Source organism: Actinomycetota bacterium (genome assembly GCA_019347675.1).
Taxonomy (GTDB): Bacteria; Actinomycetota; Nitriliruptoria; order Nitriliruptorales; family JAHWKO01; genus JAHWKW01.
Window position 1 is genome coordinate 1 of the sequence record JAHWKW010000004.1, and the last position, 57,671, is coordinate 57,671.

The 57,671-nt window shown below is 70.8% G+C and carries 55 protein-coding genes and 3 tRNA genes (1 of these 58 running past the window's edge); 6 read left to right on the plus strand and 52 right to left on the minus strand.

The window, feature by feature from the left end:
* From KY462_03320 to KY462_03335, 4 genes are all read right to left on the minus strand, one after another.
* On the minus strand, positions 1-520 hold a 520-nt coding region (locus tag KY462_03320), incomplete at its 3' end, for a GTP-binding protein (GenBank protein ID MBW3576769.1).
* 130 nt (positions 521-650) lie between these two features.
* Positions 651-725, minus strand: a tRNA-Met gene (locus KY462_03325).
* A 33-nt stretch (positions 726-758) separates the two neighbouring features.
* Positions 759-831: transfer RNA gene (locus tag KY462_03330), tRNA-Thr, on the minus strand.
* 70 nt (positions 832-901) lie between these two features.
* Positions 902-983, minus strand: a tRNA-Tyr gene (locus KY462_03335).
* Positions 984-1,210: 227 nt separating this feature from the next.
* Between KY462_03335 and KY462_03340 the strand changes: the two genes are divergently transcribed.
* Complete coding sequence (locus KY462_03340) at positions 1,211-1,702, plus strand: YajQ family cyclic di-GMP-binding protein (protein MBW3576770.1); 492 nt, start codon at positions 1,211-1,213, stop codon at positions 1,700-1,702.
* Between the two features lie 41 nt (positions 1,703-1,743).
* Here KY462_03340 and KY462_03345 read toward each other — a convergent pair whose 3' ends face one another.
* The 31 genes from KY462_03345 to KY462_03495 all read right to left on the minus strand — a co-directional run bounded on the left by KY462_03345 (position 1,744) and on the right by KY462_03495 (position 37,066).
* Complete coding sequence (locus KY462_03345) at positions 1,744-2,814, minus strand: potassium channel family protein (GenBank protein ID MBW3576771.1); 1,071 nt, start codon at positions 2,812-2,814, stop codon at positions 1,744-1,746.
* An 84-nt stretch (positions 2,815-2,898) separates the two neighbouring features.
* Complete coding sequence (locus KY462_03350) at positions 2,899-3,795, minus strand: M48 family metalloprotease (protein MBW3576772.1); 897 nt, start codon at positions 3,793-3,795, stop codon at positions 2,899-2,901.
* A 115-nt stretch (positions 3,796-3,910) separates the two neighbouring features.
* A complete protein-coding gene (locus KY462_03355; protein MBW3576773.1) occupies positions 3,911-5,389 on the minus strand; it encodes an NADH-quinone oxidoreductase subunit N in 1,479 nt (492 codons plus the stop codon).
* A 3-nt stretch (positions 5,390-5,392) separates the two neighbouring features.
* Positions 5,393-6,931: an NADH-quinone oxidoreductase subunit M gene (locus tag KY462_03360; protein ID MBW3576774.1), complete on the minus strand. Its 1,539-nt coding sequence runs from the start codon at positions 6,929-6,931 to the stop codon at positions 5,393-5,395.
* 58 nt (positions 6,932-6,989) lie between these two features.
* The gene (gene nuoL, locus KY462_03365; GenBank protein ID MBW3576775.1) at positions 6,990-9,113 is read right to left on the minus strand and encodes an NADH-quinone oxidoreductase subunit L; all 2,124 of its coding nucleotides are present in this window, start codon (positions 9,111-9,113) and stop codon (positions 6,990-6,992) included.
* A gap of 7 nt (positions 9,114-9,120) precedes the next feature.
* Positions 9,121-9,429 (minus strand): NADH-quinone oxidoreductase subunit NuoK, encoded by a 309-nt coding sequence (gene nuoK, locus KY462_03370; GenBank protein MBW3576776.1) that lies wholly within the window; start codon positions 9,427-9,429, stop codon positions 9,121-9,123.
* A complete protein-coding gene (locus KY462_03375; protein MBW3576777.1) occupies positions 9,426-10,058 on the minus strand; it encodes an NADH-quinone oxidoreductase subunit J in 633 nt (210 codons plus the stop codon). The genes nuoK (KY462_03370) and KY462_03375 overlap by 4 nt, the downstream gene beginning before the upstream one ends.
* 31 nt (positions 10,059-10,089) lie before the next feature.
* Positions 10,090-10,872 carry an NADH-quinone oxidoreductase subunit I gene (locus KY462_03380; GenBank protein MBW3576778.1) on the minus strand — a complete coding sequence of 261 codons (783 nt, stop codon included), beginning with the start codon at positions 10,870-10,872 and terminating at the stop codon, positions 10,090-10,092.
* A gap of 29 nt (positions 10,873-10,901) precedes the next feature.
* Complete coding sequence (nuoH, locus tag KY462_03385; GenBank protein MBW3576779.1) at positions 10,902-12,002, minus strand: NADH-quinone oxidoreductase subunit NuoH; 1,101 nt, start codon at positions 12,000-12,002, stop codon at positions 10,902-10,904.
* Between the two features lie 227 nt (positions 12,003-12,229).
* Positions 12,230-13,354: an NADH-quinone oxidoreductase subunit D gene (locus tag KY462_03390; protein ID MBW3576780.1), complete on the minus strand. Its 1,125-nt coding sequence runs from the start codon at positions 13,352-13,354 to the stop codon at positions 12,230-12,232.
* Positions 13,355-13,487: 133 nt separating this feature from the next.
* Entirely contained in the window at positions 13,488-15,182 is a 1,695-nt protein-coding gene (locus tag KY462_03395; protein ID MBW3576781.1) for an NADH-quinone oxidoreductase subunit C, read from the minus strand.
* 40 nt (positions 15,183-15,222) lie between these two features.
* Positions 15,223-15,789 carry an NADH-quinone oxidoreductase subunit B gene (locus KY462_03400; protein MBW3576782.1) on the minus strand — a complete coding sequence of 189 codons (567 nt, stop codon included), beginning with the start codon at positions 15,787-15,789 and terminating at the stop codon, positions 15,223-15,225.
* The gene (locus KY462_03405; protein ID MBW3576783.1) at positions 15,759-16,154 is read right to left on the minus strand and encodes an NADH-quinone oxidoreductase subunit A; all 396 of its coding nucleotides are present in this window, start codon (positions 16,152-16,154) and stop codon (positions 15,759-15,761) included. Before KY462_03405 ends, KY462_03400 begins: the two co-directional genes overlap by 31 nt.
* A gap of 128 nt (positions 16,155-16,282) precedes the next feature.
* Positions 16,283-17,329 (minus strand): polyprenyl synthetase family protein, encoded by a 1,047-nt coding sequence (locus KY462_03410; protein MBW3576784.1) that lies wholly within the window; start codon positions 17,327-17,329, stop codon positions 16,283-16,285.
* 4 nt (positions 17,330-17,333) lie between these two features.
* The gene (locus KY462_03415) at positions 17,334-18,974 is read right to left on the minus strand and encodes an NADH-quinone oxidoreductase subunit N (protein ID MBW3576785.1); all 1,641 of its coding nucleotides are present in this window, start codon (positions 18,972-18,974) and stop codon (positions 17,334-17,336) included.
* A 3-nt stretch (positions 18,975-18,977) separates the two neighbouring features.
* Entirely contained in the window at positions 18,978-20,501 is a 1,524-nt protein-coding gene (locus tag KY462_03420) for an NADH-quinone oxidoreductase subunit M (protein ID MBW3576786.1), read from the minus strand.
* 1 nt (position 20,502) lies between these two features.
* Positions 20,503-22,548: an NADH-quinone oxidoreductase subunit L gene (gene nuoL / locus KY462_03425; GenBank protein MBW3576787.1), complete on the minus strand. Its 2,046-nt coding sequence runs from the start codon at positions 22,546-22,548 to the stop codon at positions 20,503-20,505.
* A gap of 29 nt (positions 22,549-22,577) precedes the next feature.
* On the minus strand, positions 22,578-22,877 hold the full coding sequence (gene nuoK, locus KY462_03430) for an NADH-quinone oxidoreductase subunit NuoK (protein ID MBW3576788.1): 300 nt from the start codon (positions 22,875-22,877) through the stop codon (positions 22,578-22,580).
* Positions 22,877-23,626 carry an NADH-quinone oxidoreductase subunit J gene (locus KY462_03435; protein ID MBW3576789.1) on the minus strand — a complete coding sequence of 250 codons (750 nt, stop codon included), beginning with the start codon at positions 23,624-23,626 and terminating at the stop codon, positions 22,877-22,879. Before KY462_03435 ends, nuoK (KY462_03430) begins: the two co-directional genes overlap by 1 nt.
* Positions 23,623-24,528, minus strand: coding sequence for an NADH-quinone oxidoreductase subunit NuoI (nuoI, locus tag KY462_03440; GenBank protein ID MBW3576790.1), 906 nt, complete (start codon positions 24,526-24,528; stop codon positions 23,623-23,625). Before nuoI ends, KY462_03435 begins: the two co-directional genes overlap by 4 nt.
* Positions 24,528-25,778, minus strand: coding sequence for an NADH-quinone oxidoreductase subunit NuoH (nuoH, locus tag KY462_03445; GenBank protein ID MBW3576791.1), 1,251 nt, complete (start codon positions 25,776-25,778; stop codon positions 24,528-24,530). The genes nuoI and nuoH (KY462_03445) overlap by 1 nt, the downstream gene beginning before the upstream one ends.
* Entirely contained in the window at positions 25,775-28,216 is a 2,442-nt protein-coding gene (locus tag KY462_03450; protein MBW3576792.1) for an NADH-quinone oxidoreductase subunit G, read from the minus strand. The genes nuoH (KY462_03445) and KY462_03450 overlap by 4 nt, the downstream gene beginning before the upstream one ends.
* Positions 28,213-29,613: an NADH-quinone oxidoreductase subunit NuoF gene (gene nuoF / locus KY462_03455; GenBank protein ID MBW3576793.1), complete on the minus strand. Its 1,401-nt coding sequence runs from the start codon at positions 29,611-29,613 to the stop codon at positions 28,213-28,215. The genes KY462_03450 and nuoF overlap by 4 nt, the downstream gene beginning before the upstream one ends.
* Positions 29,613-30,764 (minus strand): NAD(P)H-dependent oxidoreductase subunit E, encoded by a 1,152-nt coding sequence (locus KY462_03460; GenBank protein MBW3576794.1) that lies wholly within the window; start codon positions 30,762-30,764, stop codon positions 29,613-29,615. Before KY462_03460 ends, nuoF begins: the two co-directional genes overlap by 1 nt.
* Positions 30,765-30,804: 40 nt before the next feature.
* Positions 30,805-32,118, minus strand: a complete 1,314-nt coding sequence (locus KY462_03465; GenBank protein MBW3576795.1) for an NADH-quinone oxidoreductase subunit D — start codon at positions 32,116-32,118, stop codon at positions 30,805-30,807.
* A gap of 19 nt (positions 32,119-32,137) precedes the next feature.
* A complete protein-coding gene (locus KY462_03470) occupies positions 32,138-32,872 on the minus strand; it encodes an NADH-quinone oxidoreductase subunit C (GenBank protein ID MBW3576796.1) in 735 nt (244 codons plus the stop codon).
* Positions 32,779-33,264, minus strand: coding sequence for an NADH-quinone oxidoreductase subunit B (locus KY462_03475; protein MBW3576797.1), 486 nt, complete (start codon positions 33,262-33,264; stop codon positions 32,779-32,781). The genes KY462_03470 and KY462_03475 overlap by 94 nt, the downstream gene beginning before the upstream one ends.
* Positions 33,255-33,614 carry an NADH-quinone oxidoreductase subunit A gene (ndhC, locus tag KY462_03480; protein MBW3576798.1) on the minus strand — a complete coding sequence of 120 codons (360 nt, stop codon included), beginning with the start codon at positions 33,612-33,614 and terminating at the stop codon, positions 33,255-33,257. The genes KY462_03475 and ndhC overlap by 10 nt, the downstream gene beginning before the upstream one ends.
* A gap of 138 nt (positions 33,615-33,752) precedes the next feature.
* Positions 33,753-35,033: a geranylgeranyl reductase family protein gene (locus KY462_03485; GenBank protein ID MBW3576799.1), complete on the minus strand. Its 1,281-nt coding sequence runs from the start codon at positions 35,031-35,033 to the stop codon at positions 33,753-33,755.
* A 162-nt stretch (positions 35,034-35,195) separates the two neighbouring features.
* A complete protein-coding gene (locus tag KY462_03490; GenBank protein MBW3576800.1) occupies positions 35,196-36,281 on the minus strand; it encodes a hypothetical protein in 1,086 nt (361 codons plus the stop codon).
* A gap of 32 nt (positions 36,282-36,313) precedes the next feature.
* On the minus strand, positions 36,314-37,066 hold the full coding sequence (locus KY462_03495) for a class I SAM-dependent methyltransferase (GenBank protein MBW3576801.1): 753 nt from the start codon (positions 37,064-37,066) through the stop codon (positions 36,314-36,316).
* A gap of 217 nt (positions 37,067-37,283) precedes the next feature.
* Between KY462_03495 and KY462_03500 the strand changes: the two genes are divergently transcribed.
* Genes KY462_03500 through KY462_03510 form a run of 3 tightly spaced genes read left to right on the plus strand, consistent with a single transcriptional unit; the run spans position 37,284 to position 39,808 of the window.
* A complete protein-coding gene (locus KY462_03500) occupies positions 37,284-38,057 on the plus strand; it encodes a hypothetical protein (protein ID MBW3576802.1) in 774 nt (257 codons plus the stop codon).
* Between the two features lie 30 nt (positions 38,058-38,087).
* A complete protein-coding gene (locus KY462_03505; protein MBW3576803.1) occupies positions 38,088-38,594 on the plus strand; it encodes a hypothetical protein in 507 nt (168 codons plus the stop codon).
* Positions 38,591-39,808 (plus strand): isochorismate synthase, encoded by a 1,218-nt coding sequence (locus KY462_03510; protein ID MBW3576804.1) that lies wholly within the window; start codon positions 38,591-38,593, stop codon positions 39,806-39,808. Before KY462_03505 ends, KY462_03510 begins: the two co-directional genes overlap by 4 nt.
* Before the next feature lie 47 nt (positions 39,809-39,855).
* Here the strand turns inward: KY462_03510 and menD are convergent, their stop codons facing one another.
* Genes menD through KY462_03525 form a run of 3 tightly spaced genes read right to left on the minus strand, consistent with a single transcriptional unit; the run spans position 39,856 to position 43,486 of the window.
* Positions 39,856-41,610 carry a 2-succinyl-5-enolpyruvyl-6-hydroxy-3-cyclohexene-1-carboxylic-acid synthase gene (gene menD, locus KY462_03515; protein ID MBW3576805.1) on the minus strand — a complete coding sequence of 585 codons (1,755 nt, stop codon included), beginning with the start codon at positions 41,608-41,610 and terminating at the stop codon, positions 39,856-39,858.
* The gene (locus KY462_03520) at positions 41,607-42,575 is read right to left on the minus strand and encodes an o-succinylbenzoate synthase (protein MBW3576806.1); all 969 of its coding nucleotides are present in this window, start codon (positions 42,573-42,575) and stop codon (positions 41,607-41,609) included. Before KY462_03520 ends, menD begins: the two co-directional genes overlap by 4 nt.
* Before the next feature lie 44 nt (positions 42,576-42,619).
* On the minus strand, positions 42,620-43,486 hold the full coding sequence (locus KY462_03525) for a 1,4-dihydroxy-2-naphthoate polyprenyltransferase (GenBank protein MBW3576807.1): 867 nt from the start codon (positions 43,484-43,486) through the stop codon (positions 42,620-42,622).
* Between the two features lie 167 nt (positions 43,487-43,653).
* On the opposite strand from KY462_03525, the gene KY462_03530 reads away from it, so the two are divergent.
* A complete protein-coding gene (locus KY462_03530; protein ID MBW3576808.1) occupies positions 43,654-44,712 on the plus strand; it encodes an AMP-binding protein in 1,059 nt (352 codons plus the stop codon).
* 7 nt (positions 44,713-44,719) lie between these two features.
* On the opposite strand, the gene KY462_03535 is transcribed toward KY462_03530, so the two are convergent.
* The 14 genes from KY462_03535 to hemL all read right to left on the minus strand — a co-directional run bounded on the left by KY462_03535 (position 44,720) and on the right by hemL (position 56,910).
* Positions 44,720-45,214 (minus strand): hypothetical protein, encoded by a 495-nt coding sequence (locus KY462_03535; protein ID MBW3576809.1) that lies wholly within the window; start codon positions 45,212-45,214, stop codon positions 44,720-44,722.
* A 1-nt stretch (position 45,215) separates the two neighbouring features.
* Complete coding sequence (gene ccsB, locus KY462_03540) at positions 45,216-46,493, minus strand: c-type cytochrome biogenesis protein CcsB (GenBank protein ID MBW3576810.1); 1,278 nt, start codon at positions 46,491-46,493, stop codon at positions 45,216-45,218.
* The gene (locus KY462_03545; protein ID MBW3576811.1) at positions 46,490-48,229 is read right to left on the minus strand and encodes a cytochrome c biogenesis protein ResB; all 1,740 of its coding nucleotides are present in this window, start codon (positions 48,227-48,229) and stop codon (positions 46,490-46,492) included. Before KY462_03545 ends, ccsB begins: the two co-directional genes overlap by 4 nt.
* Positions 48,229-48,972, minus strand: coding sequence for a cytochrome c biogenesis CcdA family protein (locus tag KY462_03550; protein MBW3576812.1), 744 nt, complete (start codon positions 48,970-48,972; stop codon positions 48,229-48,231). The genes KY462_03545 and KY462_03550 overlap by 1 nt, the downstream gene beginning before the upstream one ends.
* A gap of 14 nt (positions 48,973-48,986) precedes the next feature.
* A complete protein-coding gene (locus KY462_03555) occupies positions 48,987-49,556 on the minus strand; it encodes a TlpA family protein disulfide reductase (GenBank protein MBW3576813.1) in 570 nt (189 codons plus the stop codon).
* Positions 49,557-49,683: 127 nt separating this feature from the next.
* Complete coding sequence (locus tag KY462_03560) at positions 49,684-50,619, minus strand: hypothetical protein (protein MBW3576814.1); 936 nt, start codon at positions 50,617-50,619, stop codon at positions 49,684-49,686.
* A gap of 15 nt (positions 50,620-50,634) precedes the next feature.
* Entirely contained in the window at positions 50,635-51,570 is a 936-nt protein-coding gene (locus KY462_03565) for a c-type cytochrome (protein MBW3576815.1), read from the minus strand.
* Between the two features lie 31 nt (positions 51,571-51,601).
* Positions 51,602-52,198 carry a Rieske 2Fe-2S domain-containing protein gene (locus tag KY462_03570; GenBank protein MBW3576816.1) on the minus strand — a complete coding sequence of 199 codons (597 nt, stop codon included), beginning with the start codon at positions 52,196-52,198 and terminating at the stop codon, positions 51,602-51,604.
* 27 nt (positions 52,199-52,225) lie between these two features.
* A complete protein-coding gene (locus KY462_03575; protein MBW3576817.1) occupies positions 52,226-53,056 on the minus strand; it encodes a menaquinol-cytochrome c reductase cytochrome b subunit in 831 nt (276 codons plus the stop codon).
* A 37-nt stretch (positions 53,057-53,093) separates the two neighbouring features.
* Complete coding sequence (locus tag KY462_03580; protein MBW3576818.1) at positions 53,094-53,795, minus strand: cytochrome b N-terminal domain-containing protein; 702 nt, start codon at positions 53,793-53,795, stop codon at positions 53,094-53,096.
* A gap of 200 nt (positions 53,796-53,995) precedes the next feature.
* On the minus strand, positions 53,996-54,343 hold the full coding sequence (locus KY462_03585; GenBank protein MBW3576819.1) for a 4Fe-4S binding protein: 348 nt from the start codon (positions 54,341-54,343) through the stop codon (positions 53,996-53,998).
* An 84-nt stretch (positions 54,344-54,427) separates the two neighbouring features.
* Positions 54,428-54,946 (minus strand): hypothetical protein, encoded by a 519-nt coding sequence (locus KY462_03590; GenBank protein ID MBW3576820.1) that lies wholly within the window; start codon positions 54,944-54,946, stop codon positions 54,428-54,430.
* Between the two features lie 99 nt (positions 54,947-55,045).
* Positions 55,046-55,579, minus strand: a complete 534-nt coding sequence (locus KY462_03595) for a TlpA family protein disulfide reductase (protein MBW3576821.1) — start codon at positions 55,577-55,579, stop codon at positions 55,046-55,048.
* Positions 55,580-55,626: 47 nt separating this feature from the next.
* Complete coding sequence (gene hemL / locus KY462_03600) at positions 55,627-56,910, minus strand: glutamate-1-semialdehyde 2,1-aminomutase (GenBank protein ID MBW3576822.1); 1,284 nt, start codon at positions 56,908-56,910, stop codon at positions 55,627-55,629.
* Positions 56,911-57,019: 109 nt separating this feature from the next.
* On the opposite strand from hemL, the gene KY462_03605 reads away from it, so the two are divergent.
* On the plus strand, positions 57,020-57,671 hold the 5' portion of the coding sequence (locus tag KY462_03605; protein ID MBW3576823.1) for a lysophospholipase. It continues 536 nt past the right edge of the window; the window shows 652 of its 1,188 coding nt (coding positions 1-652); its start codon is at positions 57,020-57,022; its stop codon lies off the right edge, out of view.

A 57,671-nucleotide genomic window follows, 5' to 3' on the forward strand; every position in this document is an offset into this window, starting at 1 on the left:
TCCGCACCACCGGCACCCCATCACCATCGAACTCATAGGAGGAGAGCAGCTCACGCACCTCCAACTCCACCAACTCCAACAACTCCTCGTCATCGACCATGTCCGCCTTGTTCAACGCCACGATCAACCGCGGCACCCCCACCTGACGAGCCAACAACACATGCTCACGCGTCTGCGGCATCGGCCCATCCGCCGCGCTCACCACCAAAATCGCCCCATCCATCTGCGCCGCACCCGTAATCATGTTCTTCACATAATCCGCATGCCCCGGACAATCCACATGCGCGTAGTGACGGTTGTCCGTCTCGTACTCCACATGCGACACCGAGATCGTGATCCCCCGCTCACGCTCCTCGGGCGCCTTATCGATCTGATCGAACGGCGTGAACTGCACGTTCGGATTCTGCTTGTGCAACACGTTGGTGATCGCCGCCGTCAACGTCGTCTTCCCATGATCGATATGCCCGATCGTGCCGATGTTCAGATGCGGCTTCGTCCGCGCGAACTTCTCCTTGGCCATGCCGGGATCTCCTTGGGATGGATGAGTCGTGACGCCGTGGACGGGCGGCGTTCGGCAAGGATAGTGAAACGGGTCGCCGACCGGTGGCCGAACGTGCAACGCGCCCGGCGTCGAAGGCGTGGACGCTGACTGGTAGCGGCGGGTGGACTCGAACCACCGACACAGCGATTATGAGCCGCTTGCTCTACCCCTGAGCTACGCCGCCAAGCGTGGATGGTGAGGGCCCCATCGGACCCTGAGCCCCCGCGCGGAATCGAACCGCGGACCCCTTCCTTACCATGGAAGTGCTCTGCCGACTGAGCTACAGGGGCGTTAGGCGAGAACTCTCCCATCCCCGCGCACTTTGGTCAACCACGACCGAGGGGGAGATGTTCCCGGGGGTGGAGGGAGGAGGATTCGAACCTCCGTAGGCGAAGCCGTCGGTTTTACAGACCGATCCCTTTGGCCGCTCGGGCATCCCTCCGGGGCGGCGATGGTACCGGCAGCGACGACCCGGGCAACGCCCCGCGCGCCAGTGCGGCTCCCCACGCCCGTTGCGGCTCCCACGCCCTGCGGCTCCCCACGCCCGTTGCGGCTCCCACGCCCGTCGGCCCAACGCGCCCGCGCCGACGCCCATTCCCGCCTGTGCTCGCTGCAGTTGCGGCGAGAGGCGCGACTACCATCGGCCGGCGAGGATGCGAGGATGATCCGTTGGGGGAGCACAGCTTCGACATCGAGGCGGGCGTGGACCGCCAGGAGGTCGACAACGCGGTGAACCAGGCCGCGCGGGAGGTCGCGACCCGGTTCGACTTCAAGGACACCGACACCGCCGTGGCCTGGGACGGCAAGGATGCGATCCGCATCCAGTCCAGCACCGAGGACCGCGCGAAGGCGGCGCTCGAGGTCCTCAAGGACAAGCTCGTGAAGCGGAAGGTGTCGCTGAAGGCGATCGATCCCAGCGACCCGCGGCCGGCCGGTGGCGGCACGACCCGCATAGACGTCGCCCTGCGCACCACCATGCCGCCCGACCTCGCCAAGCAGATCGTGAAGCAGATCCGGGCCACCAAGCTGAAAGTCACCCCGACGAACATGGGCGACCGGATCCGGGTCGCTAGCAAGCAGCGCGACGCGCTGCAGGAGATCATCGCGATGGTCACGGCGCAGGACTACGACGCGCCCCTGGTCTTCACCAACTACAAGTAGCACCACCGCACGGGCCGGTCGGACGGCTGGCAGCGGCCGAGCTACTCCGCCAACTGTTCCTGACCGACGTCGCGGGTGGCGCGGCCCAGCAGTCCGTCGCCGGATGCCTGGAGCACGTCGCTGTCCCAGTCCCAGCGCGCGTGGCGCACGAAACCCCGCATCCTGTTGCGGTGCTCGGACAGCAGATCGAGGCCCGCGAGGTAGTCGTCCTCGTCAACGACGGGGATCCCCACGGCGGCCACCGCCTGGAGGTCCACGTGGCGCGGAGCGGCGTCCGTGTCGGTCTTGGCGTAGGCGGGCTCGACGATGTTGAGGAACTGATCCATGGCGTTGTGGAACGCGCTCAGCGCGGCCGGGTGAGGTCGTACCTCGGGAGCGGCGCCGTGTTCGATCACGGTGACCGCCTCGTCGAACGCCGCGACGCTCGCAGCGAACGCCGAGAGACGTTCGCGGCCGTGGAAGTAGTGGATCACCGGGTAGGTGAGGTGGCGCTGACCGGTGATCAGGATGGACGGGATCAGGTCGTGCAACCGGCGTTCGAGGATCGGGAACGAACGCCCGTCCCATCCGGCCCTCAGGATGTCGAGGGGGTTCAAGCCGAGCGTGCAGATCACCGAGGCGAGGCGGCGCCGGTCGGTCACCGCGGTGACCACGGGGATGAAGTAGGTGATGGACATGGTGACCAGCACCAGGCCGTTGATCAACGCCACCGCGCTCAGCACCTCCCACACCGCCCCCTGCGGGACGTAGTTGCCGAGCCCCAGGGTGAACAGCGTGTAGGCGGTGTAGAACACACGCCCCGACAGGTCGGCTGCGGTCCCCCCGGCCTCCGAGACCACCGCGTTGGGATCGGCGGCGAACAGCAGCGTCCATCCCAGCCACAGCCCACCGATCCACACCATCGCGGTCGTCACCAGCAGCAGGGGGCCGGCCACCACCAGCGGGATCGACACGTTCGAACGCGACGCCCGCCACGCCAGGCGCCACAGCACCGCGTTGATCCGTGACGTGACCGGTCCCGCCCGTGTGCTCGGTGACAGTGTCGTCGCGAACGCGTCGAAGACCGTCACGACGACGACCGCGACACCGACCACGACCATCCACCACTGCACGCGACGTCCTCCGTCAGGCCGGTCAGCGAAGCCGGGCCGGTGCTTTGGTCGCGCCCCGTCGCCGGGGCCCGACCGGTCTGCGGGTCAGCCCCGGTAGGGGTCGGGTCCGAGCTGGCCGCTGCGGCGCGCCATGTCCTCGAGTGCCTCGACCCGCTTGGAGATCGGCGGGTGCGTGGTGAACAGCTGGGCCAGCGATCCCATCGCCCGCCCACCGAACGGCGCGGCGATGTACATGTGCGAGAAGGCGGCGCTCGTCTCCGCCGGGGTGGCGCCCCGCCGCGCCATCGCCGGGTTGTTGTGGGCCTGCTCCAGCTTGCGCAGGGCGCTGGCCAGCGCCAGGGGGTTGCCGGTCAGCTCCGCGCCGGTGTGGTCGGCGGCCGACTCCCGCGCCCGGCTCACCGCCGCCTGGATCAGCATGGCGGCGATCGGGGCGAGGATCAGCATCAGCAGGCCGGCCGCAGCGCCGCCCTCGCGGTCGCGGCCGCCACCGAACCAGAACGCCATCCGGGCCAGCATGGTGATGGCCGCAGCGATGGTCGCCGCCACCGACCCGATCAGCACGTCACGGTTGTAGACGTGCTGCAGCTCGTGCCCGAGGACACCCTCGAGCTCCTCGTGGGTGAGCGCCTCGTGCAGGCCCCGGTTGATGCAGACCGCGGCGTGCTTGGGGCTCCGCCCGGTGGCGAAGGCGTTCAGCTGCGGCGACGGGCTGATGTACAGGCGCGGCATCGGCTTCTCGGCCCGTTCGGACAGGCCACGCACGATGCGGTAGACGTCGGGGTACTCGGCCTCGTCCATCGGTTGGGCGCGGGCCATCTTGATCGCGATCTTGTCGCTGAAGAACCACGCGCCGAGGTTCATGACCGCGGCGAACCCCAACGCGACGACCAGACCGCCACCTCCGGGGGCCAGGCGGTCGCCGATGAACAGCAGCAGGCCGGAGAGAGCCGCCAGCAGCAACGCGGTCTTGAATGTCTTCATCTCGACTCCTCGCGAAGCACTCACCGCAGACAACGTCGCCGGTGGCCACCCGCGTTCCCACCGGTCGTCCGAGGCTACCCGCGGCGCGGGGTGCTGCCGCGCGTGGGCGTCGACCTCAGGGCACCGCGCTGGCGACCGGCTGGGGGACGACGATGTCGCCCCCGACGGTGAGGTTCTGGTGCCATGGCACGATCCCCAGCGCCACCGTGCCCAACGCCAGGACCGCGACGGAGGCGTTGATGGCCAACCCCGGGCGGAGCAGGGGCGCGCCGGCGCGCGGGGCGTCCATCCACATGGTGCGCACGACCGCAAGGTAGTAGAAGAACGCCAGGACCGTGTTGAGCACGAGGAACGTCGCGAGCACGTACGCGGCGGCTCCGGCGGTCGCCTGGAACACGACGAACTTCGCCCAGAACCCCACCAGCGGGACCGCCCCGCCGAGGCTGAGCATGAACACGGTCATGGCAACCGCCAGGGCCGGGGCTCGCTGCCCCAGCCCGGCGTAGTCGGCGATCGACCGTTGGCCGGTGCGGCGATGCACACCGATCACGACACCGAACGCCCCCACGTTCATCACCGCATAGGCGATCAGGTAGAACAGCACCGCGCGGACCGCGAGCGCGTTGGTGGCGACCAGGCCCGGCGATGCGATCCCGAACGGCAGCAGCACGTACCCGGCGTGCGCGACCGACGAGTACGCCAGCAGCCGGACCATGTCACGCTGCTGCAGCGCGATCAGGTTCCCGACCGTCATGGTGACCACGGCGATGAACCCCATCACCGGTGACCACGCGTCCGCCAGCGGCTCGAACGCGATGAAGCAGATCGCGACCAGCCCGGCGAAGCCGGCCGCCTTCGACGCGACCGCGAGCATCGCCGTGACCGGCAGGGGCGCCCCGGAGTAGGTGTCGGGCGCCCAGAAGTGGAACGGGACCGCCGAGACCTTGAAGCCGAACCCGACGATCACCAGCAGCAGGCTGCCGAGCAGGATCGGTTCCACGTCGCCGGCCGCGGCCAGCGCTGCGGCAACGCCGGCCAGGGAGGTGGTTCCGGCAGCGCCGTACACGAACGACAGGCCGAACAGCATCACGGCGACGGCCAGCACACCGACCAGGAAGAACTTCAGCGCAGCCTCCGACGAGTACAGGTCCCGCTTGCGCAGCCCCGCCATCACGAAGCCGGGGATCGACACCGTCTCGAGGGCAACGAACAGCAGGAGCAGGTCGCGGGCCGACGGCATCACCAGCATCCCCACGAAGCTGGTCAGGAGCAGGAAGTAGTACTCCCCCTGGAAGTACCTGCCTTCGGCGAAGTGCTGGTAGCTGACGGCCAGGATCGCCAGGAGCGCCCCGAGGAACAGCAGCTTGAACGACAGCGCGTAGTCGTTGGCGACGAACATCCCGCCGAACGTCTCGTCGTTGCCCGGCCCCCACAGCCGCACGGTGAGCACGATCGCGACCACCGTCCCCACCGCCGAGACCGGGTTCAGCAAGCGTTTGCGGTCACCGGCGAGGAACAGGTCGGCGACGAGGACGACCAGCGCGGTGATCGCCAGGGCGAGCTCCGGTCCGATGGCCGCGTAGTCGATCGTCATCGCTCAGCCACCGATCAGCTGCGCGATCTGGCTCACGGCCAGGTCCTGGACACCGAACACCACCCGGGGCCACAGCCCCATCACCACGATCAGGGCGACGAGCGGGACCCAGGCGACGTACTCGACTGCGACCACGTCGGCCAGGGCGACCTCCGACCAGCGTTCCGATGGGCGCCCCAGCGCGACCCGCTGGATCATCCACAGGAAGTACGCAGCGGTGAGCACCGTCCCGACCGCCGCGCCGATCACCAGGGCCAGGTACAGGCCCTGCAGGCCGATCAGCGCCTCAGCCGGTTGGATCGCTGCCCACATCGCAGTGAACTCGCCCCAGAACCCAGCGAGGCCCGGCAGTCCCAACGATGCGATCGCGGTGAACACGAGCAGCGCTCCGTACCGCGGCATCTTGACCAGCATGCCGCCGCCCATCTCGCCGATCTCGCGGGTGTGGTAGCGCTCGTGCAGCGACCCGGCGAGGAAGAACAGCAGCCCGGTGATCACCCCGTGAGCGATGTTGCCGTAGAGGGCCGCCTGTATCCCCCGGTCGGTCAGTGACGCAATGCCGAGCATCACGAACCCCATGTGACCGACCGACGAGAACGCGATCAGCCGTTTCACGTCGGTCTGCGCCAGACAGCACAGTGCGCCGTAGATGATCGCGATGACCGCCAGCACCCCGATCGCAGGGGCGAAGAACCGGGCGCCGTCGGGGAGGATCGGCAGCGCGATCCGGATGAAGCCGTAGGTGCCCATCTTCAGCAGGATCCCGGCCAGCAGGACCGACCCGACTGTCGGCGCCTCGGTGTGGGCGTCGGGGAGCCACGTGTGGAAGGGCCACATCGGCACCTTGATCGCGAAGCCCAGGAAGACGCCGAGGAACGCCACGATCTGGAACGTGCGGCTCGCGTCGAACCCGACCTGTGACAGAGCCACGATGTCCCATGGACGGTCGAGCCCGATGCCGCTGGCCTGGAAGTACAGGGCGATGAACGCCACCAGCATGAACACCGAGCCCAGCAGCGTGTACAGGAAGAACTTCACGGAGGCGTACTCGCGCCGCGGGCCACCCCAGATCCCGATCATGAAGAACATCGGGACCAGCACCAGCTCCCAGAAGACGAAGAACAGCACCAGGTCGAACGCCACGAACGTCCCGGCCATCCCGGTCTGCAGCAGCAGCATCAGGGACAGGAAGCCCTTCGGTCTGCCCGGTTCGGGCATGTGGTCCAACGTGTAGATCGCCGACAGGAACGTCAGCAGGTAGGTCAGGACGAACAGCGGCAGCGAGATCCCATCGATGGCCAGGTGGTAGCGGGCCCGGATGGCGTCGATCCAGCCCACATCCACGACGTACTGCAGTTCCCCGGCCCGGCCGTAGTCGAAGCCCAGGGCGATCGCGATGACCACGGCGAACGCGGCCCCCGTCGTGACGGTGGCCGCCCAGCGCATCTCGCGATCGGCGTCGCCCGGCATCAGCACGATGGTGACTGCACCCGCGAGCGGGAGGAACACCGCCACCGTCAGCGCCAGTTGGTTCCAGGTCATGGTCGCTCCCTCGTTCCTGCCGGGGTCGCCGCGTCGCGACGACGGTGAGGTTGGTCGGTCACGCCGCTGCGACCACCAGCACCAGCACCACCACGCCGGCGAACATCGCGCCGGCGTACCGCTGCACGTTCCCGGACTGGATGCGCTTGATCCGTTCGCTCCACCACGCCGCGCTGAACGCGCTGCCGTTGACCGCACCGTCGATGACCTTCTGGTCGATCGTGGCGTACGTCACGTCGGCGGTTCGCCGCACCAGCCCGCCGGTTCCTCTCACCGTCGCGTCGATCACCCGCTGGTCGGCCCAGTACGTGAACCGGGCCAACCGGTCACGGATGGGGACGACGATCCAGCGGTAGCCGAAGTCGTCCAACCAGTACTTGTTGACCAGCGCCGTCGTGACCGGGCCGAGCCGGAACATCGGGTCGCGTGCAGGCAATCCGGTCCCGTAGAACCGCCACGCCACCGCCACCGCGACGACCAGCAGCGCGAAGGCCGCCAAACCCACGGCCGCCGTCGTGGTGGTGAACTGTGGAGGCCCGTGCAGGATCCGGCCGACGTCGTGGGCGGCGCCCTGGCCGCCCTCGACCTCGACCTGTTCCGCTTCGACCGGGGCACCGTGCTCCCCACCGATCACCCCGTGCTCGGTCGGGGCTTCCTCCGCGATGAACGGGAAGGTGGCCTCCTCCAGCGCCGCGCTGGCGGTCCAGTGCTCGAAGCCCTTGTCGCCGAGCAGCGGCGAGCCGATCCACCCGGCCATGAGCGACAGCACCGCCAGGGCGACCAGGGGCACGGTGATCCACCGCCCCGACTCGTGGGGGGTGTGCCGTCCGCGGTACTCGCCCCAGAACGCCAGGAAGCATGCCCGCGCCATGTAGAAAGCGGTGATCCCCGCGGCGAGCAGTGCGACGGTGAACACGATCGGGCCGACCACGAACCCGGCCTCGCCCCAGGCCAGCGCCGACACCAGGACCTCGTCCTTGGAGAAGAACCCGGCGGTCAGGGGAAGCCCCGCCAACGCCAGCGATCCGACGATGAACGTCCAGAACGTGGTCGGCATCGCCTTGCGCAGGCCACCCATGTCGCTGAGGTTGTTGCTGTGGACGGCGTGGATGATCGAGCCCGCGCCCAGGAACAGCAACGCCTTGAAGAACCCGTGGGTGAACAGGTGGAAGATCCCCGCGGTGTAGCCGCCGACGCCCAGCGCGGCCACCATGTAGCCCAGCTGGCTGACCGTCGAGTACGCTAGGATCCGCTTGATGTCGTCCTGCACCAGGGCGACCAGGCCGGCCACGAACAGCGTGATCGTCCCGATCACCGCCATCGTGGTCATCACCCCGATCGACTGCGCGAACACGGGGTACAGCCGCGCGATCAGGAACACACCGGCGGTGACCATCGTCGCGGCGTGGATCAGCGCCGACACCGGAGTCGGACCGGCCATGGCGTCGGGCAACCACACGTACAGCGGGAACTGGCCAGACTTGCCGACCGCTGCCAGGAACAGCCCCAGGCACGCCAGGACGAGGGTGGCCTGTGCGATCTGACCAGCTGCTGCCGCTTCCACCGTCTCGACGATGTTGAAGGTCCCCGCGCCCGTGAACAGCACGACCACGCCCACGATCAGTCCCACGTCGGCGAACTTGGTGATCAGGAACGCCTTGTTGGCCGCATCCTGGTTGGGCTTGTCCTCCCAGTAGAAGCCGATCAGCAGGTAGGAGCAGACCCCGACCAGTTCCCAGCCGATGATCGCCATCACGGTGTTGTTGGCGATCACCAGGATCAGCATCGACGCGGTGAACAGCGACAGCATCGCGTAGAAGTAGGTGAACCGGGGTTCGTGGCCCATGTACTCGCGCGAGTACACGTGGACCAGGAACGACACGATCGCCACGAGCAGGAACATCATCGCGGTCAGCCCGTCGACGAGCATCCCGAGCTCGAGCGTCACACCCCCGCCAAGCGGCGCCCAGGCGATGGCGCGCTCCACCGGGAGCTCACCGGGGACGGCGCCGGTGAACGTGGCCCACGCGATCGCCACGGAGTGCGCCAAGACCACGCCCAGCGCGAAGACCCCGATCTCGGCGCCCTTCAAGGGCAGTTGCTTGCCGAGGGCGGCGATCAGCGCCGCGGAAGCCAGCGGGATGACCGGGATCAACCAGGCGTGGTCGAACAGCGTCTCCATCGAGCCCCTACCAGCGCATGAGGTCGGCGTCGTCGACGTTCACCGACGCGCGGTTGCGGAACATGTTCAGGACGATGGCCAGCCCGACGCCGACCTCGGCCGCGGCGATCGCGATCACGAACAGCGCGAAGACGTGGCCGGTCAGGGCGGCGTCACCGGGCGCCCGCAGCTGGAAGGCGACCAGGTTGACGTTCACCGCGTTCAGCATCAGCTCGACCGACATCAGGACGAGGACCGCGTTCCGTCGCGCGATCACGCCGTAGACGCCGACGCAGAAGATGAACGCCCCGAACAGCAGGGGGCCAGCCAGCGTCACCGACCGGCTCCGGCTGTCTCACGCTCGTCGCCTGGCGCCCGAAGCTGCCGTGCTCGCCGGGCCTCCGCCACACCCTCAGGTCCGCCCATGATGGTGGGGCGCGCCTCTCCCAGCTCCGCGAGATCCTCCTGCCCGGTCTCGCCGGCTTCCCGGCGCGACAGCACGATGGCACCCACGAGCGCCGCGGTCAGCAGCAGGGACAGCAGCTCGAACGGCAGGACCCACTGCGAGAAGATCGAACCGCCGATCGCGGCCACGTCCGGGCCCGCCAGAGCCACCCGCACGTCGCCGTAGGCCTGCACGATCAGGGCGGCCAGGACCCCGAACAGCGCCATCGACACCGCCAGCCCCAGGCCGCGAGACTGGCTGTCGAGGGTCTCGCGGCCGATCGGGGCACGGGTCAGCATCAGCCCGAACATCAGCAGCACCGCGACCGCCCCGACGTAGATCAGCACCTGCACCAGCGCGACGAAGTCGGCGTGGAACACCAGGAACATCCCCGCCATCACCCCGAAGGTCGCCGCGAGGAACAGCACCGCGTGCACCATGTTGCGGGCGGTGACAACCATGAGCGCCGACAGCCCGCCCGCCACCGCCAGCAGGACGAACACCACGTCGTGGGCCGTCATCGCCGCTGCCTCGGGGTGGGTCCCCGTCGACTCATGCCCCGCCCCCGGCCGCTGCCCGCTCGGCGCGGATCCGGGCTTTCTCCTTGCGGACGTACGCCGCCTTGGCGCGGGCGCGCGCGACCCGCTCGCTCTTCCCCTCGGCCAGCAGCGCCTGGTACACGTCCTGGTCAACCTCGGCCTCGACCTCGATCTCCTCGTCCTCACGGACAGCGCCTCGCGCCGGTCCGGCCGGGCCACCGCGCGCGGCTTGCTCCGTGGCCTGGCGCTGAGCCGCGAGCGCGGCCTGGCGCTCCTTGTTCGCCCTCTCCAGGGCGGCGCCGAGCTCCGGGGGCTGCTCGGCTCCTTCCTCCAGTGGAGGCGGTGGCGGCACGGTGTCCATCCACTCACGCAGCCGTTCCTTCTCGTGGATCAGCTCGCCGATCGTGTACGTCGAGTACTCGAACTCGGGGCTCCAGAACAGGGCGTCGAAGGGGCAGACCTCGATGCAGATCCCGCAGTACATGCACAGGGCGAAGTCGATCGCGAAGCGGTCGAGCTGGTTGCGGGTGCGTTCCCGGCCGCCCTCCGTCGCTGGCGGGACGCGTTCCTTGTGCGACTCGATGTAGATGCACCAGTCGGGGCACTCGCGCGCACACAGCATGCAGACCGTGCAGTTCTCCTCCATCAGCGCGATCACACCGCGCGTGCGCGGGGCGAGGTCGGGCTTGACGTGCGGGTACTGGCGGGTCACCGCAGGCGTCAGCATGGTCTTGAGCGTCACCCCGAGACCCTTCAACAGGCCCGGGACCTTCGGCTTGGGGGCGGAGAGCTTCATCGTCGTCCATCGAGACGGAGGGTCACGGTCTACAACACCACCTTGGCGGCGGCCACAACGGCGATGTTGAGCAGGCTCAGCGGGATCAGCGCCAGCCACGACAGTCGCTGCAGCTGGTCCTCGCGCAGACGCGGGTAGGTCGCCCTGACCCAGATCATGGTGAACGTCAGCGCTGCGATCTTCCCGGCGGTCACCCCGAACGCCAGCAATGTCCCCCACCACCTGCAGTCGAACAGGCCATCGCAGCCGGGAACAGCCAGCCCGGGCAGGATCTGCCAGCCACCCAGGTACAGCACCGTGAGGATCGCCGAGAACGCGACCATGCCGGCGTACTCGGCCAGGAGGAACAATCCGAAGCGGATCCCGGTGTACTCGGTGAGGAAACCGAAAACCAGCTCCGAGTCGGCGATCGGCATGTCGAACGGGGGACGCGACAGCTCGGCCAGCGCAGCGACGTAGAACAGAGCGAAGCCGATGAACTGGGGGAAGACGTACCAGACGTTGATCGACGTCCCGGGGATCAGGGACGTCGCCTGTGCCTCGACGATCCCCGCCAACGACAGCGTGCCGGCCTGGACCGCGACGGCCGCCGCAGCCAACACCATCGGCAGCTCGTAGGCGATCAGCTGCGCGGCGGCCCGCACGCCGCCGATCAGCGAGAACTTGTTCGCCGAGGCCCAGCCCGCCATCAGCACGCCCAGGACCCCGACCGAGCTGGCGGCCAGCACGTAGAACAGCCCAAGGTCGAGGTCCTGCGCCCACAGCCCGGGGGCGAACGGGATGACCAGGAACACCACCAGGACCGCGACCAGCGACACGGCGGGGGCCATCCCGAACACCCACCGGTCGGCGGCGCGGGGGACGATCCCCTCCTTCTGCATGAACTTCACGCCGTCGGCGACCAGCTGCAGCGTGCCGTGCGGGCCGACGTCCATCGGCCCGAAGCGGGCCTGCTGGTGCGCCATGACCTTGTGTTCCATGTACCCGATCGCCAGAGGCGCGACCAGGAACAGTGCCACGATCGCCACGACCTTCAGCGCGACGTCGAGCCAGAGGTTGCCCGAGACGTCCAGGATGGACGGGAGCGCCGCCGCGGACGCCTGCCCGACCAGAGACACGACCTGGATCATCGATCGATCCTGGTCACGATCGTTGTGATCGACCACCCACAGCGGCCTCCGAGCACCCACCCCCGGCGGTCGATCATCGATCGATCCTGGTCACGATCGTTGTGATCGACCACCCACAGCGGCCTCCGAGCACCCACCCCCGGCGGTCGATCATCGATCGATCCTGGTCACGATCGTTGTGATCGACCACCCACAGCCGACGGACAGCACATCACCCCGGCGGTCGATCATCGATCGATGTCTCCGACGACGAAGAAGATCGACCCGAGGATCGCGATCAGGTCGGGGACCAGGATCCCCTCGAGCAGCGTCGGAAGCACCGACATGTTGCTGAACGACGGCGTGCGCATCTTCAGACGCCACGGCGTCTTCTTCCCGTCCGAGACGAGGTAGTACCCGCACTGGCCGAGCGGGTTCTCGGTGCGGACGTACACCGCCCCCTCGGGCGCCTTGACGATCTTGGGCAGGCGGACGTTGACCGGACCCGATGGCACCCGGTCGTGGATCTGCTCGATGATGTCGAGCGCGACCCGCACCCGGTTGATCAGGCACCAGAACCGGTCGTAGCTGTCGCCGGTGGCGCCCGTGGGGATCTCCACAGGGACCTCGTCGTACTTCAGGTACGGCTCCGAGACCCGCACGTCCTCGGCCACGCCGGTCGCCTGCAGGATCGGACCCGAGACGCCGTAGGCGCACGCGACATCGGGCGCGAGGGTCCCGATGCCTTTGGTGCGGGCCTGGAAGATCTCGTTGCCGAGCAGCAGGTCCTCGTAGTCGCGCAGACGGCCGCGCAGCACGCCCACCAGCCGCTCCGACTCGGCAAGGAACCCCTTGGGCAGGTCGTTCTTCAACCCGCCGACCTGCGTGAACGTGAAGTGCAGCCGGCCGCCCGTCGCCGACTCCAGCAGGTACTGGATCTCCTCACGCTCCCGGAAGGCGTAGAACATCGGGGTGATCGCCCCCAGCTCCAACCCGAACGAGCCGATGAACATCAGGTGGTTGAGGATCCGGTTCCACTCGAAGATCAGCATCCGGATCCACTGGGCGCGCTCGGGGACCTCCATCTCGAGCATCTTCTCCACCGCGAGAGCGACCCCGACCTCGTTGCAGAAACCCGAGAGCCAGTCGTGGCGGTTGACCAGGGCCATGATCTGGCGGTAGTCGCGGTGCTCGGCCAGCTTCTCGAACCCGCGGTGCATGTACCCGATCACGGGGGTGGCCTGCACGACCCGTTCACCGTCGAGCTCGACGATCAGGCGCAGCACGCCGTGGGTCGACGGGTGCTGGGGCCCGATCGACAGCGTCATGTCCTGTGTGGCGAAGTCCCCGTCGCCGCGGATCTCGAGCAGCATCGTCTCCCCCGGCGCGGTGGCCGGGACGGCCTGCTGGCTGGCGTCGAGGTCCGACGCGCTCACGGGTACACCTCCGTCGCGGTCTTAGAAGACCTAAGACAGCTCCTCTCGCGCCGCTCCTGTAGAGCGTCGCTCACTGGTCCTCCTCGTCGGTCTCGGTGGCGGGCGACTGCTCCGGTGTCTCCGCGCGGGACACGGCCTCGGGCAGCGAGGACCCGGCGTCCAGGTCGTCGCCTCCGGTCGTGGCCGGGTCGCGGAACGCCCGCTCGCGCGGACCGATCGTGTCGGGGGTGTCGCCCGACAGGGCGTCGGCCCCCGATGCCGGCAGTGACCGGGTCGCCTCGTCCTGTGGTGGGGTGGCCACGTCTCCTGCGGTCGCTCCCGGCTGGTCGACCTCGGCGACGCCTTCGGGTCCCGACGGACCGTGGGAGGTCTGGCCGTGCAGGTCGCCGGCCACATCGGCCACGGTCGGCTGGTCGTCGACCTCGTCGGGTGCGGGAACCGGCGGTGTGGTGGTGGACGCCGGTCGCGCCCCGCCCTCCAACCCATTGGCGTCGGCCGCACGGTCGGCAGCCTCCCGGATGCCGCCGTCGACAGGGGCCTCGCCGGGCCGCTGCACGGTCGGCGGCTCGCCGGCCTCCGCGCCCGGTCGCGGCTGTTCGCCGCGCGCCGAGGTGCTGCCGGGGCCGCCGCCGCCGGCGTGCCCGCGGCCGCCTTCGCGCGTGGGCGTGGTGCCCTGCGCCTGAGGCAGTTCTGGGTCGGGCGGTGTGCCCGGTGGGCCGCCCTGTCCCGGCTCGCGGTGGTCCAGGTCGGCCTTGGACTCCTGTTCGGCCCGCCTGGCCCGCTCGGTGCGGCTCTCCTCTCCAGGGCCGTACTGCGATGGGGTGCGAGTCGCCTCGACCGCCCCCGGACCAGCACCCTCCGCGCGGTCCTCCGGGGACGCGACCCTCGGGTCCTGCGCGGTGGCGACCTTGGCGACGTCCTCCGGCCGGAGCGGCGGCTCGACCGTCACATCTCGGTCTGCGGTGGCCGCAGCGTCACGTGCGGCGGCCTTCTCGCGGCGTCGCTCGGCGGCTTTGCGCCGGGCCCGCTCGGCGCGGGCAGCGGCCTCCTCATCGGGGTGGGCCTCGGTCGCCCCTCCCCCGGCTGCAGTGGTGTGAGGCGCTTGAGGTGCGATGTCGTCGCCCCCAGCCAGCTCGACGCGCGACTCGTCGAGTAGACCGGCGGCGCGGCGGGCCTGCTCGGACATCGCCTCGTCGAGGGCGCTGGGGCCCGGTGCGGCACCCGGCTCGGCCCTCCGCTCGCGCCCGATCGGGCGGCCCTGGGCGTTGAGCTCGAGCGGCTCCTTGATCCCCGGCCACGGCTTGGCTGCGCGGGTCGCGAGGAAGAAGTCCTTCCGCAGCGGCCAGCCCTCGAAGTTCTCCGTGGTCAGGATCCGCGGCAGCAGGCCGGGGTGACCGTCGAACTCGATGCCGAACATGTCCCACGCTTCCCGTTCGTGCCAGTTGGCGCCGGCGTACACGTGCGTCAGGGTGGGGGCGACCGGCCGGTCGCGGCCACCGGCGCAGCGGTGGCGGAGCATCACCCGGTGCCGCGTGGTCGTCGAGTACAAGACCGCGACCACCGAGAACCCGTCCTCGCGTTCGTCCACCCCCGCCAGACAGTCGAAAAAGTCGCAGGCCAGCCGGGCGTCGTCACGGCAGAACAACGCGGCCTCGACGTACCCCTCGGCGTCGAGGTCGACGGTGACCTGACCCCAGCCGAGCTCCGCGGAGCCGTGGTCCACGAACTCGCGGTCGAACATCTCCTTCAGCTCCTCGGGCGTCACCGAAGCCTCCGAGCGCTCGGGGCGGGTGCGGCCATCGTCCTCAGGCCCGCGCACCGGCCACCGCCGGCACGTCGGGGACCTGCTCACCGACCACGACCGGTTCGCGCCGCGCCGCCAACCGCTCGCGGAGGTTCTCCTTGCCGATGCGCTCCTGCAGTACCAGGATTCCTTCCAGGAGCGCCTCCGGGCGGGGAGGACACCCGGGGACGTAGACGTCGACCGGGACGATCTGGTCCACGCCCTTGGTCACCGAGTAGCTGTCCCAGTACGGGCCGCCACAGTTGGAGCAGGAGCCGAACGAGATCACGTACTTCGGCTCGGGCATCTCGTCGTAGACGCGTTTCAGCGCTGGCGCCATCTTGTCGGTCAGAGTCCCGGCCACCACCAGCAGGTCGGCCTGACGCGGGCCGTGCGCGACCGGGATCACGCCCAGACGCATGAAGTCGTGCCGGGCCGTGGACGCCGCGATGAACTCGATCGCGCAGCACGCCAGGCCGAAGTTCATCACCCACAGCGAGTACTTCCTGCCCCAGTTGAGCAGGAACCGGACCGGGTTCGGCAGATCGACCTCGTCAACTAGTCCCACTTGAGGACCCCCTTCCGCCACGCGTAGAGAAGACCGAGTGCCAGGACACCGATGAAGACGAACATCTCGAGCAGCGCGAACGTCGCGCTGACCGGCCCCCCCGCCTCCAGCCCGCCGAGGATGACCGCCCACGGGAAGATGAAGACGCTCTCCACGTCGAACACCACGAACAGGAACGCGAAGACGTAGTAGCGGATGTTCATCTGGGTCCACCCGGAGCCGGCCGGGTCGACCCCGCACTCGTAGGTCGAGAGCTTGCCGGGGCTGGGCAGGTCCGGTCGTATCAGTCGGTTGAGGGTCATGATCCCCGCGTACAGCCCAACACCGGCCAGGGCGAGGACCGCGAACGTCACGTACTGGCTGTAGAAGCTCACCGGTCTCTCCATCGGGAACGTGCGGAGCCCCGACGGACACGCGCCTGTCACCGCGGGGGACGGCATCCGGGGGGCCGCAACTGTATCAGCGGGCCCGGAGCCCTCCCAACGGGGTCATCGCGCGACGCGACGGGCGCACGTCAGCCCGTGCGCACCACCGTGAAGTCCGCCAGCTGGGCCAGCGCGGTCGTCGCGGCGCTGGGCGGGAACGACACCAGCACGTCCTTGGCCGCCGCGGCGTACGCGGCGGCCAGGTCATGGGCGCGGGCGAGGGCGGCGCTGGATCGCAGGAGACCCAGCGCCCGGGTGACGGCCTCGTCGGTGAGGACGTCGGTGTCCAGCAGCGCGGCGAGCTCGCCGTCGGGCTCGTCTTCCAGCGCGTACAGCACCGGCAGGGTGCGCACACCCTCGCGGAGGTCGGTCCCGGGCGTCTTCCCCGACTGTTCCGCGCCGCTGGCCACGTCGAGGATGTCGTCGGAGAGCTGGAAGGCCATGCCCAGGCTCCATCCGTAGGCCGTCGCGGCCTCGACCTGGGGCGTGTCGCACCCGCTGAGCAGCGTTCCCAGCCGGCATGACGTGGCGATCAGGCTGGCGGTCTTCTTCGACACCACGTCGAGGTAGTGGTCGAGCGTGGGATCCAGCGGCGGGACGTCGGGGGGGAGCGCGCCCCGCGAGCCCTGCACCTCGCTGATCTGGCCCTCGCAGAGCGTGGCGATGGTCCGCGCCATGATCTGGGTCACCTCCACCCCCAGGTCGGCGGACAGCTCGGAGGCGCGTGCGAACAGGTAGTCGCCGGTCAGGACCGCGACCGTGTTGTCCCACCGGACGTTCGCGGAGCGGGTCCCACGCCGCGCCGGGGCCTCGTCGATCACGTCGTCGTGGTACAGGGTCGCGAGGTGCACCAGCTCGACCACCACGCCAGCCTCGGCGATGCGCGGGTCGTAGACCTCACCGTCCTCCAACCAGGGATCGCCCAGGTGGGAGCACAACGCCACCAGCATCGGCCGGAAGCGCTTGCCGCCGGCCTCCATCAGGTAGCGTGCCGCCTCCTCCACGAACCGGGCCGACGTCGCCACGTGTTCGCGAAGGCGCCGTTCGACGTCGACCAGGACCGGTCGGACATCGATCGCGCGCGCCACGTGTGCGGGCGGAGGCGGGATCAGCTGGCCGCGGGGCGCGGCGGTCATGGTCTCACCTCGCGATCGTCGCGGCTTGGTCGGCGAGGGCCACGAACGCCTCCGGCTGGATGCCCAGCATCAGCACCGCGGTCGCCGCCCCCGCGATCCCGGCGGCGACGCCGGTGCTCAGCACCGGTTGGTGAACGCTGTCGGGGTCGGGGTCCTCGAGGAACATGGCAGCCATGAGACGAAGGTAGAAGAAGGCGGCGATCACGCTGGACACGACCCCGATCACGACCAGCCACTCCAGCCCCGACGTGACACCGGCACGGAAGACCGCGAACTTGCCGGCGAACCCGGCCGTGGCGGGGATCCCGGCCAGCGACAGCAGGCACAGGCCGAACACACCGGCCAGGATCGGCGTGGTCCGCCCCAGCCCCTTCAGGTCGACGAGCGCGACCTCGCCACGTCGCCGACGCTCAATCGCGATCACGCACCCGAACGCCCCGATGACGCTGACCGCGTAGGTCAGCAGGTAGAACAGCGTGGCGGACAGGCCCTGCTCGGAGGCGGCGGTCACCCCGATCAGCCCGTAACCCACGTGCGCCACCGACGAGTACGCCAGCACGCGCTTGACGTCCAGCTGCACGATCGCCGCCAGCGCACCCAGCAGCATCGTGACTGCGGCCACGGCGGCCAGGACGGGGATCCACGACGCCTCCAGGCGGGCGAACGACACGAGGAAGACGCGCAGGACGATCGCGAACGCGGCCGCCTTGGTCGCTGCGGCCATGAACGCGGTGACGTTGGTGGGTGCGCCCTGGTAGACGTCGGGCGTCCACAGGTGGAAGGGCACCGCCGACGCCTTGAACCCCAGGCCGACGGTGACCAGCGCCGCCCCGAACAGTGCCACGGGGACCGGTGTCCCGATCAGGCCGATCCCGTCGGCGATGACGCCCAGGTCGATGCTGCCGGTAGCCGTGTACACCAGTGCGATCCCGTACGCGAAGATGGCCGAGGTGATCGCACCCAGGACGAAGTACTTCATCGAGGCTTCCTGCGAGCGCCGGTCGCGCAGCGCCAGCCCGCACATGACGTACAGCGCGATCGACAGCAGCTCGAACGCGATGAACGCCGCGAGCAGGTCGGCCGCCGCGCCCAGCACGGTCATCCCGGCGGTGGCCAGCAGCAGCAGCGCCTCGAACTCGAGGCGCTGGATGTCGCGGTCGACCAGGTAGCCGTACCCGATCGGCAGGACGAGCAGGGCGCTGACCAGGACGGTCACCCGCGTGTAGATGGCCACGCCGTCCAGCGCGATCGCGCCCGACAGGAACGTGCCGCCACCGTCCGCCGCGTAGATCGTCGCCCACTGCCAGCCGGTCAGCGCCAGGGCACCCACGATGACGGCACCGGCGATCCACGCCTGGACCAGTGCCGGACGGCTGCCCAGACCGACCGCTGCGGCGATCGCCGCCGCCCCGACCGCGATCGCCGTGACGCCGGGGAGGGTGCCTGCGGTCGACAGCAGCCACACGCCGACCGCAGCGGCGAGCGACCCCGTGATCACCGCGACGGCGGTGCGGGCCTCCTCGGCCACGGCGAGCATCAGCAGGGCCAGCGCCCCGCCGGCCAGGAGCAGCTCGGGCGCCACCACCGACCACTCGATCGACGGGGTGGGGAGGCGGCCGGCGGCCTGTGCGACGACGGGGACCACGGCTTACTCCTGGGACGCTGGTGCGGCAGCCGGCCGGGGCGTTGCGGCATCGGCGGCTTCCACCGCGCCGTCCCCGACCTGCTCGACCAGCTCGCGGACGGCCGGCTCGATGCGCTCGTACAGGGGCTGTGGGTACACGCCGATCGCGACGATCAGCGCGACGATCGGGGCCAGGACCCACACCTCGCGCGACGACAGGTCAGGGGTGTTCTCGTTGTCGGCGCCCTGCAAGGGTCCGTGGAACACCCGCTGGTAGGCCCACAGCAGGTACAGCGCGGCCAGGATCATCCCCACGGCCGCGGCCGCCCCGGCCCAGGGGTGGGCCGTGAAGGTCCCGAGCAGGATCGGGAACTCGCCGACGAAGCCGTTGAGCCCGGGCATTGCCAGCGACGACAGGGCCACGACCAGGAACAGCCCCGCGTAGACGGGCGTGCGGGCGGCCAGCCCACCGAACGCGGCGATCTGTCGGGTGTGGCGTCGGTGGTAGAGCATCCCGACCAGGAAGAACAGCGCCCCGGTGGACAGGCCGTGGTTGAACATCTGCACGACGCCGCCGGCCACAGCCTCCTCGGTCAGGGCGAAGATGCCCAGCACGATGAACCCCATGTGGCTCACCGAGGAGTACGCGACCAACCTCTTCAGGTCGCGCTGCATCAACGCGACCAGCGCCCCGTAGATGATGCCGACCACCGCCAGGACGAGCAGGATGGGGACCGCCGCGCGCGCCGCATCGGGGAACAGCGGGAGCGAGTAGCGCAGCAGCCCGTACCCGCCGAGCTTCAGGAGCACGCCTGCCAGCATCACGGACCCGCCGGTGGGGGCCTCGGTGTGCGCGTCAGGCAGCCATGTGTGCACCGGGAAGATCGGCAGCTTGATCAGGAACGCGATCGAGAAGGCCGCGAACAGCCACCCCTGCACACCGGGATCCAGGGCGACGTCGCGCACGACGAGGTAGTCGAAGCTGCGGCCGCCGGTCTGGGCGTACAGCGCGATGATCCCCACCAGCATCAGCAGGCCGCCGATGAAGGCGTACAGGAAGAACTTGATGCTCGCGTAGCGGCGCCGTTCGTACCCCCACATCCCGATGATCAGGTACATCGGCACCAGCATCAGGTCCCAGAACACGTAGAACAGCAGCAGGTCCAGCGCCAGGAACACGCCCAGGACGCAGGTCTCGAGCACCAGGAACGCGGCGAAGTAGGCCTTGGCCCGGTCGGTGTGCTCCCAGGCCTCCAGGAAGATCAGTGGGGTCAGCAGTGTGGTGAGGAGCACCAGGAACAGGCTGATGCCGTCCACGCCCAGGTGGTAGCTGATGCCCCACTGGGGGATCCAGCGGATCTGCTCCTCGAGCTGGAAGGCGGCCTCGCCGATCTCGAACAGAGCGAGCATGACCAGGGCGGCCGCGAAGGCCGCCACCGAGGCCGTCATCGCGATCGCACGGACCCGGCGCGGATCGGCGGACGGAAGCAGACCGATCGCCACCGCACCGACCAGCGGCAGCCACAAGACGGCGCTCAGCAGGCCCACGTCAGGCACCTCCCACCAGGAAGGCGGCGACCACCGCGACGGCTCCGAGCACCAGCCCCGCGGCGTACGCCCGGATCAGACCGGTCTGGACGGTCCGCACCCGGGCGGCGGCACCGGCCGTCAGACGCGCGGTGCCGTCGACCAGACCGTCGATCGCCGTCACGTCGAACCAGACCAGGAAGCGGGAGAACGCGCCGCCGCCACGGACGAAGATCCGGTCGTACAGTTCGTCGACCCACAACGCGCGGCGCATCGCCAGCGCGATCGTGCCGAGGTTGGCCCGTACCGGGTCGCGTTCGGGGAAGGGCCGCAGGTACAGCAGGTAGGCGAGCCCGATCCCCGCGAAGGCCGCGAGCAGCGACAGGCCGGTCAGGGCCATCTCGGACAGGGCGGGCTCGGTCGCCCCTCCGCCCGCCGGCAGGTGCGCCACCGACGGTTCCAGCCAACGTTCGAGTGGGCCGTCGTGGGACAGGTTGAGCACGCCCCCCAGAGCCGAGGCGGCTGCCAGAACGACCAGCGGGACCGTCATGGACGGCGGCGACTCGTGGGGATGCAGCTCCACGGCGGCGTCCTCGGTCGGGCGGGTCCCCGCCTGCTGCGCCGAGCCGGCGGCCGTGTCCGCTGCCGTCTGGTCATGCTGGGGCGCCGCTTCGTCCCCGGCCCACCGTTGCGGCCCCAGGAACGTCACGAACAGCCAGCGGCTCATGTAGAAGCCGGTGAACGCCACGGCGACCAGGCCCGTGAACCAGATCACGGTGTGCCCCTCCTCGTACGCCGCGGCGAGGATCTGCTCCTTCGAGAAAAACCCGGAGAACGGGAAGATCCCGCTGATCGCGAGCACGGCGACCACGCTGGTCCAGAAGGTGATCGGCATCACCCGCCACAAGCCTCCCATCCGCCACATGTCGGTGCGGTTGGCCACGGCGTGCATCACCGATCCGGCGGCGAGGAAGAGCAGACCCTTGAAGAAGGCGTGGGTCACCAGGTGGAAGATGCCGGCGCCGAACGCGCCGACACCGACGCCGACGAACATGTAGCCGAGCTGGCTGACCGTCGAGTAGGCCAGGACACCCTTGATGTCGTCCTGCTGGACGGCAACGACCGCTGCGAACAGGGCGGTGGCAACACCGACCACGGCGACCGCCAGGAGCGCGGTCTCGCTCTCGATGTAGATCGGTGACGCGCGGGCGACCATGTAGACCCCGGCCGTCACCATGGTGGCGGCGTGGATCAGTGCCGACACCGGGGTCGGACCCGCCATCGCGTCAGGCAGCCAGACGTACAACGGGATCTGCGCGGACTTGCCGACCGCGCCGCCGAGCAGCAGCAGCCCGATCGCGGTGGCCGCACCACCCTCACCGAGGATGTCGGAGGCCGCAGGGAGCACGTCGGCGAAGGCAAGCGAGCCGAACTCGGCGAAGATCAGGAACAGACCCACAGCGAACGACGCGTCCCCGATCCGGTTGACGACCATGGCCTTCTTGGCCGCGACCGCGTTCGGCATCTCCTCGAACCAGTACCCGATCAGCAGGTAGGAGCACAGCCCAACCAGTTCCCAACCCACGAACAGCACGGCGAAGTTGCTGGCCAACACCAGCACCAGCATCGAGAACAGGAACAGGTTCAGGTACGCGAAGTACCGCGGTTGACGTCGGTCGCCGTGCATGTAGCCGATCGAGTACAGGTGGATCACGGATCCGACGCCCGAGACCACCAGGGCCATGACCGTGCTGAGCGGGTCGAGCAGGACGTCGGTGGTCAGCTGCAGCTGCCCGACGTCGATCCAGGTGTACACGTCGACGACGACGGCGTGAACGTCGGGGCCGGCCCCAAGCAGCTGCAGGAACACCGCGACCGTCACCACGAACGATCCAGCGGCTGCTGCGGTGGCCAACCAGCCGGACCGTTCCCCCAACCGGCGACCCGCGAACAGCAGGATCACGAAACCGGCCAGAGGCAAGGCCGGGATCAACCAGGCGAGGCTGGCGACGCCTGCGGCGGCCTCCGGGTCGAGGCGGTAGCCGACCTCGCCACCTTCGGCGGCCAGGATGATGACGGTGGCGGTCGTCGGCACGGTCAGCCTCGCAGCAGCCGGGGCACGTCCACGTCGAGCGTGCCTCGTCGCCGCCAGATGTTGACCAGCAGGGCCAGGCCGACCACGACCTCCGCGGCGGCGACCACGATCACGAAGAAGGCGATCACCAGGCCATCAGCGGCTCCCCACAGGCGCGAGGCGGACACGAGCGTGAGGTTGACGGCGTTGAGCATCAGCTCGACGCACATGAAGATCACGATCGCGTTGCGCCGGGTCAGGACCCCGACCAGCCCGATCCCGAACAGGACCCCCGCCAGCATCAGGTAGTACCCGATCGGCATCAGCCGCCCCCGTCCGTGGCGGACCCGCCTGGGTCGTGGGGCGCCGCAGCAGCGCCGGGCACGAGCGTGTCGCCGGGGACGACGTGGTCAACGAGCGGCTCGGACTCACCGACCTCGGCTCGTGAACGGTCGGCCCGACCGGCAGGTCGGCGTCCACCCAGCACCATCGCCGCCACGATGGCCAGCAGCAGCAGCAGAGCGGCGAACTCGAAGACGAACGTGTACCGGGTGAAAAGACGCTCCGCGACGAAGCCGACGCTGCCGGTGGGGCTGGCTTGGATCGCCTCGGCCAACCCCTCGCAGCGCACCGCACCCGCGGCCGGGGCAACGCTGGCCGCCGCCCCGCAGACCGACTGATCGCCCGTGAACGGCCCCACGAACACGAACCCGGCGCCCGCGACGAGCATGGCCCCCAGCAGCCACGCGCCGCCTCGGATCGCCGGATGGCGCTCGATCAGCAGGTCGTCGCGGGACACGCCCAGCAGCATGATCACGAAGAGGAACAGCACCATGATGGCGCCGGCGTAGACGATGATCTGGATGATCGCCAGGAACGGCGACTCGAGCACGAGGAACAGCCCGGCGATCGCGACGAAGTTCAGCACGAGCATCAGCGCCCCGTGCACGACGTTGCGCATGGTGATCATCGCGACCGCCGCACCGACCGCCACGGCCGCCAGGACCCAGAACAGCACCACCTCCCCCGTGGCGCTGCCGGCCGCCTGCTGGGCGAGGAGGAGCACCCTCACTGGTCCCTCTGTGCCCCGCCGGCGTCCTTGTCGGAGCGCTCCTGCGGCGGGCTCTGCGGTGGCTGTGGCGCCTCCCCGCCGTGGGGCTCCTTGCGCTGGTCGTCCTCGTCGAGCACCGGCGCCCCGACGTCGCCGCTGGCTTCGCGCAGGTGCGCGGTGTCGCGGCCCAAGCCCACCGCGTGCTGGTCGGACTCGCGGGTGGCGATCTCATCGCGGGCGTGGACGGGAGCGGTCGAGATCCGCTCCTCCAGGCCGCTCATCCGCCGGCCGGCACGGACCATCTGTCGGGGACCAGCCGGCTCGTAGTCGCCACCGACCAAGTCCGGAGGTGTGGCCGCCAGACCGCCGTAGTAGTTGATCTTGCGCCGGCGCACGTCCGCATCCCGGTGCGGTGGCCTCGTCGCGCCTTCGGGGAGCGGTGCCAGGAGGCGCTCCTTGGTGTAGATCAGGCCGTAGCGAGTGTCGGCGGACAGCTCGTAGTCGTGGAGCATGGTCAGCGCTCGGGTCGGGCACGCCTCGATGCAAAAGCCACAGAAGATGCAGCGGTTGTAGTTGATCTGGTAGTCGGACGCGTACCGCTCCCCCGGCGAGTACCGCGCCGCGGCGGTGTTGTCGGCGCCCTGCACGAAGATGGCATCCGCCGGGCACGCCCAGGCGCACAACTCACAACCGATGCACTTCTCCAGACCGTCCTCGTAGTAGTTGAGCTGGTGGCGGCCGTGGAAGCGCGGCTGGGGCTCACGCTTGTCGTCGGGGTACTCGGTCGTCACCGGCCTGCGCAACGTCGTCCGCAACGGGACCTTGAACCCACGACCCAGCGCCGTGCGCGTCAGGAACAGGAAGAACAGGCCGACCGCGGCGACGAACGCCACGATCGTCCAGATCACGGCAGGGATGGTCATCACGGGACCCTCTCACGGGAGTGGATCTCCTCGGGTTCGTCGAACGCGCGCCGGTCGTCCATCGGGCGACGAACGGTGCGGCGCGCGCCGCGGGAGAACAGCGGTGCCAGGACGTACAGGAGCACGGCAGCGGCGACCCCGGCCACCGCCACGGTCGTTCGCTGGCGGGCTTCCAGCTCGGTGTTGACCATCACCATGAACGCCGTGGCCAGGACCCACACCAGCCCCAGCGGGAGCATGAAGCGCCAACCCACGTCCATCAGCCGGTCGTAGCGGAACCGCGGCAGGGTCGCCCGCAGCCAGACGAACACGAAGACGAAGACCGCGAGCTTGACCAGGAACCACAGCACCGGCCACAGCCCGGCAGCGGTCTCGGTCAGGACCGGACCGGACGGTCCGCCGAAGAACAGGGTCACGATCAACGCCGACCCGACGATCACGTTCATGAACTCCCCGAGGAAGAACATCGCGAACTTGATCCCGGTGTACTCGGTGTGGAACCCGCCGACGAGCTCACCCTCCGCCTCGGGGAGGTCGAAGGGATGGCGGGAGGTCTCGGCGATCAGCGCGGTGAGGAACAGGATGAACGCCGGGAAGAGCGGGATCACGTACCAGTTGGGGATCCCCGCCACGAGGCCGGGACCTGTCTGCTGGCCGACGATCTCGGAGACCCGCAGCGTCCCGCTGTAGACGAAGACGGCGGCGACGGCCAGCCCCAGGGGGAGCTCGTAGCTGATCATCTGCGCCGCCGAGCGCACACCGCCCAGCAGCGGGTACGCCGATCCGCTGGACCATCCGGCGAGCACGATGCCGTACACGTGGATCGAGCCCATCGCCAGGAACCACAGGACCCCGATGTCCGGATCGAACACCTGCAGCTGGAACGTCTCGCCGAACAGGGTGACCGGCCGCCCGAAGGGGACGATCGCCGCGGCGAGCAGCCCGGTGACCGGCGCGATCAGAGGTGCCAGGTAGAAGACGGGGGCATCGACCATGTCGGGGCGGACGTCCTCCTTGAAGAACAGCTTCACGCCGTCCGCCAGCGACTGCAGCAGCCCAGCTGGACCCGCCCGGTTGGGCCCGATACGGGCCTGCATGCGGGCCAGGGTGCGCCGCTCGGCCCAGATCAACAGGGCGGTGGCGGGGAGCAGGAACCCGACCAGGACCAGGACGCGGACCAGGTGCACCCACAGGGGCAGTCCTGCCTCGTCCACGGTGAACGACGGGACGCTCTGGGCGAGCAGGGTCATCGCAGCCCTCCCGCCGCTTGGGCCGGCGCAGGCTGGGCCACCTCGACCGTGACCCACGTCGGCCCGCCGGTGTCGCTGGCCAGGGTCGTGGCCGGCGCATCGGTGGAGTTGGTCGGCACGTACACGACCCCCCCGACCACGTCGTCCTCGACCGCGGCCGTGAGCGTCAGCTGGCCGTGCTGGGAGCTCACCGTGACCGGCTGACCCGGAGTGATCCCCAGCCGCTCAGCGTCCGCGGTGTTCACCGCCGCGAACGGCGGCTTGCCGGTCTTGAGCATGTTGTCCGCCCCAGCGCTCATCGCGCCCCGGTCGAGCAGGAGCGGGTACGTGAGCAGCTGCAGCCGGCCGTCGGCGTCGTCGGCGTCAGCACCGGCCAGCTGTTGCGAGCCGGCTGCGCCGACGGACCACGGCCGGCCAGACACGGCTGGCAGGCGCGCCATCTCCCGGCGGACGTCGTCGAGGTGGCGGTGACCGAGGTCGTGACCGAGGAGGAACGCCAGCTGGCCCAGGATCTCCCAGTCCTCGTGCGCCAGGTTGGGCTGGCTCACGGCCAGGTTCAACCGCTGACGGCGGCCCTCCCAGTTGGTGAACGTGCCGTCGCGTTCGTAGGCCGCTGCGGCAGCCAGCACGATGTCGGCGTACCGGGCCGTGTCGTGGTGCATCAGGTCCTGCACGATGACCGTCCGGACCCGCTCGAGGGCGGACCTGGCCAGCCGGGGACGGTCGAAGTCGCGGGCCGGGTCGACCCCGACCAGGTAGAGCACGTCGATCTCGCCGCGGGCAGCCGATTCGAGGATCGCGGTGGCGTCGCGTCCACGCGCGGTCGGGATGTCGCCCCAGATCGCTTCCACCTCGGCGCGTTCGTCGTCGTGCTCGAGTCGGCGCCCCCCGGGCAGGATGCCCGCAACCAGTCCCGCGTCGAGCGCGCCGCGGGCGTTGTTGCGACGCGGCACCCAAGCCAGCTTGGCGCCGATCGACTCCGCCAGGCGCCCCGCCGCTGCCAGCGCACCACGCGCAGCGCCTCCGCGCTCACCGACCAGGATGACCGCCGCGTCGCCGGCCGCTTCGAGCGCCTCCCTGACGTCGGCCGCGGCCCGGTCCAGGTCACCGGCTCCATCGGCCAAGGCGCTCAGGACAGCGGCCTGCCCTCCGGGCGCGGTGTGCAGCCGTCGCCACAGGATCTTGGAGATCGAGCCGGACCGGGGGCCGATCGACACGAGCTTCGCCTGGTTGTCGCGCCACGCCTTGCGCAGGCGGAGGAACAGGATCGGGACCTCCTCCTCGGGGTCGAGGTCGACCAGCACCGTGACCGGTGCCGCTTCCACGTCGCCGTACGTGACGCCTCGCCGGGTCGGGACGACGGCCAGCACCTCGTCCTCGTCCGGACCGGCGGCGCGGGCCCGGAAGTCCACGTCGTCCGTGCGGAGCACGCTCCGGGCGAACCTGCTCAGCACGTAGGCGTCCTCGTCCGGCAGGTGCCCGCCCGTGAGAACCGCCACGCTGTCGGCGCCGCGCAGCCTGTCCGCCGCGGTCTGGAGCGCCTCCATCCACTCAACCGGGACGAGGTCGCCCCCTCTGCGCAGCATCGGCTGGTCGATCCGCTGCTCGTGCTGGAGGTACTTGAACGCGAAGCGGCCCTTGTCGCAGTTCCACGCCTCGTTGACCGCCGGATTGTCGCGGGCGACAACCCGCATGATGCCGCCTCGGCGAGTGTGCACGTTCATGTTGCACCCGGCCGAGCACAGGTTGCAGACGCTGGGTCGGGACTCGAGATCGAACGGCCGAGCACGGAACCGGTAGGAGGCCGAGGTCAGAGCGCCAACCGGGCAGATCTGGATGATGTTGCCCGAGAAGTAGTCGAAGTACGGCTCGTCCTCGTAGATGGCGACCTGCTCCAGCGCGCTGCGCTCGAACAGCTCCAGGAAGGGCCGGCCAGAGATCTGCCGCGCGAAGCGGGTGCACCGGGCACACAGCACACACCGTTCGCGGTCGAGGAGGACGTTGGGGGACACCGCCACCGGCTTGGCGTAGCGACGCTTCTCGTCGATGAACCGCGACTCCCCCGGTCCGTGTTCGAGCGCCTGGTCCTGCAGGGGGCACTCTCCGCCCTTGTCACACATCGGGCAGTCGAGCGGGTGGTTGATCAGCAGGAACTCCAGCTGCGCCTTCTGTGCGTCACGAGCCCACTCGGACGTCAGATGCGACTTGACGACCATGCCGTCCTGGCACGGCGTCGTGCACGAGGTCATCGGCTTGCGCTGGCCTTCGACCTCGACGATGCACTGACGGCATGCCCCGGCCGGGTCGAGCAGGGGATGGTCGCAGAAGCGCGGGATCACGATGCCCATCTGCTCCGCGGCGCGGATGATCAGCGTGTCGGGGGGCACGGTGATCTCGCGGCCGTCGATCGTCAGCGTGACGGTCTGGTCGTCGGTCATGCGCGGCTGCCCTTCCCGCCAGTGGTCGCCTGCGCGGCCAGCGGCAACCCGGTCCGGGGCGGCTCGATCGTGCCCTCCTCCGACTCGCGGTGGGGATGCAGCGGCTCGACCTCCTCGGCCCGGGGGGTGGCGTCGAACGGACAGCCGCGCTGCTCGACGTGTGCCTCCCACTCGTCGCGGAAGTACTTGATCGCGCTCTGTGGGGGTTGGGCCGCGCCGTCGCCGAGCGCGCAGAAGCTCCGCCCCCACATCTGGGTGCAGACATGATCGACGATGTCGATGTCGGCCATGCGTCCCCGGCCGGTCTCCAACCGGGTGAGGACCTGGGTGAGCCAGAACGTCCCCTCACGGCAGGGAGTGCACTTGCCGCACGACTCGTGCTCGTAGAACTGGTTCCAGTTGAGCACGGCGTCCACGGTGCAGGTGCGGTCGTCGAAGACCATCAACGCGGCCGTGCCGAGCATCGTCCCGGCCTCCTGCAGCGACTCGAAGTCCAGCCCGACGTCGAGCGCGTCGCCGGGGAGCATCGGGACCGACGACCCGCCAGGGACGAAGAACTTCACGGGCCGGTCGTCGATCATCCCCCCGCACAGGTCCTCGACGATGGCGCGGATCGGGGTTCCCATCGGGACCTCAAAGTTCATCGGTCGCTTGACGTGGCCGGAGACACACACCAGCTTGGTGCCCGAGCTGTCCTCGGTCCCCCACTGGCGCCACCACTCGGCACCGTTGGAGACGATCCCCGGGACGCTGCAGATCGTCTCCACGTTGTTCACCGTGGTGGGGCTGGCGTACAGCCCCGACTGTGCGGGGAATGGCGGACGCAGTCGCGGCTGGGCGCGGCGGCCCTCCAACGAGTTCAGCAGCGCGCTCTCCTCACCGGCGATGTAGGCACCGGCGCCGCGGTGCAGCGACATGTGCAGACGGCGGCCGGTCCCGAACACGTCGTCGCCGAGGTAGCCGCGTTCGTAGGCCTCGACGATGGCGTCGCTGAGCCGGCGGGCCGGCCACTCGTACTCGCCGCGGATGTAGATGAACGAGTGCTCGCTGCGCATCGCGAGGCACCCGATCATCAGCCCCTCGAGCAACAGGTGGGGGTCGCGTTCGAGGAGCCAGCGGTCCTTGTAGGTCCCCGGCTCGGACTCGTCGGCGTTGCAGATGTAGTAGGACGGCTGGGTCGGCTCCTGGGGCATGAACGACCACTTGACGCCGGTCGGGAACCCCGCCCCACCGCGCCCGCGCAGCCCCGACTCCTTGACCACGTTGATGATGTCGCTCGGGTGCATCTCCAGGGCCTTGCGCACCGCCTGGTAGCCGCCGGTGCGCTCGTACCCGTCGAGCGTGTAGGCGTCGTCCTGGTCGAAGCGCTGCGTGAGGACCTTGACCTCCTCGACCATCAGCGTTCACCTTCCCGGTCTTGGCGATCTGCCTGGTCTTCCTGGTCGTGTGGCGGATCGCCGGCATGGGCTGACTCGAAGCCGGGGTCGGTACCGATGCGGCGAACGTGTGCGGTCCCACCACTCTGGCTGAGGGAGGCCTTCTGCGGCGGCGGGCCCTCCTCTTCGGCCTCCTCATCGGCCTCCTCGTCGGCGTCCTCTTCGGCCTCCTCGTCGGCGTCCTCTTCGGCCTCGCCGTCGGGGTCCTGCTCGGACTCGCCTTCCTCCTCCACCCCGGGTTCCTCGTCGGACGAGGGCTCAGCGTCCGCCTCGGCCCCGGGTTCGTCCTCGGCCGAGGGCTCCGCGTCCTCCTCGCCTCCAGCCCCGGCCTCGGGCTCCCTCGCCGGCCTGTCGAGGCGTTCACCGGCAGGGGGCTGCTGCGACGGCGCGCGGCGGTCGTGCTCGTCGGGTGGCGCCACCCCGGTGGTGTCGCCGACCTCCGGACCCGGGCGGTGGACGCCCGGCCCGCCCAGCGGGTGGGCCTCGTCGAGGACGCGCTCCGCTGGCGGCTCCCCGTAGGAGACCATGTCGGACTGGGCGGCCCGCACCGCCGCGGCGTGGAGGCGTTCGTGCTCGTCGGCCCCGGCCAGACGCCAGCACACCTCGCGGAACGTCGGCGGCGGTTCGCCGTTGACGGGGAGCGGTGGCTGGCCCCGACGGACCTGCTCGAGGAGCTCCATCGCCTTGTCCGCCGACAGGCCCTCGTAGTTCTGGTAGTTGACCTGCACGACGGGCGCGCTCTCGCAGTTGCCGAGGCACTCGAGGTGCTTGACCGTGACGCCGGTCTCGGGGTCGTGTTCGCCGCCGAGCCTGTCCACCCAGCGGTCGAAGATCTCCTGCCCGCCGCGCACCTTGCACGAGAAGTTCGTACAGACCGTGACCAGCCAGTCGCCAGGGTCTTCGCGCTCGTACATCTGGTAGAAGGTCTGGACGGCCTGGACCTCGGCCTTGGTGAGGTCGAGCTTCTCGGCGCAGAACGCGATGCCCTCCTCGGTGATGTAGCCCTGATCGTGCTGCACCAGGTACAGCAGCGGCATCAGCGCCGACTGCGGCTGCGGGTAGCGGGAGATCAGCCGGTCCGCCGTCGCGTGGATCTTGTCCGACAGGGCCACGGTCAGCCTCCGCGCATCGGCGGCTCGTCGAGACGGGGTCTCACCGGTCCACCCCTCCCATCACGGGGTCGAGGGTGGCGATGATGGCGATCAGATCGGCGACCATGTGTCCTCTGGACATGTGATCGATGGACTGCAGGTTCACGAACGACGGATCGCGCACGTGCACGCGGTACGGCTTGGTGGTCCCGTTGGACACCACGTGGTAGCCGAGTTCGCCGCGGGGCGACTCCACCGGCACGTACACCTGCCCCGGGGGGACCGCGAAGCCCTCGGTCACGAGCTTGAAGTGGTGGATCAGCGCTTCCATCGACTCGCCCATGATGTGGCGGATGTAGGTCGGATCGTTCCCGATCCCGTCCGGGCCCAGACCCAACTGCGCCGGCCAAGCGATCTTCTTGTCCTCGACCATCACGGGACCATCCGGGAGCGCGTCGACCGCCTGGTCAATGATCCGCATCGATTCGCGCATCTCCTGCATGCGGACCAGGAACCGGGCGTAGGTGTCAGCCCCCGTCTCGGTGGCCACGTCGAAGTCGTACTGCTCGTACCCGCAGTACGGCTGTGCCTTGCGCAGGTCCCAGTCCGCACCCGCCGCGCGGAGCAGCGGGCCGGTGACCCCGTAGCGGATGGCGTCGTCGGCTTCCAACACGCCCACGTCCTGGGTGCGATGGATGAAGATCGGGTTCTGCTCGAGCAGGTCCTCGTACTCGGCGAGACGCTCCGGCAGGTAGGAGATGACGTCACGGCACTGCTGTGCGAAGTCGGCCGTGACGTCCGCGGCCAGCCCACCGGGACGGACGTACCCGTGGTTCATCCGCAGCCCGGTCTGCGCCTCGAAGACGTCGAGGATGTTCTCCCGCTCGCGGAAGCCGTAGATCATCATCGAGATCGCGCCGAGCTCGAAGCCGCCGGTCGCCAACCACACCAGGTGGCTGGCGATGCGGTTCAGCTCCATCATGATGACCCGCACCGCCTGCGCACGGGGCGGGGCGTCGATGCCCAGCAGCTTCTCGACCGCGAGGCAGTACGCAACCTCGTTGAAGAACGGCGACAGGTAGTCCATCCGGGTGACGAACGTGGTGCCCTGCGTCCACGTCCGGTACTCGGTGTTCTTCTCGATACCGGTGTGCAGGTAGCCGATGACCGGCTCCACGCTCATGACCGTCTCGCCCTCGAGCTCCACGACGAGGCGGAGCACGCCGTGGGTCGAGGGGTGCTGGGGGCCCACGTTGACCGTGAGCCGGCCTTCGGTGACGGCGTCCTCGAGCACCTCCCAGTCGGCGCCGCTGACCCAGATCTCGTCGTCCGACCCGCCGTACCCGGCCGCGCCGGTGCGCTCGTCCACGCTCATGGCTGGATCCCTTCGAACGTCACGGACCCACCTTCCCGCCACCGGCCCCCGGCACGTCGCGTGACCACACCCGCTCGTCGGGCGGCGGGATGAACGCCCCGTGGTAGTCGGTGTCGACCCCGCCGAGCGGGTAGTCCTTCCGCTGCGGATAGCCGTCCCACTCCTCGGGCATCAGGATCCGGACCAGGTTGGGGTGGCCGTCGAAGTGCACCCCGAAGAAGTCGTACACCTCGCGCTCGTGGAAGTCCGCCGTGGGGTACACCGACGTCACGCTGGGCACGGTGGGCAGCGCCTGCGGATCGTCGTTGACCGCGACGACCAGCCGCAACCGGTGGTTGTTCGACATCGACAGCAGGTGGTAGGTCACCTCGATCGTGCCGCGGTCGCGGGTGAGGCGGTTCGGCGGCCAGCCGGTGGTCGACAGCTGCGGCTCGACGACGTGCTCCCCTCCGGGCCAGTGCACCCCCGAGACGTCCGACAGCAGCTCGCAGGCCAGCTCCTCGTCCTCCTTGCAGAAGCGGACGACGTCGCGGATCCTCTCCGCCGGCACGAACACGGTCAGCTCGCCCCGTGCCGTGGTCGTGTCGACCTCATCGAACCGTTCCCGGATGCGGTCTGCGATCGTCTGCAGTTCAGCCACGCCTACGTCCGTCCCCGCCCTCAGTGCTGGACCGTCGTTTGGAAGCGTTCCCGTTTGATCTGCTCGTGCAGCTTCATGATCCCGTCCATCAGCATCTCGGGCCGCGGCGGGCATCCCGGGACGTACATGTCGACGGGGACGACGTGGTCCACGCCTTGCAGCAGGGCGTAGTTGTTGAACATGCCGCCGGAGGTCGCACACACGCCCATCGACAGGACCCACTTCGGATCAGCCATCTGGTCGTAGACGCGGCGCAGCACCGGGCCCATCTTCACGCTGACGCGTCCGGCGACGATCATCAGGTCCGCCTGGCGGGGCGAGGCCCGGAACACCTCCATGCCGAAGCGGGCGATGTCGTAGTGGGCTGCGCCGGTCGCCATCATCTCGATCGCGCAGCACGCCAGCCCGAACGTGGCCGGCCACGTCGATGCGCTGCGGCTCCAGTTGACGAACTTCTCGACGTTCGTCAACAGGATCCCGGCCGGGAGCTTCTCTTCTAGTCCCACTCCAGACCTCCCGCGCGGTACTCGTAGACCAGTCCGATGGCCAGCACAGCGAGGAAGACCGCCATCGCGCCGACACCGAACCAGCCGAGCTGCCTGAACACCACCGCCCAGGGGAAGACGAAGACGACCTCGACGTCGAAGATCAGGAAGGACAACGCCACGAGGTAGAACTTCACCGCGAACTGCGCTCCGCTGACCTCGGCGAGCGGTTCGTTGCCGCACTCGTACGCCGCGAGCTTGCTCGGGTTGGGCCTCTGCGGCCCGACCATGTGGCCCACGAGCAGCGAGCCGCCGCTGAACGCCGCCGCGACCCCGAGCAGGATCGCGATGGGTACCCACTCACCGAGCACGACGCCTCCTCGCTATCTCGTCGGGGTTGCTGCGCCGGCGGAGCGGGGCCCGCGTGGCTCCGCCGAGCCAAGTCGAACCTACGTGCGCCTGCTTGCGCCCCGCAAACCGCTGGCGGGACGTCCGGCGGGGTCCCGCGGTCACGCTGCCGGGGCAGCCTTCTGGAGCGTGTTGATCACCACATCGGCAGCATCCGACGGACGTTGATCGGTCAGATGCGCCATGAACCGCAGCAGAAACCGCATCACCACTGCGTGTGACATGCCGTGGACGGTGCAGAACCGCATCACCTCCGGGTTACCCATCAGCCGGATGAACCAACGCCCCAACGTGAAGTACCCGCCCCACTGGCGTTTGAGCTCGGCGGCGTAGCCGTCGAGGACCGCCGTGGAGCGCTCGCACAGGGCCACGTCGACGACCTCTGCAGCGAAACGGGCTGACTCCATGGCGTAGGAGATTCCCTCCCCGTTGGTGGGGTTGACCATCCCGCCGGCGTCACCGACCAGGAGCACGCCCCGGTGGTGGTGCGGCTGGCGGGAGAAGCCCATGGGCAGCGCAGCGGAGGCGACACTGCCCTCGCGGGTCGCCGGACCGAACCCCCATTCGTGCGGCATCGCTGCTGCCCAGCGATCCATCAGCCGCCGGTAGTTGATGCGCTGGAAGTGCGGGGTGGTCCCGATCACGCCGACCCCCACGTTGGCGGTGCCGTCGTCAAGTGGGAAGATCCAGCCGTAGCCAGGCAGGAGGTCGCCGTCCTCCTCCAGCTCCAGGTAGGACGACAGCCAGGCGCTGTCCGCGACCGGGCTGCGGTAGTAGGTCCGTACCGCCACGCCCATCGGACGGTCGTCGCGACGCCGCAACCCCAGCGCCGTGGCCAACCGGCTCGAGGCCCCGTCGCTGGCGATCACGACCGGAGCGCGGACCTCACCGTCCCGCCCGTCCGCGTGGCGCCATGCGACCCCGCTGACCCGACCATCCGGCCGGAGCAACGGCCGCGTCACCTCGGTCCGTTCCCACATCTGCGCGCCCCGTGCCTGAGCCAGGCGCGCCAGCGTCTCGTCGAAACGCAGACGCGTGCAGGTCAGGCTCCAGTCGGGCCAGTCGTGCAGCTGCGGCCAGGGCAGCTCGAGCACCTCCCCGGCGCCGTGGACCCGCAGACCGACGTTGCGCCGCCAGCCGTCCGCTCGCCCCTCGGCTTCGTCGACCAGGCCGAGCCGACGGATCTCGCGGACCGCGCGGGGTGTGAGGCCATCCCCGCAGGGCTTGTCGCGCGGGAACGCTTCCTTGTCGATCAGCACGACGTCGTGACCCGCGTCGGCGAGGTATGCAGCGGCGGTCGACCCACCGGGGCCAGCCCCCACCACCACCACATCCGCGTGGACGACCCGCCCCGCGGCGAGCGGCGCGGTGGTGGTCGCCATGTGCGGGTCTCCTGTCGTCCTGCGCCGAGTCTGCCACGGACCCTGCCGGCGCCCGCTGGTCCAGGCGACGAGACTTCGTGAAGAGTTTCACGAAGTCGTCGGAAGTGTAGCGTGGGCTCGCGACCGCGCGGCACCGGCGACGACGGGTGTCGCGCTGGCTCGCTACCCGGTGTGGCTGGGCTCGGGGACCGGCAGCTGTGGGCCGCCGTCCGGCACGGGCTCCGGGACCGGCAGGCCGTCGTCGGGGGCGGCGTCGTGGAAAACCTCGGACAGCAGCCGCGCGGCTTCCAGGAACTCCTCGCTCGTGACCGTCACCGCGTCGTCGGGCCCTTGGATCGGTTCGGTGCTGCCGTGATCGGACAGGTCGAGCTGCACGCGGAACGACCCGTTGGCGTCCGCGGCGCCCGCCCGGGCCAGCGCCGCCAGGTCGAAGGTCGCCCCGGTTAGGACCTCGGCACCCGACATGCCCAGCAGGCGGCGGTACCAGGGCGCATCCAGGATCCGCGTCTGCATCGTCGCCGGGACCGCCTCGGGCAGTTCCTTCAGGTCGGACTGCAGGTCCTCCACGCGTCGGGTCGGGTCCAGCTGGGATAGCGCCGCGAGCAGCTCCCGCAGCTGCACGGCGATGTCGTACCGGCGCGCCCGATCGGTGTCGGTGACGTCGTGGACCGCGACGTAGCGCTGCACGAAGCCGGCAGGGTCCTCACCGAGAGCAGCGCCGACCGACGCATCGGTCGGCGTGGTCGGCCCCGGAGTGGGTCCGCCGAGGACCTCGTTGAGCCGGTCTGGGTCGATGTCGCCCTCGACGCCGATCCAGTCGCCCCGGAACACGGCAGCCACCGCGTCGGCGACCGGTTCCGGCGCGCCCCTGTCACGGATCAGGCCGACGATGCGCTCGCCGGGATCCCCGCCGCCGGTCGCCAGGGCCGCCAACGAACTGAACCCCAACCGCAGGAACGTGGTGTCGCCCGCGACGGAGCGCAGGTCGAACAGGTCCAACCCCAGGACGCTCAGGCGGACCTCGTAGCTGTCGCCTGCCCGGCGGCCCGCCACCCGCAGCCCTTCCAGCACCTGGCCCGCGATCTGCGCTTGATCCCCGAACAGGTCGCGCAGGGCCGCGTCATCGGCATCGACGGTCGCAGCGAACGTCACCGGTCCACCGAAGGTCCGCTGGGTCGCGGCGGCCAGCCGCGAGCGGGCGTCGCCGTCACCGCAGGCGGCCAGGGACGCCACCACGGCGATCGCCACGACGGCGCGCAGGATCGGGTGCTCAGAGCTGCTCAGGGCCGGTCCTCCCCGGTCGGACGGCGGCCGCGGTGCACCGCCACGATGCCCCCGCTCAGGTTGCGGTAGCGCACCTCGTCCCAGCCGTTGTGCGCCAGCCACCGAGCGAGGCTGTCCTGATCCGGCCACAGCAGGATGCTGTCGGCGAGGTAGCGGTAGGCCGAGGGATCCGACGACACGACCTGCGCCACGCGCGGCAGGACACCGGTGAGGTAGGCCTCGTAGAGACGTCGGAACGGGGGCCAGGTGGGGGTGCTGAACTCCAGCACCACGAGCCGCCCACCCGGGCGGGTCACGCGGGCGAACTCCAGGAGGGCGGATGCTGCGTCGTGCACGTTGCGCAGGCCGAAGGCGATCGTCACCGCGTCGAACGTCCGGTCGGGGAACGGCAGCCGCATCGCGTCGGCGTTGAGCATCCGCATGCGCGGAGCGCGGCGCCGGGTCCCGGCCAGCAGCATGCGGTGCGAGATGTCGAGCGCGACCACCTCGGTCGCGCCCAGGCGGACCAGCTCGCGGCTGAGGACCCCCGTGCCTGCCGCCACGTCCAGGATCGCCGACCCGTTGGGGTGGGCAGCCTGAGCGGCCACGCGACGCCAGTGAGCGTCCTGCCCGAACGACAGGACGCTGTTGGCCAGGTCGTAGCAGGGAGCGACGCGTTCGAACATCGCCTGCACCAGCGCGGCTTCCTTCCCCTGGATGCCCGGAGTGGGGAGCGCACCATCGGCAGCGTGCGGGGGGGCCGTCTCCATGCGCGCGCACCGTACCGCGGACGCGACGTCCGCACTTGGGGCCTGACTCGGGGCCTGGTGCCACGGCGTGGCAGCATCGTGGTGGCGATCGGCACCGGCGCTGCTGCGATGGCGGCGAAGGGTCGCGATCGGGCGACGTTCGCGCTGGTGTTCGCGCTGGTGTTCAAGGAGGCGGTCAACTCGGTCGAGAAACAGCGGAACGAGTCAAGGAGCGTCCGTGGCACGCGTCTACTGCCCCGAGTGCGACGTCGAGGTCGCCGTCGGCGACGACGGCCGGGACTTCCTCGGTCATGCTGTGACCCAGCCGGCTGGCCCGGCCGACACGCCACCTGAGGCGCCCCAGCCGTGGGTCTTCAGCGTCGGATCGGTCGAGTCGACTCAGCCGGTCGCGGCCGACGAGGCGACGCAGCAACCGGACCGCCCGCAGCGTCCAGACGCGGAGCCCGACGGCGACGGCCTGGACCTGCAGTCCGTCGGCGAGGAAGACCTGGACCTGCAGTCCGCCGGCGAGGAAGACCTGGACCTGCAGTCCGCCGGCGAGGAAGACCTGGACATGGGTTCGCTGGAGGCGGCCGTCGCCGAGCTGGGCTTCAGCATGCACGAGGCGGACGAGGCCGTCGACGCCGTGCTGGGGTTCGAGGACGTGGTGGAACGCCGTGCCGTCGATCCTGGTCCGAGCGTCGCGCGGGCCAACGACCCGCAGACGCCGCCCGCGGCGCTGGACATCTCCGAGTTCGGGTTGGACCTCACCGAAGCGCCCGAGGCGACCACCCCGCCCCGCGAGGTCGAGGCGCCCGACCAGGACCGCTGGGCGGTTGGCGACGTGTCGTCAGCGAGCACGCACGCGACAGCTGCGGAGGTCGATGCGCGCGACGAGACCGACGCCTCCACGGCGGCGAACGCCGAGGACGATGAGGCGACCGACCTGGACCCGAGCCACTTCGTGGCCCGCCCGTCCGGTCAGCGCAGGGGGCTCTTCGGGCGGCGCTGACCGCCCGTACCCGCACGTAGAGTCGCTCGCGTGACGTCCGACGACCGGCTGGATCCGATCGACCGCGCACTGGCGGAGCTGGTGTCGCGTCCGGCCGACGCGACGGAGCTGTTGACCCTGGAGCAACTCGCCGAGCGCACGGGCGTGTCGATCGTGCTGCTGGAGGCGATCGAGCGTGAAGGCTTCCTCGCGCCGGTCGGCCAGGGCGCAGATCGTCGGTACACCTCTGCCGACGTCGCCACGGTCGAGGCAGGCCTCGCGCTCCTGGACGCCGGGCTGCCACTTGGCGAGCTGCTGGACCTCGCACGCCGCTTCGACGAGGCAGCCCGGGGCGTCGCTGACCGCGCGGTGGACCTGTTCGTCCGGTTCGTCCGCGATCCGGTGCACGGCACTGCCGCATCGCGGGAGGAGGCCACCGCACGTCTGGTCGCTGCGTTCGAGGAGATGCTGCCGGCCGCAGGGACGGTCGTGGCCCATCACTTCCGGCGGCTGCTCCTCGACCGGGCGCGCGCCCGGGTCGAGGACACGAGCCCGTGACGCGCCTGCCTGTGCGCACCGTCGCGGTCAACGAGGACCGCCCGCTGTTGGAACTCCTCCCCGACCCCGACGGGGTCGTGTGGGTGCGCGGCTTCGATGGCCTGGTGGGATGGGGTGAAGCGGCCCGCTTCGATCCCGGGACCGGTGAGGACCGCTTCGCCCGTGCCGCCGAGTGGTTCGGGCAGGTGGTCGCCTCAGCCCGTGTCGACGATCAGGTCGGCGCGCCCGGCTGCGGGCTGGTGGCGTTCGCGAGCTTCACGTTCGACCCGAGCACGTCTGGGTCGGTGCTGGTCGTCCCCGCCGTCGTGGTGGGCCGGCGCCACGGCGGCTCGTGGCTCACGCTGACGGGATCGGCCCAGGTGCCGTCGCTGGTGTCCGTTGCCGTGCCGGGGCCTGGTGACCGGGTCCGGTACGCCGGCGCCTCCAAGCCGGACCTGCGCTGGCTCGAGGCGATCGCCGAGGCGATCACGCGGATCGAGGACGGCCGGCTCGACAAGGTCGTCCTCGCCCGTGACGAACTGGTGTGGACCCGTTCCCCGGTCGACGCGCGGCTGTTGACCCGGCGCCTGCACGACCGTTTCGGCGACTGCTGGACGTTCCTGGTCGACGCACTGGTCGGGGCGACCCCCGAGCTGCTGGTGCGTCGGGCCGGCGATCAGATCACCTCGATCGTCCTGGCGGGGTCGGCACGGCGCGGCGACGACGTCACCGACGACGTGCGCATCGGAGAGGAACTGCTGGCCTCCAAGAAGGACCGTCACGAGCACCAACTGGCCGTGGACTCCGTCCGGGATGTCCTCGCCGGGCGCTGTGAGCACCTCCAGGTCGACAACGAGCCGTGGCTGCGGCGCCTGGCCAACGTCCAGCACCTGGCCACCACGGTCAGCGGTCGCACCCGCGAGGCCGGAACCGCCCTGGAGCTGGCCGGCGCGCTGCACCCGACGGCTGCCGTGGGCGGGGCCCCGACCGATGTCGCGATCGACGTGATCCGTGAGCTCGAGGGCATGGACCGCGGACGCTACGCCGGGCCGGTGGGCTGGGTCGATGCCCGCGGTGACGGGGAGTTCGGGATCGCGTTGCGCTGCGCGCAGATCGCCGGCGCCCGGGCGCGGCTGTTCGCCGGGGCCGGTGTCGTCGCCGGGTCGCTGCCCGAGGAGGAGCTCGAGGAGACGCGACTGAAGCTCCGCGCGATGCAGTCAGCGTTCGAGGGCTGAGCGCGGCGAGGTGCGGTCGTCGCGATGCACGAGCCGGCGAGGAGACCTCACGGCAGGCGGTCGAGGGCCGCAGCGATCTCCGCGTGGATCCGCCGGTGCAGCGCCACAGTTTCCTCACGGTCGGTGCGGACCTCGATCAGGTGGATGCCACCCGCGGCGGCGGCCGCTGCCAGCGCCGGCGTCAGCTCGTCTGCTCGGGTGATCCGGGTGTGGGCGAGTCGGTGCAGGCGTGCCAGATCGGCCAGGTCCAGGCCGTGGGGAGTGGCGAACACCCGCTCGAAGCTGGCGGGGAAGCGCGCCTGTGGCAGGAAGTGGAAGATGCCTCCGCCGTCGTTGTTGACCACGACCAGCGGCAGGTCGACCTCGCCGGCGTGTGCACGCAGCAGCAGACCGTTGGCATCGTGCAGCAGCGACAGATCCCCGGCGAGAGCCACGGTGGGGGCCGGGGCCGTCGCGAGCGCCACGCCCAGGGCGGTGGACACGAACCCGTCGATCCCACTGGCGCCCCGGTTGGCCAGGACACGGACCCCGTCGCGCGGCGCCATGGCGAGGTCCAGATCGCGCACCGGACGGCTCGACGCGACCACGAGCGTGCCGCCGGACGGGACGGCCGCGGCGACGTCGCGGGCGGTGCGGGGTTCGCTCGGGCTGGCCGACCCGTCGAGGAGCGCGTCGAGGGTCGTGCGGGCCACGCGCTCGGAACGCAGCCATGCCTCGAGCCAGCCCGACGTGCGGGCGCCCGCAAGCGCGGCCGTCAGCGCCTCGCAGGCGAGTGCGGGGTCGGCCACCAGCAGTTGGCCGACCACCCGACGAGGGTCCAGCCACACCCCGTCCGGGTCGAACACGACCTGTGGCACATCCGGGCCGAGGTGGCCCTCGACAGTGCGGGACAGGACGGTGCGTCCGATCCGCACCACCAGGTCGGGGCGGTGCGCCGCAGCGAACGGCGGATGGTCGAGCAGGGCGTGTGCGGTGCTGATCGCGTACCGGCCGGTGCGGGCGCTCGACAGCGGCTCGGCGATCAGCGGCCATCCTGCGGCGTGGGCAAGGTCGACGATCGGTCCCGGCGGCGCGGCGGTGTCGCCGACGACGAGCAGCCCACGTTCGGTGTCCGCGATGCGCCCCGCCAGCGCCTCCACGGCGGCCTGGGGCGCGGGGCGGGCTGCGCGCGCCACCACCGTCCACGGTCGAGCGTGGCCACGTCCGTCCAGCCGCTGGGTGAACGCCGCTGACGGGGCGTGCCCGACATCGGCGAGCGCCACCAACGGCTCCCGGAAGGTGAGGTTGGCGTGGACCGGGCCGGCCGGTCCGCGCACGCCCAGTGCTTCAGCCCACAGCCGTGACGCGGTCGACCGCCAGTAGTCGTCGACGCCGGGGCGATCCTCGGCGATGCCGACCTCGACGAACCAGCGCACGTGGTCGCCGAAGAGCTTGAGCTGGTCGATGGTCTGGTTGGCGGCCGTGTGACGCAGCTCCGGTGGCCGGTCGGCGGTGAGCGCCAGCAACGGGACGCGGGCCTGGTGGGCCTCGACCACGGCCGGGTGCAGGTTGGTGGTTGCCGTCCCCGACGTCGTGAGCACGACGGCAGGACGGCCGGTGGCCTTGCCCAGGCCGAGCGCGACGAACCCCGCGGAGCGTTCGTCGATCTGGACGTGCACGCGCACCCGCGGGTCGTCGTGCAGCGCCATCGCCAGCGCTGCCGATCGCGAGCCCGGGGCGAGCACCGCGTCGGTCAGGCCGTGACGGGCGAATTCGTCGACGACGGTCAGCGCAAGCGCGTGTGAGGGATTGGCGGCCGTCACCGGTGGTCCTCGGCGGCGACAGCGGTGGCGGTGCGACCGTCTGTGCCCCCCATGATCGCCGCACAGGTGTCCAGCCGGCGGAGCAGGCCACGGGCCTGCTCGGGCGACGGGGCCCACCTGCGCAGCAGATCCTCGTCCGGGGTCGGGCGGCGGACCATGATCGTGCCGGCCTCCGGCAGGAGCGGATCAGGCACGACGTCACCGTCCAGGAGGCCGGCAGTGGCCAGTCCGCAGGCGTACGGCAACCGCGGCAGAGCCGCGGCGAGAGCGATCCCGGCAGCCAGCCCGATCGAGGTCTCCAACGCCGACGAGACGACCACGGACAGTCCGGCGGCGTCAGCGGCCTCGGCGACCTTGAGTGCCGGCCACACCCCGCCCAGCGGCTGGACCTTGACCACGACCACGTCCGCGGCGTCCAGCCCGGCGACGTGCAGCGGGTCGTCGGCCGTTCGGACCACCTCGTCGGCTGCGATCGGGACGTCGATGCGGCGCCGCAGCACGGCCATCTCCGCGCACGTCGCCACCGGCTGCTCGACGTACTCCAGGCCGACACGGTCGAGGGTGCGGATCGCACGGACGGCTTCATCGACGTCCCACGCGCCGTTGGCGTCGACGCGGAGCCGCCCGCCCGGCCCGAGCGCCGCGCGGACGGCCTCGACCCTGGCCACATCCTCGCGCAGAGGTTGGCCGGGCTCGGCCACCTTCACCTTCGCGGTGCGGCACCCGGAACGCCGGACGAGGTCGTGAGCCCGTTGGGGGTCCACGGCCGGGACGGTGACGTTGACCGGGATGCGCTCGCGGACGGGGTCGGGCCAGGCACGCGTGGCCGCCTCGTGCGCCGCGGCGAGCCACCGGCTGGCGTACGCCGGTCCGTACTCGGGGAACGGCGAGAACTCCCCCCACCCGGCGGGGCCGGCGACGAGCACCCCGCAGCGCTCGTCGACGCGCCGGAACCGGGTGCGCATCGGCACGCGGAACGCTTCCGCCCGCAGGTGGTCGTCGCCCAACGTCACGTCAACCACAGGCCCACCGCCAGCAACAGTCCGTAGGCCACGTGCAGCCGGACGGTCCCGACCAGGGCGTCGATCAGCACCAGCGGTTCGGTGGCGGTGCGTACCGTCCGCGTGACCGCCACGGCCAGTGGCGCCGACCCCAACGCGAGCAGCGGCCACGGGCTGTGTGCGGACACAGCCACGGCCACCGTCAGCGCCAGCGCCCCGCCGACCACGACCGTGTACAGCGTCCGGGTGCGGCGGTCACCGAGGCGGACGGCGAGGGTGGCCTTTCCGGCCACCAGGTCGGTGTGGATGTCGCGGAGGTTGTTCGCGACCAGGATCGCGGTGGCCAGGAGCCCGACCGGCACGGCCGCGGTGACGGCCACGGCCGCCAGCCGCTCGTCCTGGACGTACTGCGAGCCGGCGGTGGCCACAAGACCGAAGAACACGAACACCGCCAGCTCACCCAGGCCGGCGGAGGCGTACGGGCGGGGACCGCCGCTGTACCCGAGCGCGGCTGCGAGCGCCGCCGCTCCCACCGCGACGAGCTCCCAACCGGCAGCAGCCGCGAGCAGCAGACCCGCCACAGCGGCGACCCCGAACGCGGCGAGGGTGGCCCGCCACATCTGTGCGCCGGTGACCAGGCCGGAGGCCACCGCCCGTCGCGGTCCGACCCGCTCTGCGGTGTCCACGCCGCCCACGGCGTCGAAGTAGTCGTTGGCGTAGTTGACACCGACCTGGACCGAGACGCCGACGGCGAGCGCCGCGAGGAACCGCCAGGCGATGAACCGCTCGGCCGCTGCGGTCCCCACGACGACGGCCACGACCGCCGCGGGGAGCGTCCGCGGTCGTGCCGCCTCGACCCAGACCCGCACCGGGATCGCTCAGCCGCGCTCGGGGCACGTGCGGGCGCGATCCGGGCTCGTCACGGACGGCTCCTGACCAGCGGCGACGTCGCCGACTACGGTAGCCAACCGTGGGCAGCCCAACGGACGCCGCCAGGCTGGTCGCGCTCCGCCTGCCGGCCACGCCCGAGGCGCTCGAGGTGATGCAGCGCTCGTGGGCGGGCGGGGACGCGCTGCTGCCGCTGCCCGCCGCTGCACCCGACGAGGTGGTGGCTGGGATCCTGGCGGCGCTCCGCCCCGCTGTCCTGCGTGGTGACGACGGCGACGTCTCGCTCCCCGATCCGGTCCCCGTGGCAGCGGACACCGCGCTGGTGGTGACGACGTCTGGGACGACCGGCCCGCCCAAGGGCGTGGAGCTGACCCACCAGGCGCTGACCGCGGCCGTGGGGGCCAGCCTCGACCGTCTGGAGTCGGCACCCGGCGACCGGTGGCTGTGCTGCCTCCCGCTGCATCACGTGGCCGGCATCCTGGTGCTGTTGCGCGCCTGGCAGGCGGGGACCGAGCCGATCGTCCACGCGGGCTTCGACCCCGCGGAGGTGGGCTCGGCAGACGCTGCCACCCACATCGCGCTGGTCCCCACCATGCTGCACCGCCTGCTCGATGCCCGGGTCGACGTCGGCCGTTTCCGCCGGGTGCTGGTCGGCGGGGCGAAGCCTGGGCGGCGGCTGCGGGAACGCGCCGGGGGGGCCGGCGCGCCGGTGACCGTCAGCTACGGCATGACCGAGACCTGCGGCGGGTGCGTCTACGACGGCGTGCCACTGGACGGTGTGGAGGTCCGCGTCGACGCCGACGGGTGCATCGCCATCCGCGGCCCGGTCGTGATGCGCCGCTACCGCGGCCGACCCGACCTCACCGCCGCGGTGCTCGACGCTGACGGCTGGCTGCGCACCGCCGACCTCGGCCGCTGGACCGACGACGGCCGCCTGGAGGTCCTCGGCCGCGGTGACGACGTGATCGTGACCGGTGGCGAGAAGGTCGCCGCCGGGCAGCTCGCCGCACTGCTGTGCGCCCATCCGCGCGTCGCGGACGCAGCTGTGGTCGGCCGCGCCGACCTCGAGTGGGGTGAGCGGGTGGTGGCCTACTGCGTGGCGGCCGACCCGCTCGACCCACCGACGCTGGAGGAGCTGCGCGACTTCGTTGCCGCCCAGGCCCCGCGCCACGCCCCCCCGCGCGAGCTGCGGCTGGTCGACGACCTGCCGTAGTCGGCGGCTACCACACCACCCACCCGCCGGTGTCGGGCCGGTCGGGGACGCCGCACTCGGGACACTGGGTGGCCAGGAACCGGGCCCACGACTCGACCTGCTCGGGGCCGGGCAGGTCGTGGCCGTCCTCGTCGGTCGTGACCTCCCAGACCTCGCCGAACCGGTCGGCGACCACGACCGCGGCCACATCCGGGTCCAGGCCCAAGCGTCGGCGCAGCGCCCCGTCCTCGTCCTCCACGACGGCAAGATCCTCGGGCGCGGCCGGGGCCCGTCGCGCCGACAGCACCCGCAGCACCGCGTTCCAGTCGCCGAGGTCGTCGATCCCGCTGGCCAGGGCCGCGACGTACTCGTCGCACGCGTCGCAGTCGGGGTGCGTGAACACGACCACCGCCGCGTCGCGCACCGAGCCGCGCAGATCGACCGCGCTGCCGTCGTCGACCCGCGCCAGGGTGACGTCCGGGAGCCGGTCACCGACCGTCACGCTGGTCTGAGATGCGGTCATGTCAACCTCCCACGGGGTCGGTGGCGGCACGTGCGGTGACGGCCTTGACCAGTCCGTACACGATCAGCGCCCCGGCGATCCCGATCCACGGCGGGTTGCTGGTCGCTGCACCCGCGTAGCTGTGCAACCCGGTGATCCACAGGTTCACCGCGTAGTAGGTGAACATCAGCAGCAGGAACGCGACCACGCCGATCCCCGCAGCACCCCGGCCGCGCAACCCCCGGGTCGCCCGCGAGTGCAGGTACCCGGCGTAGGCGATCCACGCGAGGAACGCGCCGGTCTCCTTGGGGTCCCATCCCCAGTACCGTCCCCAGCTCTGCTCGGCCCACACCGCCCCGGCGATCACGCCGAACGTCAGGATCGGGAAGGCGAACGCGGTGGTGCGGTAGGCCAGGGAGTCCAGCGTCGCGGCTGACGGCAGGGCGGGCAGGGTCCACCACGCCGCCACCACGCCGAGCGCGATCAGCGCCGGGGCGACCGCGGTGGCGACCGGGTTGTTGAAGAGCAGCGCGTAGGCGACCGTCAGCGCGGTCGCGCCGATCACGATCGGGACGGGGTTGACCGCGTCGCGCAGCGCCCGCCCGTACAGGTGGCGGTCCGCCAGGCCGGCGTCGTCCTCGTAGCCCTCGGGGCGGTCTTCGGGCGCCGCGGGATCGTGCTCGTCGAGCGCCCCCGGGGCGTAAGCCGCCCCGACGGTCGAGCCGCGGTGGGACGCGTCCAGGGTCGACGCGACGCGTCGCTCGGCGAGGTCGCGGATCAGGTACAGCCCGGTGAACACGAACGCGACGATGAAGATCGTCGAGGCGATCATCATCGAGAACGTGTGGATCTTCAGCCAGTGGGTCTGCAGCGCCGGCATCAGGGGCTCGGCCGGTGCGTACAGCACCAGCGCGCTGCCCATCATCACCAGCGCCCCCATCAGCAGGAAGCCGTTGAGCTCGGGACGGCGCAGCCGCCCGTGCACGACCACCAGCGCGATCAGCACGACCCCGAAGCCCATCGCCGAGGAGTACTCGTACATGTTGCCCAGCGGCACGCGCCCGCCCGCGGCGATCGAGCGGGTCACGATCGAGGCGAGGTGGGTGCCGAGTCCGGCCACGGTGAACGCCACGCCCAGCCGTCCCACGGCGACACCCGCCCGCGGCCGCTCGTCACGGGCGCGGTCGACCTGCGTGAACGCCAGCCGGTAGAACGAGGCCACCATCGCCGCGGCGTAGAGCAGGAACGTCCACGGGAAGAACAGCGTCCGGGACAGCTCGGCGAGTTGGGTCTCGGTCATGGGCTGACGACCTCCCGGGAGGCATCGGGGTCGGGGTCGCGGCCGGATCGCCCGGCACGGTCGGGCTCCAGGCGCCGACGCAGCGCGGCGACGATGGTGGGGAACTCCTCCTCGAAGGCCTGCGGTCGTTGCAGGGCGTGGCCCGCGACGATGATGCGTGTGCTCCCGTCGATCTCGGCGGCCTCGACCCAGACTCGGCGCCGGTAAGCGTACAGCGCCGGGATGAGCCCAACGAGGAGCAACGCGGCGGCGGCCAGCAGCAGCGGGTCGGTCGGGCGGCGGCTCACCTGGAACCCGACCCACCGCCTGAGGTCGGCGAACGCCACGGTCGCCCCGGTGGGCAGCTCCGCCTGGAACCCCGGCCGCAGGCCCCCGTGGGAGAGCTCACGCATCGCGGTGGTGTCGAGATCGTTGACGCCCTGGACCCGGTCGAAGCGCAGGTCACCGGCCCACACGGTGTACAGCAGCAGCGGGGCGCGCGCGCCGGGCCAGCCGGTGGGGACCGGGCGGCCGTCGGGGCCCTCGGGGGCGTCGGGGAACAGGTGCAGCTCCAGACCGATCTGCGGTTGGACGCCCGGGGCCTTCACCGCGCCCCGCCACACCCCGCCCCCGACCGCGGTCATGTGGATCCAACCGTCGTGGGCGACGTCATCGCCGTCGCGGACGATCACCCGGGCGGCGTACCCCCAGTCGAGCATGTGGACCTTCATCCCGTCGACGACCAGGGGATCGTTGATGACGGTGGTGCGCTGCTGGGTCCGCCCGTCGGCGTGACGGATCCTGACGTCGGAGCGGAACAGCACCGGCTGCGCAGCCCCGGTCCAATCGACGTCGAAGCGGTCCAGGTCCAGCTGGAAGCCGGCGTGGTCGTCCGCGCCCCACCACCGGCCGGCGTCCTTGACCCAGTACGCGACCGAGGTGTCGGTGAAGCCGGGTTCACCCTCCACGATGCCCACCTGACCGGTGAACGTCGTCAGCTTGCCGACCACCACCCCGATCAGCAGGAGGTAGAAGGCGGTGTGGAACACCAGCGACCCGCCTTCGCGCGACAGGTGACCGCGTTCGGCGGCGACCTGCGGCCGCGCGGGGGTGGCGAGGTCGGCCCCTGGCGCCCCGACCGCCGCATGCTCCACGCCCGCGTGGGCACCAGCGCGGCTGTCGGCGAGGTCGGCGGGAGCGGGGGCCACCCCCACCCGCGCGTCCGACCGTGTCGGGACAACGGCGTCCGGCGGGGCGTCGTCGGCGCGGAGGCGGAACCGTCGCCGGGTCAGGACGTCGCGGACCGCGGCCAGGGCCTCGGCAGCAGGCTGGTCGGTGTCGATCGTGGCGACGTGGGGCTGGCGGGCCAGGTTGCGTGAGCGGGGTGGGCGGCCGCGACGCACCAACCGCCAGTACGCCCGATAGCGGGGGATGAGGCAACTGGTGAGGCTGGTGAACAGCAGCGCGAGCAGCACCAGGAACCACGGCGCGCCGAAGACGTCGTAGGCCCCCACGGCGTCGAGGAGGCGGGCGGGGAGCTGCCCCGGGCCGGCCGTCCCGTCCAGCCACTGCGCGACGGTGTCGGCGACGTTCGGGCGTTGCGGGACGACGGTGGCCAGGAGCGTCGCCGCCCCGAGAGCGGCCAGCAGGTGCAGCGCGGTGCGCATGCGCCGCAGCCACCGCCACAGTGAGACGACGGTCTCCACCGGGCCGGGGATCAACGGACCGCGTGCACGGGCCGGGGCCGGTTCGGTCATCAGATCGGCGGCTGGAAGCCGGTGACCAGGGGACGCAGCCACACGATGAAGGCGCGCCACAGCCCGGTCACCATGGCGACACCGACCGCGACGAGCACTCCGCCGCCGACGGCCTGCAGCACGCGGGCGCGGCGACGCAGAAACGCCAGCCCGCCCGACAGCCGCCGGAACAGCAGGCCGAACACGATGAACGGCAGGCCGAGGCCCAGCGCGTAGACGAACGCGAGCGTCCCCCCGCGCAGCGTCCCACCGCCCGCCGCCAGGGTCATGATGGCCGCCAGCGCCGGACCCAGGCACGGGGTCCACCCGACCCCGAACACGAACCCGAGCACCGGTGCGGCCAACAGACCGTGGCCGGGGGCGCGGCCGGCCAGGCGCACCTCGCGGGTCAGCCGCCCGGTCGCCATCAGCACGCCGAACACCACGACCAGCGCCCCCATCACGACCTGCGCGACCGGGTTGGACTCCAGGAAGAAGAACGTCCCGACCGCGACGCCGATCATCGTCAGCGGCACCGCGAAGCCGAGGACGAACAACGCCCCGCCCAGCAGGACCCGCCCGCGGGCGCCGACCCCGCCGGAGGCGAGCTCCTCGCCCGACAGGCCGGTGATGTACGACAGGTAGCCGGGCACCAGCGGGACCACGCAGGGGCTGGCGAACGACACGACCCCGGCGGCGAAGGCGATCGCCGCCGCGACGACGACGTTGGCGTCGGTGATCAGGGTGTGGACGAAGTCGGTCATGGTCGGCGCAGACCTTACGGGGCGGCGTGTTCGCCGACGACGTGGCGGACGACGGCGGCGAGCTCTCCTGCGGTGGTCGTCCCGAACAACCGGGCGGCGACCCGACCGTCACGGTCGATCACGATGGTGGTGGGGATGGCTTGGGGGCCGACCCCCTCGAACTGGGCCGTGAACGACGTCGACGGGTCGAACAGCGACGGGTAGGGGATGGCGAACTCGCGGATGTAGGCCTGTGCGTTGCTCTCGGAGTCCTGCAGGTTCACCCCCAGGAAGGCGACGTCGTCGCCGGCCAGCTGGCGGTGCGCCTCGTTGAGGTCGGGCTGTTCCGCCCGGCACGGCCCACACCACGACGCCCAGAAGTTCAGCACCACGGTGCGCCCCCGCAGGTCGCTGAGCGAGGCGTCACCCCCGCCGACGAGCCCGACGGTCGTGTCCGGCGCGGCCCGTCGATGCGACCCGTCGATCACGTCGACGCAGCCACGCCCCGACGGCACGTCGACGCACGTCGCGGGCGGGGCGCCCCCACACCCCGCGGCGACCACGGCGGCGACGGTCGCCGCGGTCAGCAGTGCGCGTCGTCCCATCAGGTTGCTCTCGCCGTGCGACCGAGGGTGACGGGCGATGGCTCGCCGACGGGGACAACGCCTGCGACGCGGGCGTGTTCCCATCCCCGCTCGCGCGAACGGTCGGTCTCGGTGGTCGGACGCCGGGTCAGGCGGGGACGGGCTCGCGCTCGGCGGTGCGGTCCTTCTCGCGGTCCTTCTCGCGCTGCTCCACCCGGTCGAGCCCGAACAGGCAGGCGCCGAACAGCACCGCGGCGATCGCAGTCCAAACCGCCGACGGGAACCAGATCGCCCCGGGGTCCTTGAAGGCGTAGAAGTTCGCCTCTTCGACGACGAACTCCTGGGGATCGGATGCACCCCCCGGCTGGACGTAGCTGGCGACGATCTGGAGCTTGGCACCAGCCACCCGCAGGCCGCGGTCACGGGTGACGAGGATCTCGGGCTCATCAGGATCGTCCTCGCGCGGCTTGACCCGAGCGCTCAGGAACGGCGACGCCGGCTCGAGGCCCTCGACCTGCGACGGGTCGGGGATCTTGTCGTTGATCGCCCGCCGACGTTGCTGGCCCAGCAACGGGGCGCCGGACTCGCTGGTCGGGAAGTACACCGACAGCATCCGGTCTGCGGCGGGGGACAGGTCACCGGTGAGCTGGTCGTAGCGGGGATTGTCATCGAGCTCCTCGTCGGAGGCGTCGGGCATGCCGACGAACTCGGCTGGGGTCTGGAAGGCGTCCAGGTCGTTGGTGACCTGGAAGTACTCCGCCCGCTCGGATCCCGGTTCCATCGGGAACCACTTGCCCTGGTAGTGATCGACGGACTGCCCGGGGAAGTACGTCAGGCCGGTCGCGATCGGCGTCCCCGGCGCACCGAACCACCAGAACAGCCCGATGGCCGTCGCGAACGCGAAGAACGCCGTGCCGTAGATCAGGGCACCCTTCTTCCAGCCGTAGTTGGACCACAGCAGCACGAACACGCTGCCCGAGAAGAAGATGAACCCGATGATCGGGACGATCGTCGAGGCGATGTGGGTGCCCGGGATCCCCTCCTCGGTGGCCAGCAGCAGCGGCAGGTCGAGCAGTTCAGGCATGGGTTCCTCCGGGTCTCAGGACGCCCGCTGTTGGATGCTCTGGAGGTAGTCCACCAGCCGCGTGATCGCATCCTCGGTGAGCACCCCTTGCCATGCCGGCATCGGGGGCAGGCCGCCCGGCACCCGCCGCCCCTCCTCGATCGTGTGTCGGACCGCCTCGCGCGCGGCACGGTCGTTCTCCGGCGTCCCGTCGGCGCCGTACCGGGCGAACTCGTGGATCAGCTCGGGAGCGGGCGCGGGACCGTCGGCGCGCTGTCCCGACCCGCCCGGGCCGTGGCAGCGGACGCAGTTGGCGTCGAAGATCTCGGCCCCGCCCGCCCCGCGGAACGCTTGCGGCTCTTCGACCTTGTCGACCTGGATGGACAGCAGGTAGGCCACGATCGATTCGATCTGCTGGTCGTTCATGGCCCCCCCGTACGCCGCGCTCCACGCGGGCATCGGCGTGCCGGCCCGACCGCGCCGGATCGTCTCGAGCATGAACTCCTCGACGTCCTCGACGTTGGGGTTGTCCTCGTACCGGGCGACGAAGTTGTTGAGGGCCGGTGCCGGCCACGACGCCTCCAGTCCCGACCCGGGCGGCGGCTGGGCGCTGCCGCCGCTGGCGTTTCCGCCGTGGCACTGGGCGCACGCCTCGGCGAACTCGAGCCGACCGTGCTCGAGGTCACGCTCGTAGAACACGTCCTTCCACTCGTTGATGCGGGTCGGCTCCAGCACCCAGTACACCGGGAGGAAGAACGCCATGAACAGCGTCAGCGCGACCCCCCACGACATCGCCCGCTCCAGGCCGGTGCTCTCCAGTTCGTCGTCGGAGTGGTAGGGGCGCATCGACAGCGGGATGTCGCCGGCGCGTCGGGGTCCGCGGCGCCGGCCAGGTCCGACCACGAAGTACGCCGCCGCGAAGCCCGCCAGCGCCACGAGCAGCACGATGACGGCGATGTCCCTTGCTTCCATGGTGCCTCGCGGGTCGGTCGGACGTCGGTCTTCAGATGTCGATGCAGTGCGGCCCCTCGGGCTCCTGCTGCAGGACGTTGGCGGTCCGGGCAGGGCCGGTCAGGACGATCCCGGTGCTGGCGACGAAGTTGCCGTCGTCGTCGATCTCGCTGGGGAACCGATCCAGGCCCCGCGGTGCCGGGCCACCGGTCCACTCGCCCAACCGGTTGTACTTCGACCCGTGGCAGGGGCACTCGAACCACTGCGACGACTGGCACCACGGCACCCGGCAGCCCAGGTGCACGCACTTCTGGTACAGCGCCATCAGCCCCACGCCGTCGTCGGTGACGACGTGGTCCTCGCCGTAGGCTTCCTCGGCGCCGGGAATGTTGGGGTCCCAGGTCACCACGTACAGGCGACCTGCGGGGTACTCGAACGGCGCGCTCTCCGACTCGATGTCGCTGAGCAGCTCATCGACCGACCCGACCGGGATCTGCGCCCCGAAGCCCTCGCCGAGGTTGGGCCACAGGAACCCCAGCGACGCGGCGCCGAACGCGCCCAGCCCACCGGCGGTCCCGGCGACCAAAGCGGTCCGCAGGAAGTCGCGGCGCTTGATCGTGGGCAGGTTCCAGCCCTTGGTCTTAGCCATGTCGGCGCATCACTCCTGTCGTGGCCGCTACATCTCGAAGTACAGGCCGTCGAGCCAAGGCCAGATGAAGTTGAACCCGGGGCCGCGGAAGAACGAACCGAACACCACCAACCACGTCCACATCACCATGAAGAAGGTGAAGGCCATGGCCGCGAACTTGCGGTACTCGGGGTGCATCGACGGGTTGCGGTCCAGGTAGGGGGTGGCACCGAGGACGATCAAGCCGACGCCCGGGATCGTCACGCCGGCGACCATCGGGTGGAAGTAGCGCAGCAGCTCCTGCAACCCCAGGAAGTACCACGGCGCCTTCGACGGGTTGGGCGTGAGATTGGGGTTGGCCAGCGCGCGGAAGGTCGGATCGAGGAAGTAGCTCACCACGAGCAGTAGTGCGGAGACCGCCAGCAGCGAGACGAACTCGACCGCGAACAGGTGCGGCCAGGTGTACACCTTGTCCGCCTGCTTGCTCTGCACCTGCTGGATGCCCTCGGGGGGGATCATCGCCAGCAGGCGGTGGGTGTGGTCCTCGCGCGTCTGGAGGTTCGGCCCGCCCCCGTCCGGTCCGAGCGCGGCCGCGACCCGTGCGGCCCGCTGCGCGGGCGTGAGCCGCCCCGCGGGCACCTCCTCGGTGGCGGTGGCCGCCTTGGTCGCCGGGACGCCCTCTTCCCCGTCGCCGACGGCGGCTTCCGCGGGTTCCTTCCGCGCCGCGCCCTCGTCGGCCGCGCCGGCCTCTTCACGGCCCTGGGCCTTGGCCTTGCGAACGGCCGCCGCCTTGGCCTTGGCGCGGGCGATCCGCTCGCTCTTGCCCTCGGCGATCAGCCGGTCGTAGGTCTCCTGGTCGATCTCGACCTGCTCGGACATCAAGCCTCCTTGGGCAGTGGGGCGGGAACCCAGGCCATCACAGCGGCCCCGAGATGCCGCCGTCCTTGCGGATCCGCCAGAAGTGCACGGCCAGGAACAGGACCAGGATGAACGGCAGGAACAACACGTGGAGCACGTACCACCGCAGCAGCGTGTTGGGCCCGATCTCCACGCCACCGAGGAGGACGAACTGCACCTGGCGGCCGAACACCGGCGTGTAGCCCATCATCGAGGTGCCGACCTGTACCGCCCAGATCGCGAGCTGGTCCCACGGCAGCAGGTACCCGGTGAACGACAGCAGCAGCGTCAGCTGCAGGAGCATGATCCCCACGACCCAGTTGAACTCCCGGGGAGGCTTGTACGCCCCGTGATAGAAGACCCTGGCCATGTGCAGGAACACCGTGAACACCATCAGGTGGGCGGCCCACCGGTGGAGGTTGCGCACCAACTGCCCGAATGTGACGTTGGCGATGATGTCCCGCATGTCCAGGTACGCCAGTTCCTGCCCGGGCCCGGCGGTCGGCCGGTAGAAGAACATCAGGAAGATGCCGGTGATCGTCAGTCCGACGAACAGGAAGAACGACAGCCCCCCGAGGCAGTACGTGTAGGTCAGCTTCAGGCCGTGACGCTTCACCTTGACCGGGTGCAGGTGGTACAGCACGTTGTTCATGGCCGCGAGCGCACGGTCACGGGACGTGTCGCGGTAGCCCCGCCGGTAGATCGACCCCGGGCGGAACATCGACTTCCACACGACGTTGTCCTGGATCCGGCCCTTGACGTCGTTCAGATCCTTGGGCCGGCGCTCCTTGAGCCGCTCCCGCAGCTCACCGATCTTCGACACGCTGGCGATCTCCTCGCGTCGGTCCCCGGTCACCACGCCGACCGATGGGTGACCCGCGTCGGCGCGTCACCTGAGCACGGCGGTGGTGGCCCATGCTGCTAGTAGCCCTCGACTCGCCCGAGCCACAGAGCGTCGGACGGGCACCGCTCCACGCAGATCGCGCAGCGGGTGCACTCGGCGTCGTCGATGATGAACACCGCACCGGACGTCTCCGCTAGCGACTTGATCTCCGGGTTGGTGGCATCCCGGATCACCGCGGGGTCCATCATGTAGATGCACTCCCACGGGCACACGTCCTCGCAGGCGCGGCACAGGATGCACAGCTCGGCGGTCAGCCCGATGTGGCGCTTGGGCTTGACCCGCTCCTGCAGCCACTGCGCGTCGACCGTGTCGACCGTGTAGTCGTCGAACATCAAGGGATGCTCACCCCGGTCGGTCTTACCCACGCTGGCCCTCCTCCGTCGCGGCGGCACGCCTCCCGGACGGGAGGCTCCTGCTGCGGTGGTACCGCATCGTCGACGTCCCGGCCACTAGCGGTAGCCGCCGGACTCGCGTCGTTCCTCGCCTGGAGCGAGCGGCTTGGGCAGGCGCCGCTGGACGGTGACGGCGGCCCAGAACAACGCACCGATCGCGACGAGGTGCCAGCCGACCACGACCAGGTCGCGGAGCACCTGGTACAGGTCGGTGGCGACGTCGAGGTAGTTCCCGCCGCCGACGGGGATCCGCAACGACGTGGGGATGATCCGGTCCTCGAGGATCTCCTTGTTGGAGTCGACGAAGTAGATCCACGCAGACGGCACGATGCCGAAGACCCACACCAGCACGCCCATCCCGGCGACCGCCCCCATCGAGGCCGAGACCCACTCGCGCTTCTGGTAGGTGAAGTGGGCGACCGCCAGCGGGAGGCCGATGATGAACACGCCCCAGATCGCCACGATGACGAAGCCCCACCAGCCGTTGCCGACGTTGCTGGGGTCGCCGAACTGGTAGAGCGCGCGGAAGGCCTCGGGCAGCGCCCGGAAGAACTCGACGAACCAGCTCAGGCTCAACCCGTCCTCGTCGTCGCCCGCGGGCCAGGGAGCCTACAACGGCCCACAACGGCCAACAAACGACCCCTGCGCGCGCGCGTGCGCGCGACAACAGCGCGGTCATCCGCCGGAATGACCCAGGTGCTGCGCGATCAGCGCCCGGAGTTGGTCGGCCGTGACCGGCCCGGCGTGACGGTGGACGATCCTGCCGTCGCGGTCGACCAGCACCGTGGTGGGCATGCCGCGGGCTGCCACGGCCCGGTAGAAGCTGCCGTCGGCGTCGACGACCTGTTCGTAGGTCACCCCGGTCTGGCGGGCCAGCGTACGCGCCTTATCCAGATCGTCCTCCTTGTCGACGCCGACGAAGCGCACCTCGTCGCCGAGCTCACGGTGGACGGCCTCCAGATCCGGCATCTCCTCGACGCAGAACGCGCACCAGGTGGCCCAGAAGTTGATCAGGGCCGGCGCTCCGCGAAGCTCGGCGGTGTGCAGCTCGCCCGGCCGGTCCAGGCGCGGCAGGGTGGCGTCGGGGAGGCGCTGGCCGGGCTCCAGCGTGCCCAGCACCGGCACCGACGCGACGTCCGACACCTGCGTCTGCGGGCCGTCCCCGCAACCGGTGATGGCCACTGCGACCGCCAGGACGGACAGGATCAACGAGCGCACACCACGCCAACGCGGTGCCGCCCCCGACGGTTCCGGCCTCATCGCCCCGCCAGGTCCTCGGCGGCGTCCCTGGCCGCGTCCACCACGGCCCGGAGGGGCTCCCCGTCGTGCGCCAGCGACGGGAACAGGATCTCGTACCCCGACGGGGGGAGGTACACGCCGCGACGCAGCATCGCGTGGAAGAACCGTGCGTAGGCCGCGTGGTCGGCCTCACGGGCGGTGGCGTGGTCGACGACCTTGGTCGGACCGAACGTCACGCCCGCCAGCGCCCCGACCTGCCCAACGTTCGCCACGACGCCGGCCGCGTCGAACGCGCGCGCGAGTCCGCCGACCAGTGCCGTGGTCACCGCGCTGAGCCGGGTGAACGCGGCGTCGTCGAGGAGGCGCAGCTGCGCCAGGCCCGCCGCGACCGCAACCGGGTTCCCCGACAGCGTCCCCGCCTGGTACACGCGGCCTGCCGGGGCCAGCTCACCCATCACGTCGGCCCGACCGCCGAAGGCCGCCAGCGGCAGACCGCCCCCGATCGCTTTGCCCAGGACGGTCAGGTCCGGGACGACGCCCGCCCACCGCTGCGCCCCGCCCCGCCCGAGCCGGAACCCGGTGATCACCTCGTCGAAGATCAGGAGCGCACCGGCCTGGTCGGCGCGGTCGCGCAGCGCCGCCAGGAAGCCGTCCACCGGGGGGACCAGCCCCATGTTGGCGGGGATCGGTTCGCAGATGATCGCGGCGACGTCGTCACCGGCCTCCTCCAGCGCCCGGTCGAGGCCGTCCAGGTCGTTCCACGCAGCGACGACCGTGTCGCCGGCCGCACCGGGCGTGACACCGGGAGACCCGGGGACACCGAGAGTGGCGACACCCGACCCCGCCTGGACCAGGACCGCGTCGCTGTGGCCGTGGTAGTGGCCCGCGAACTTGATCACCACGCTGCGGCCGGTCACACCGCGTGCCAGCCGGACCGCGCTCATGACCGCCTCGGTCCCCGACGAGACCAGCCGGACCTGCTCCAGGGACGGCACGGCCGCGACCAGCTCCTCGGCGATCTCGACCTCCCCGCGGGTCGGGGCTCCGAACGTCGAGCCGCGTCGCAGCGCCGCCGCAGCCGCGGCGACCACCTCCGGGTGGGCGTGCCCCAACGGCAGCGGCCCCCACGACTGCACCAGGTCGACGTAGCGGGCGCCGTCCTCGTCCCACACGTACGGGCCCTCACCACGGGTGAGGAACGGCGGCGTCCCCCCGACGGACCCGAAGGCGCGCACGGGCGAGTTCACGCCGCCGGGGATGACCCGCAGCGCGCGGGCGAACAGCTGCTCGGAGCGCTCCATCGCCGGCGAGGCTAACCGGCGCGTCGGTGTCGGCACTGCGAGGCGGGCGCTACCGCCGGCGACGCGGCGTCACCTACCCTGCCGCCATCGCGACGGGGGAGGCCTGTCGGTGGTGGGGACCGCACGGGCGCTGTCGGCCGCGGTCGGTGCCGCCGTGGTCGGTGCCGCCGGTGCGGCCGGTTGGCGGTTCGCGGATCGCGTCCTGCAACCGCAACGGGCCCGCCGACCGGAGGACGACGCCGATCCGGAGGCGGCCGTGCGGGTGGTCGCGATCGGCGACGACACCGTCACGCTCACCGGGCCGGCCGCGGGACGGCCCGGCCGGTGGGGGCTGTCGCTGGCACGCGGGTACGGGCAGGTCGGCCCCGGCGCGCCCGGCGACACCGACGGCGAGGTGGTCCGCCCGTTCCGGCGGCTGACCGGCGATCCCCGCCCCGGCGATGGCGTCCTGGACGCGCACGCCTGGCCGGCCGAGCCACGGGTCCTGCACCTGCCCTGGGAGGACGTGACCTACCACTCCCCCGCCGGGCTGTTCCCGGCATGGCGGATCGACCCGGCGCCGTCGGCGGTGGCGACCGGTACCTGGGCGGTGGTGGTCCACGGGCGCGGCGGGCGTCGCACGGAGGGACTGCGCTACGTCCCGACGCTGGCTGCGCGGGGGTTGACCAGCCTCGTGATCAGCTACCGCAACGACGCTGATGCGCCGCGCAGCGCCGATGGTCTGTCGCACCTGGGCGACACCGAGTGGCAGGACGTCGAGG

Bases quoted from the DNA above. Each gene is read 5' to 3' on its own strand.
- KY462_03465 (MBW3576795.1), bottom strand. From the start codon at position 32,118: ATGAGCGTGGACGAGCGCACCGGCGCGGCCGGGTACGGCGGGTCGGAC.
- KY462_03360 (MBW3576774.1), bottom strand. From the start codon at position 6,931: ATGACCTGGAACCAACTGGCGCTGACGGTGGCGGTGTTCCTCCCGCTC.
- hemL (MBW3576822.1), bottom strand. From the start codon at position 56,910: ATGGAGCGCTCCGAGCAGCTGTTCGCCCGCGCGCTGCGGGTCATCCCC.
- KY462_03410 (MBW3576784.1), bottom strand. From the start codon at position 17,329: ATGACCGCCGCGCCCCGCGGCCAGCTGATCCCGCCTCCGCCCGCACAC.
- KY462_03470 (MBW3576796.1), bottom strand. From the start codon at position 32,872: ATGCCCGCCGCGGCCCGAGATGCTGATGGACGGGATCATGAAGCTGCA.
- KY462_03495 (MBW3576801.1), bottom strand. From the start codon at position 37,066: ATGGAGACGGCCCCCCCGCACGCTGCCGATGGTGCGCTCCCCACTCCG.
- KY462_03550 (MBW3576812.1), bottom strand. From the start codon at position 48,972: ATGACCGACTTCGTCCACACCCTGATCACCGACGCCAACGTCGTCGTC.
- KY462_03355 (MBW3576773.1), bottom strand. From the start codon at position 5,389: ATGACGATCGACTACGCGGCCATCGGACCGGAGCTCGCCCTGGCGATC.
- KY462_03545 (MBW3576811.1), bottom strand. From the start codon at position 48,229: ATGACCGAACCGGCCCCGGCCCGTGCACGCGGTCCGTTGATCCCCGGC.
- nuoH (MBW3576791.1), bottom strand. From the start codon at position 25,778: ATGACCCTGCTCGCCCAGAGCGTCCCGTCGTTCACCGTGGACGAGGCA.
- nuoK (MBW3576788.1), bottom strand. From the start codon at position 22,877: ATGCCGATCGGGTACTACCTGATGCTGGCGGGGGTCCTGTTCGGGATC.
- nuoF (MBW3576793.1), bottom strand. From the start codon at position 29,613: ATGGTCGAGGAGGTCAAGGTCCTCACGCAGCGCTTCGACCAGGACGAC.
- KY462_03380 (MBW3576778.1), bottom strand. From the start codon at position 10,872: ATGAAGCTCTCCGCCCCCAAGCCGAAGGTCCCGGGCCTGTTGAAGGGT.
- KY462_03580 (MBW3576818.1), bottom strand. From the start codon at position 53,795: ATGTTCCGCCCGGGGTCGATCTACCGGCGGGGCTACCGCGACACGTCC.
- KY462_03570 (MBW3576816.1), bottom strand. From the start codon at position 52,198: ATGGCTAAGACCAAGGGCTGGAACCTGCCCACGATCAAGCGCCGCGAC.
- KY462_03485 (MBW3576799.1), bottom strand. From the start codon at position 35,033: ATGGCGACCACCACCGCGCCGCTCGCCGCGGGGCGGGTCGTCCACGCG.
- KY462_03350 (MBW3576772.1), bottom strand. From the start codon at position 3,795: ATGAAGACATTCAAGACCGCGTTGCTGCTGGCGGCTCTCTCCGGCCTG.
- ccsB (MBW3576810.1), bottom strand. From the start codon at position 46,493: ATGACCGAGACCCAACTCGCCGAGCTGTCCCGGACGCTGTTCTTCCCG.
- KY462_03520 (MBW3576806.1), bottom strand. From the start codon at position 42,575: ATGCGCACCCGGTTCCGGCGCGTCGACGAGCGCTGCGGGGTGCTCGTC.
- KY462_03555 (MBW3576813.1), bottom strand. From the start codon at position 49,556: ATGGGACGACGCGCACTGCTGACCGCGGCGACCGTCGCCGCCGTGGTC.
- KY462_03560 (MBW3576814.1), bottom strand. From the start codon at position 50,619: ATGCCTGAACTGCTCGACCTGCCGCTGCTGCTGGCCACCGAGGAGGGG.
- KY462_03530 (MBW3576808.1), top strand. From the start codon at position 43,654: ATGCAGCGCTCGTGGGCGGGCGGGGACGCGCTGCTGCCGCTGCCCGCC.
- KY462_03405 (MBW3576783.1), bottom strand. From the start codon at position 16,154: ATGGAGAGACCGGTGAGCTTCTACAGCCAGTACGTGACGTTCGCGGTC.
- KY462_03390 (MBW3576780.1), bottom strand. From the start codon at position 13,354: ATGCTGCTCGAGATCCGCGGCGACGGGGACTTCGCCACACAGGACATG.
- KY462_03575 (MBW3576817.1), bottom strand. From the start codon at position 53,056: ATGTCCGAGCAGGTCGAGATCGACCAGGAGACCTACGACCGGCTGATC.
- KY462_03565 (MBW3576815.1), bottom strand. From the start codon at position 51,570: ATGGAAGCAAGGGACATCGCCGTCATCGTGCTGCTCGTGGCGCTGGCG.
- nuoH (MBW3576779.1), bottom strand. From the start codon at position 12,002: ATGATCCAGGTCGTGTCTCTGGTCGGGCAGGCGTCCGCGGCGGCGCTC.
- KY462_03375 (MBW3576777.1), bottom strand. From the start codon at position 10,058: ATGACGGCCCACGACGTGGTGTTCGTCCTGCTGGCGGTGGCGGGCGGG.
- nuoI (MBW3576790.1), bottom strand. From the start codon at position 24,528: ATGACCATCCCTGCCGTGATCTGGACGATCGTGGCGTTCGTCGCCGCG.
- KY462_03535 (MBW3576809.1), bottom strand. From the start codon at position 45,214: ATGACCGCATCTCAGACCAGCGTGACGGTCGGTGACCGGCTCCCGGAC.
- nuoL (MBW3576775.1), bottom strand. From the start codon at position 9,113: ATGGAGACGCTGTTCGACCACGCCTGGTTGATCCCGGTCATCCCGCTG.
- KY462_03450 (MBW3576792.1), bottom strand. From the start codon at position 28,216: ATGACCGACGACCAGACCGTCACGCTGACGATCGACGGCCGCGAGATC.